This window comes from Natrialba aegyptia DSM 13077 (genome assembly GCF_000337535.1).
Taxonomy (GTDB): domain Archaea; phylum Halobacteriota; class Halobacteria; order Halobacteriales; family Natrialbaceae; genus Natrialba; species Natrialba aegyptia.
This window is the reverse complement of the sequence record NZ_AOIP01000054.1, coordinates 1-55700: the sequence shown is the minus strand read 5'-3', so window position 1 is coordinate 55700 and position 55700 is coordinate 1. Positions and strand designations below refer to the sequence as shown.

Below are 55700 nucleotides of genomic sequence, written 5' to 3'. Positions count from 1 at the left end.
GTGTCGACGATTGGGCACCGTTCCTCGCCGACGTGGGTGTAGTACCACTCCCAGGTGTCCGGACTGATCGGCTCACCGACGCTACCGAGTAGGCGCAACGACGAAAGGTCGTAGGACGAGGGAAACGACTCACCCCACTTCATGAACGTCCGGATTACTCCCGGCGTCGTATAGAAGACCTCCACACCGTTCCGTTCGATCACCTCCCACGGACGGTGGCGGTCCGGATAGCGGAGACTTCCCTCTGCGAGGACGACCGTCGCACCCGAGAGCAGTGGCCCGTAGACGACGTAGGAGTGACCGGTAATCCATCCAGCATCGGCCGTACACCAGATCGTGGTCCCCGGCGCGAGGTCGAATACGGTCTGGGCCGTCCACGCGACACCTGTGAGGTAGCCCCCGGTCGCGTGAGTCATCCGTTGCGGTTCGCCGGTCGTTCCTGACGTGTGGATGTGAAAGAGCGGGTCGGTTGCCTCCCGCGGAACTGGGGACACGTTCGCCCCGGCAAACGCCTCGACGAGATCGTCATAGTCGTATTGGTTCCCACCGAGGTGCATATCGTGACTCGAACCGAGTCGATCGACGACGATTGTCGGGAGCGATTCCTCGATCGATGCCAGTGCCGTATCGGCTTTCCGCTTCTGATCGATCACGGTCTCCTCACGGAAGCTACCGTCGCATGTGACGAGCGCGCGTGAGTCGACACGTTGCATCCGTTCAGCGAGCGCGTTGGGGGCGAACCCCGAGAAAACGACGTTATGGAGCGCGCCGATACGAGCACAGGCGAGCATCGTGATCGGTAACTCGGGGAGTTTCGGCAGGTAGATCGTGACGACATCGTCCTCTTCGACGCCGAGTTCGCGGAGCGCGGCTGCGACAGCTGACACCTCGCGATAGAGATCGTAGTACGTATAGGTTCGACGCTCGCCACGTTTCCCTTCCCACCGCAATGCGACCTGATTCTTCCGCTCCTCGAGATGGCGATCGATGCAGTTTTCTGCGGCGTTCAAGCGCCCACCAACGAACCATCGGTAGAACGGCGCATTTTCCGTGTCGACGATGCGCTCGTAAGGTTCGCTCCACTCGAGCAACGATGCAGCGGCGTCCCAGCACGCCGGCCACTCGTGATCGGAGCAATCGCCATCGGCTGGCTCCGTTGCAGTTCCGTTGCGATCGAACGCTTGTGGAGTCCGGCGTCGAACCGTTCGGTTTTTGAGGGATAGATACGCCGGTCTCTCTTCGGTCATAGATTCGTCCCTTCGACGCCCATCTTCCTGTAGATTCTGTTTGTTTCCGCATAGTACTGTGGTTTAAAAATCGGGAAAGGAATACTAGATCACTCCGTGGTCGCAGATCACCTGCTGGAGTTCTTCGTAAGGCCACACTGCTGGTCCTACTGACACGTTTGGGTATGCTATCAAGTAGGAACAATCTAATTTTAGGTTTTGAATTATAGAAATGAATGGTGTGTTATCTCGAGATTCAAACTTTATACTCCTGCATCTCCACTAATAAATAACAATGGTATGGTCTGTTCGGCTCAGGGACGACGAGCAGGAAACGGGGCAAACCGAGTCCGATGCAACTATCTCTACATGTTCAGAGTGTGGATCGAGTAACGTAGTCCGACACTCTGACCAAGGTGAGCGAATTTGTGAGGAGTGCGGTCTAGTGATTGAGGAAGCAATGGTTGATTCGGGGCCAGAGTGGCGTGCATTTAATCACAAAGAACGACAGGAGAAGTCGCGCGTCGGTGCCCCAACTACTCAGACAATGCACGATAAGGGGCTCACCACCCAAATCGACTGGAAGGATAAGGATGCATACGGCCGCTCGATTTCCTCGAAGAAGCGTTCGCAGATGAACCGGTTACGGAAATGGCAGAGCCGTATCCGGACGAAAGACGCCGGTGAGCGGAATCTTCAGTTCGCGCTCAGCGAGATCGACCGGATGGCCTCGGCACTGGGTGTCCCACGATCGGTTCGTGAGGTAACAAGTATGATTTACCGGCGAGCGCTTCAGGAAGATCTCATTCGTGGACGATCAATTGAGGGCGTTGCCACAGCTGCACTGTATGCTGGCTGTCGGCAAGAAGGTATTCCGCGCTCATTGGAAGAGATCACAGAGGTTTCGCGTATCGAACGAATAGAGGTAAGCCGTACCTACCGATACATCTCGAACGAGCTCGGTCTTGAACTGCTCCCTATCGATCCGAAGCAATACGTACCTCGCTTTAGCTCAAAACTGAACCTCCCACAGGAAGTCGAAGCTAAGGCCAATGAAATCATCGAAGAGACCGCTGATCCATTACTCTCTGGGAGAGGTCCATCGGGATTCGCTGCTGCCGCTATTTACGCTGCCGCCTTGCTTTGCAACGAGAAACGGACCCAGAAAGAAGTAGCAGATGTCGCCCAAGTCACCGAAGTTACAATTCGTAACCGGTATCAGGAGCAAATCGAGATGCTTGGCATACATTAATTGTACTTCCGAAGGTGCTCACCCGCCGGGCTTAAGGCATACAATTACGAACAATTTACCATGTCGTCCATTGAGCTCACTCCGAGCCAGAAAAAGATTCTCCGCGCACTAACGAACCTCCACAAGGAGTCCGAGGGCGCCATCAAGGGCGAAGACATCGCCGAGCAAGTTGACCGGAACCCGGGAACAATACGCAACCAGATGCAGAGTCTCAAAGCGCTCCAACTGGTAGAGGGCGTTCCCGGGCCAAAGGGCGGCTACAAACCGACCGCTACAGCCTACCAAGCACTCGATATCCAGCAGTTGGACGACCCAGTCACTGTCGCCCTCGAGCACGAGGGGGACCTGGTCGAGGACGTCGTTGTCGAGGAAATTAACCTCTCGAGCGTCCACCATCCCGAACTCTGTCGCGCGGAGATTCACCTGCAGGGAACCATCAGTGACGTCGATGAGGACGATCCAATCACCGTCGGCCCAACCCCTCTCTCGAAGCTCGTCATTGATGGACGCGTCGACGGTAAGGACGATACGAACAACATTCTCATCCTCAGAATTGAAGATATGATTGCTCCAGCCGAAAAACCCGAACACTGACCACACACATCGCCGGTGTCTCGTTCATTCCCTACTCATTCAAATCCACATTGTGAACTACCCTACCCTACTCGCTCACGGCTGACGCCGTTCGATCCTTGAGGATAGGGCTTCCTGCTTCCAGGACGCGCTTTGCAGATACAGGCGTATCCACAGGGAGTGCAGTCTCCACAGGCGTTCGAAAATCACGCAGTGATTTTCGCAGCCCATCAGAATCGCCCTGCGATTCTGAGGACGTTGATTCGGAGTATCCCACTCCTACGTCTTCGAGGCCGCGAGAAAGAATGTTCCACGCCGCGTTCGCGTCCCTGTCCGCCTCGAAACCGCAGGCAGGACAGGAATGTTCACGGACCCACAGCGGCTTCTCCGTCGAGACGCCGCACGCCGCGCACTCTTTTGTCGTCCCTCTCGGGTTGACCGCGACGAAGTGCGTCCCTTCGCGGTCGCACTTGTATTCGAGCAGCGTGAGGAACGTTCGCCACGCCGCCGACGCCGTGTTGCGACTGTTCGGCGGCGATTCCATCATCCCCTTCACGTTCAGGTCTTCGACCGCCACGAGGTCGTACTCCCGTACGTAGTAGTTCGAGAGTTTGTGCAAGAAGTCGCGGCGCTTTCGCTTGAGATTCGCGTGACACTCCGCGACTCGACGCCGTTGCTTCTCGTAGTTGGCAGACCCATGTTGCTTCCGCGAGAGCTTCCGTTGCTCGCGTTCCAGTCGCTCCCGTTCGTCGGAGAGGTCGAGCGACCCGACCGCCGTGCCGTCGGTGTCGTGGGCGTACTTGAGAATCCCCACGTCGATGCCGACGCACTTTTCAGGATTTTCGGGCGGTGCAGGCGGTTCACGGTCCATTTCGACGCCGAACGTGGCGAACCACTCGCCCGTCGGTTCCTTTTTGACCGTGACCTGCTTGAGTGTCGCGTCATCGGGGATGGCGCGGTGGAGTCGAATCGGAATGTCCGCGAGTTTCGAGAGGGACAGGACAGTCTGACCACCCTTCTTGTCGAGCTTGAAGCCAGACTGACTGTACGTGAAACTGCGGAACTCCCGTGGAGGCTTCCACTTGAGATGACCGACGCCGTAGCCGTTCTCTTTGAGTTTGGAGAGTCCTTTGAGGTTGTCGAACAGGCGTTCCACGACGGTTTGGAGAACCTTCGAGTACACGTCCGAAAGGCCGTCCCACCATTTCTTGAGGTCGGGAAGCTCCGACCGCAGGGTGGTCATGGACGGCAGTTCGCCGTGGTTCTCTTGGTACTCGTTGAGGCGGTAGAGCGTATGGTTGTACAGTTGCCTACAAATGTCTCGGTGGCGGTCCAACTCCTCGCGGTGGGTGCCGGACGGCTTGAGACGGTACTTGTAGGCGTAGTACATGGCGCTACTCGCGTTGGTTCTCGACGTACTGTTTCAACACATCCAGCGACACCTGCCCCGTCGAGATGAGGCAGTACGAGTCGTTCCAGAACGAGTCTCCCCACAGTTCGGTCTTCAGTTCGTCCGCGTACTCGTTGCGGATACGGCGGGCGGTCGCGCCTTTGACCGTGTTTATGAACTTCACGAGGTCGGTGGTTGGTTTCGCTCGGAACAGGATGTGTACGTGGTCGTCCTTGCCGTCGAGGTTCGTCAGTTCGACACCGTAGTTGTCCGTGAACCCGCTGATGACTTCGTGGATGAATTGGGTTCGCTCCTCGGTTAGCACTCCGCGCCGATACTTCGTGGTGAGTATCAGGTGGTAGTGTAGGGAATACGTCGAGTGTGCTCCCGAGTCGAGGTCATACTCCATTGGGTTCGGTCAATACTATGCTATCCTACTGCAAAAACGGTGCGGTTGCGTGGGCCTGTGGGCCTGCTACCGAATCGTGTATGAGAATCGTGCGGCGCTGTATCCCCTCCCTGCTCGCGCCTCCCGTTCGGTCGGCGCTCACTGAGGAAGGGGGCTTAGCGCCCCAATTGAGCTAAACCCCAGGAGATCGTCGTCGGTTGGTCCACCGTAGACAGTCAAAGCTGGATCGGCTGCCTACGGAGTGAGTGTGAGGCCGTCTTCAGCGACGACCACGTCGCCGTCGAAAACCGACTCGGCATCGCGTTGCATTGCGTCGAGGTCACGGTACGGCATGATGTGCGTGAGAACGAGCGTCTGCACGCCAGCGTCCTGTGCGATCTCACCGGCGTCTGTCGCATCGCAGTGATTGGCAGTCAACGTGGACCTGTCGAGTCCTTCTTCCCCTGCTGCGTGCTGTGGCCACACGAACTGCTCGTCCGCGTTCGGGACGCGGTCTTCATCGACTGGAGCGGTGTTGCAGTCCTGAATGAGAATATCTGCATCCTCGGCAAACTCGGCGAGCGACGGGATCTTCCGCGTGTCACCAGAGAAGACGATTGACGACCCCGTTTCGTGCTCCTCAAACCGGTAGGCGTACGTCTCGATCGAGTGTTCGACTGGTAATGCGTCGATATCCCAGCCGTCCATCTGGCGACTGAATCCATCCGTCACGAGTTCGGTTTCGATACCGGAGATGCCGTCCGTCGGGTAGATATCTTTGCGGTACTCGATGTCTTCCGTGTAGACGTCGTACAGCGCATCAACGAGCCGGTCGGTACCGTCCGGGCCGTACACTGTGAGCGATCCACGACCGGCCTCGGTCCAGCTCGTGAAGGCGAAGTGGAAGAACGACGCGTTGTGATCCATGTGATGATGGGTGAAAAACAGCGTCTCGATCTCACCCATATCGACGTCGGCGTCCATCAGACCGTAGACCGTCTTGGGCCCGCAGTCAATCATCACCATGTCGTCTGCAACGTCGATCACGAGACTCGTGCCGCCACGTGCCGAAATTGGGACAGGGCTTCCAGTCCCGATGAGGGTAATTTCCATGGAAGGACGTAGCACGGCTGCGGCTTTGTATGTTCGTGCAGCGAACGAACGATATGAGGAGACGACGTTCGAATTCCAGTTCGAGAACCATGGGGCTACCAACCTGTCTGTACGGCTGGCGGGGCAGAGTAACGTTGAGTATAACGTCGTCGAAACGCTAGAAGCGATTATCGGTCGATACCGATACAGCACACTCAAATATCGACTTTGAACGCTCCTCGGCACATTACAAAACTCACAGGACGCTGACTAAATACAGAATATGCCTACAGAACCTCAAAACGCCGTCCTCGAACACCTAACATCGATCCAACAGTCCCTCATTCTGGACGAGAATATTCAGCAGTACGCGGAACTCCTCATTTCAGAAGTCATGACGCAAGAACTGCAGATTCGATCCCCTGCTCGTACGGCTGCAGCATGCTTCCTCATTGCCTGTCGCTTGCGAGAGACTCCGGTTCGCGTGACCAGGATTGCCGACGCTTCCGATGCTACCAAATCAGAGATTCTCAACGAAAAGAAACGCATCTCGGACACGCTGGAGCTCGGAATACCGAATGATGATCCAACTGTGATCCTCGAAGAAGCGTGCGAGGACCTTTCGCTCTCTGATGATATCCAAACTCGTGCACAACAAATAGCAGACTTGGGTGCCGAAGCCGGAGTCACCAGTGGTGTCTCTCCATATACATACGCGGCAGCTGTACTCTACATCACAAGTTCAGCTGCCGACACCGACCTCTCCCAGACCGATATCGCCGACAAATTCGACGTATCGACAGCCACACTCCGAGACAGACGTGACGACCTACTCGACACAACCGGAAGCCACCTGTTCAAACTTCAATACCCGACAGCACCGCCCGAAGCCATCTCGCTCGTCGACGACCTGCTTCACCACGCACAAACCGCTAAATGGGCACAGGGCAAACGTCACATGGGCATCCTCGCTGGAGCATGGTTGTATACTGCGAACAAATATCAAATCGAAACCAGCGTATCAGAACTAGCGGCTCTCACTGGCGTGAGTGAATCAACCATCCGTGCTCGCTCTAAAGACTTTGACCACCCGTTCTCATGATGACTACTAAATATTATGTACTAGCTCTGTTGAACCCCCATTAATTCGATACCTTATCAGCTGAATCAGCCGATAGGTGGGTGTGCTTACCTATCGGATAGCATTTTCCATCACGAGAAATTCAAAGTCATAGCTCTCCTGCGAGACTGTCTCGACGTCTTCATACCCACGTTGGCGGTACATCTCCGGGAGATACGGGTGCTCTTCCGGAGTGATCAGCCGGATCGTAGCGTATCCATAGTGCCGAGCCTGTTCCTCTGCGTAGTCGAGTAACTGTCTTCCGACGCCCTCTCTTTTCCAGTTTTCGTGGATGGCGAGTCGGCTGAGTTTCACATGGTCTGAATCTGTGTCTTCGAGACAGACACCGCCAATTACATCGCCATCTTTCTTGGCAACGTAGACCGTGTTCTGCCGAACCAAGTCAGCTATCCTCTTCTCTGATGCAGACTCTGCTTCGTTGGGGAGTCCTAGCCGACGATTTTCCTGATACGCACTCTGGTATACCTCCGCAAGTTGCTCGGCGACGGCCACTGTTGCTTGTCGAATGTGCGGTTCACTCATTCGTGACGACTATCTATCTGATAAAACATGATAACGTTGCATCCTGTCCTGATCGGCAACTACAGATACAGACTGTGCGAACTTCGTTGTACTTTTCGTTTCCGGTCGCCAACAGAGCGTAATGGGAATCCAAAGATACTTTGAATCCGATCTCCGGTTCTACTATGCGGTTGGTGGGTTCGTGATACTGGTTTTCATAAGCGGGATCGCTGTATTGGCAATATTGGAACTCGCCGTCATTGATCAGCGACTCATTCCGCTCATTGTTGGATTCTTCTTGTTCATGTTCGTTTACTTTATCTCGGTAAGCGTTCAGGCTCTCGAACCGGATTCGTGACGCGGTCATTTTTGAATATACTGTTCACTCCTTCACCTGTACTGATCGTTAGGTAGCTCGATCAAGATTGTGGACGATACACACAAGGGCGAGTTCACGAAACTGCTTCCACCAGCGTCGTGAACGGACGAACACACCGTATCTTCACTTGAGTCGAGAGTTCACCGTTTCGCTCTGGCTCCGTTGGCCATAGAGTTCAGTATCCAACCGAGCGTTCCACGCTTTCTGCAGTGATGAGAACTCACGGTGTTTGATCAGCGGACGAATCGAATTTTCGCGGGCCATCCCCCGAATCTGCTGATCGTCGTATCCTTTGTCACCAAGCAGAACATCAACTTCAGCTGCGTTGCGATTGATGAGCGATGGTGCGATCTGCGTATCGTGTTTTCGAGTCGTTGTAATGTGAAGATCGAGGATAGCGTTCGCTCTGGTATCGACTAAGAGCGTGACTTTCAGCTGCTGAATCGTCAACTTCGTCCGTTTCGTGTAGTGCTTCGAGGCGTGATTTCGGTCGAAGCCCGAAGCGTCAATCCCCGCAACACCATTTGTCGGAAGCAGTGAAACTGAGAGGTTGAGAAGCACCCGCCAAACGGCCATATCGAGCCTATCGAATGCCTTGCATAGCGTTGACGGCGCAGGAAGTTCGGTGAGGTTGATCGCACTCCGAATACGGGGCATTTCGATGAGTTCGTCGAGGAGTGTTCGATACGTTGTGTCCTTCCGAACTTTGAGACAGAGGAGAACGATGTGCTGATGGAGCGTATAGCGTTTTTCGAAAATTTCGAGGAGTATCGAGCTACGGCACGTTGCGGTAACTGAAATGCTTCCTCGACAAACCGGAGCAACCGAGACTTTGGGAGGGTCTGCATCTACTCACACTACCGACTGAACCTGTAACTCACTAAGGATTTCAACAGAGCCTTCAGTTCATAACTCTACATAGCGATCAATTCACCGACATCGCTGGTGAAACAACGACTTGTGAAGGATTCTATGACACGCTCTGGTGTTCATGAAGGATGCTCACGGCCCCTCCATCAACTGTCGAGGCGTAAACGTGGCCCCCGTAGTCGGGATTGTTCACCAGAATCAATGGTTTTCTTCGCGGTTATCGAACGGAGCGTCCGCCGCATTCGGACCAATAACACGTGCTTTCGAGTACATCTGCTCTCCAGTCTCCGCTCGATGGCGGAGCTTTTCGGTCCAGCTGTCGCCGAGGGCGTCAAGCGACGCCAATTCGCCAGCGAGTTCTCGATCGTCGGGCATCCGGTATCGGACCTTCGTCGCGCGGGCAACTGACCACTCCGGGTGCGGACGGTCAACGAGATGTATCTTTTGTCCAGACGAGACGGTTCCGGTGTCAAGAACACGCAGGAACCACCCTGTGTATCCCGTCTCCTCAAATTGCATCGCTAACTCGAGAACGCGCCATCGACGAGCCAGCTTCCAACACGGGGATCGTGGGAGCGTGATCTGGACGGTCGCATCACCGACGCCGAAGACATCGCCGATACACGCCTCCTGTTCGGTGAGCCCCTCGATAGTAAAGTTTTCACCGAACGCAGCGGTACCGAGATCCAGATCGAGCCGGTCGGCCCAGTACTCGTAGTGTTCGATGGGGTAGACACAAACGGCTTTGTCGGGCCCACCGTGGTGTTCGAGATCTGCCTGTTGATCTCCCTCGAGATTCGTCTCACCGAGGAAGCAGTCACCCTCAATAGGATCTTTGAAGAAGGCTGTTTCCCACGGTCGATCCATTGGATCTGAGGCATCCTCGCTCCCGTAGGTGGCTGGCGTTCCCACCTGAATCGACCGAACGTATGCGTCAGTAACGACTGTCATCGATCTCTCGTTGAGAGAACGTCCTGATAGGCGTCGAGTGTTCGGTCAATGTCGTCCTCAGTATGAGCATAACTCACGAACTGACTCTCGAGTTGGTTCGGCGTGAGTAACACACCTCGATCGGCCATTGCCGGCCAGAACGTTCGCTTCCAGCGATCGGTCTCGCCGGCTTCGACGTCCGCACCAGTTTTTGGACACAGGTCGAATCTTGGACAGTCCGGATCCTGTACACATCCGGCCTGACAGTGGCCATCGAACGTCTCGGGGGCCTCGCGGGTAAACAGCAGTTTGAACATCGAATCCGTGCCCGCAACGGTGTACTCGGGCGCGTGCTCCTCGACGATATCCTGCAGTCCGGCTCGGAGTTGCTTGCCGAGGTCATTGACGTGCGAATAGACGTCGTGATCCTTCGCGAATCGAAGCGTCTCGAGCCCGGCGGCCATCGTCACCGGATGCCCGTTGAAGGTGCCGGACTCGAAGACGTCACCCATCGGCGTGAATTCTTGCATGAGTTCCGCTCGGCCACCGATCGCTCCCACCGGGAACCCGCCACCGATGATTTTCGCGAACGTCGTGAGATCCGGTTCGATGCCGTACTTACCCTGCGCACACTGCAAACCGCCGACGCGGAAGCCGGTGATCACTTCGTCCAAGATGAACAGCGAGCCGTATTCGTCACAGAGCTCTCGGATCGTTTCGTGGTAGCCTTCGACCGGGAGGACGATCCCGCAGTTACCCAGCAGCGGCTCGGTCACGACTGCCGCAATATCTGGGCCGTGCCGATCGAAGACCTCCTGAAGTGCTTCGTCGTCGTTGAACGGGACTGGAATCGTTTCCTCGGCAAACGTCTCCGGGATACCTGCACTGCTTGGCCCCCGATCGCCGAGATTCCCCTCAACGAGGACCGACTCGTGGCCGCCGTGGTAGCCGCCCTGCATCACGACGATTTTGTCGCGACCGGTATAGCCTCGAGCGAGTCGGATGGCCGCAGCAGTCGCTTCCGTTCCGGAGTTAACGAATCGGAGTCGCTCGACGCTCTCGACGTGCTCGATGACGAACTCCGCGAGTTCGACTTCGATCTCGGTCGGGATCCCATACATCGGTCCGTCGGCGACCGTCTCCGAAATCGCCTCTCGGACGGGGTCGGGGAGGTCGTGACCGAGGAGCAGCGGTCCGTATCCCATGATGTAGTCACGGTACCGATCACCGTCGACGTCGACGATGTCGCCACCGTCACCGTAATCGACGAATGCTGGGGTCGGCTGTGGATCAGCCCGAACGGGTGAGTTGACACCGCCGACTAACGACTCGAGCGCTCGATCGTATAGCTGGTAGGAGGGGCTCTCGTTTCGGTTCTGAGTCATATCTCTTCTTGGCGGTAGCTTCTAAAGGGTCTGTTGAAACTCGTTTACCAATCGTCGTCTTTGACGTACGGGTAGCTCCAGAGCATAACCTGCAGGACAACAGCTTTGAACCAGGCGTGGTACATCGCGTCGACCTCGTCAGCGCTGTGCTCACCGTCGTCGAGGAAGTCCCGGACGGTCGCAGTGATCGGATAAATGAATCCGATCACATATCGAAGATCAATGACTTGAACGGCATCCACGTCGTCAGTCTCGTTTTTCTTTTCGCGGTGGCGGCGGCCGATCTCGAACTGGTAGTTCAACCAGTCCTCGTCGTACGGCGTGTTACAGGTGTCACGGATCCATTGCTCGAATCGCTTCCGAACCCGGTAGAGATAGTCGTCGATCGGTTCCCCGTCGGGCGTGCTATAGTAGTGCAGCAGGAAGTCATGATCGGCGACGAAATCGTACCACACGTCGACGACTTCCTCGACCTGTGGTCCAAGGATTTCGCTTGCCTTCCGGAGCTGTTCCTCGTCTTCCTCCGTGAACATCACCGTTTGCTTCAACCTGTCGAACTCCTCCATGCTGATAGGTGCGGAAGGGATCGACTCATCTCCCAGATTGTAACCAGGAACGGGTTCGTTGCTCATGTGGAATCTCCTCGTGGGATCACCACGCGCAAGACCGTAAAGCTGGTAGTAATTTTGAAGGTAGTTGCTACAGTAGACTGAACGAGGTAGTCTCATGGGAACAGAGTCAGACCTTCCAGCACCTACCGAGTGGAGCGGTATCTGGGAAGTTCTCGGGTGCAAGTGGACGTTCCACATTCTACGGCTGCTGGCCCGAGGGGACGCCCAGTTCAACCAGATCAAACAGAAAATCGAGGGCCTGCCTGCAAGCACCCTCTCGACGCGGCTGAAAAGCCTTCAAGAGGAGACGGTCGTCGTCCGAACGGTCGATGAGTCGGCAACGCCGCCGACCGTCTCCTATTCGCTGACTGAGAAAGGCGACGAACTCGCTGAGATTATCATGCAGATTGAGAAGTTGGAACAACGCTATTCATAGGGAAATACCGATTCAGGAATCTTGAGAAGCAGATTTCCAAGGCCAAGGAGAACCGTAAGTCACTGATATAGACTCCGATGAGCCGTAGTCGTCCGCCTAGAACTCCTATAGCGCTATCTCGAGCGGTCTGCTCTGATGAGCGATTCCCATCACCTCTAGAAATGGCCTAGTTGGTCGGGCTGAACCTTGGCTAGGCTGGGACTCTGCGGTGTATCGGATACACGACACGAACTCACAAGTAATAAAATTCTAAATTTGGGAATATATTTTCTCAATATGGGAAATATATCCGTCTGATTGGAAAGTACTAATACGTGGCAGTGACAACTATTCAATGATGACTGGATCCACTCGAGATTGGTGGCCGAACCAACTGGACCTGAAAATCCTCGATCAAAACGCCCGCCAGGACGACCCCATGGGCGAGGAGTTCGACTACGCCAAAGAGTTTGAAGACCTCGACTATGCTGCCGTAAAGGCGGACCTCAAGGAGTTGATGACGACCTCGCAGGACTGGTGGCCGGCCGACTACGGCCACTACGGACCGCTGTTTATCCGGATGGCGTGGCACAGCGCCGGCACATACCGCACTACAGACGGTCGTGGCGGTGCATCTGGCGGCCGACAACGTCTCCCCCCTCTCAGCAGTTGGCCCGACAACGTAAACCTCGACAAGGCGCGTCGATTGCTCTGGCCGATCAAGCAAGAGTATGGCCGCAAACTCTCGTGGGGCGACCTAATCGTCCTGGCCGGGAACTGTGCCTTAGAGTCGATGGGCTTCGAGACATTCGGCTTCGCTGGCGGACGCGAGGACGACTTCGCGCCCGACGAGGCCGTCGATTGGGGTCCCGAGGACGAGTGGGAGGCGTCTGAGCGCTTCGACGAGGATGGAAAACTCCAAGGCCCGCTTGGCGCTACCGTGATGGGGCTGATCTACGTGAATCCGGAGGGGGCAGACGGAGAGCCGGAGCCGGAGAAGTCGGCGGAGCGGATTCGGGAGTCGTTTGGTCTCATGGCGATGAACGATGAAGAGACGGCTGCGCTCATCGCCGGCGGACATACGTTTGGGAAAGTCCACGGCGTCGACGACCCCGACGAGTATGTCGGCCCCGAACCCGAAGCGGCCCCCATCGAGGAGCAGGGTCTTGGCTGGAAGAACGAATACGGTTCCGGTAGCGGTATCGACACGATCGGTAGCGGTATCGAGGGCGCTTGGAACGCTTGGCCGACTATGTGGGACACTTCGTACCTCGACAACCTGCTTGACTACGAGTGGGAACTGGTGGAAGGTCCTGGCGGTGCATGGCAGTGGGAGCCGACAGACGAGACGCTTCACGACACCGTTCCGGACGCGCACGATCTGTCCAAGAAGCACGCACCCATGATGCTGACGACGGACATCGCCCTCAAGAAGGATCCGGACTATCGGGAGATCCTCGAGCGATTCCAGGAGGATCCGGAGGAGTTCCAGGAAACCTTCGCAAAGGCATGGTACAAGCTGATCCACCGCGATATGGGCCCACCGTCTCGATTCCTTGGGCCCGAGGTGCCGGACGAGGAGTTGCTGTGGCAGGATCCTCTCCCCGACGTCGACCACGATCTGATCGGTGATACGGAGGTCGACGGACTCAAAGAGATTATCCTTGCGTCCGACCTCTCGGTCTCTCAGCTTGTCAAGACTGCCTGGGCGGCGGCGTCGACCTACCGCGACAGCGACAAGCGCGGCGGTGCAAACGGTGCCCGCATCCGACTCGAACCCCAGCGGAGCTGGGAGATCAACGAGCCCGACGAGCTCAAGACGGTGCTATCGGCCTACGAAGAGATTCAGGAAGAATTCAACGGTGCGCGATCTGACGACATTCGCGTCTCACTCGCGGACCTGATCGTGCTAGGCGGATACGCAGCGGTGGAGCAAGCAGCGCGGAACGCCGGCTACAATGTCGAGAGTTCGTTCGAACCCGGCCGTACTGACGCTACGCAGGCCCAGACCGACGTCGAGTCCTTCGAGGCGTTGAAACCGGCGGCGGACGGCTTCCGAAACTACCTCGGTCCCGACACCACTCTTTCGACGGAGGAACTATTGGTGGACAAAGCCGACCTGCTGGACTTGACGCCCGCGGAGATGACGGTCCTGCTCGGCGGCATGCGCACACTGGGTGCGACCTACCAAGATTCGGATCTCGGCGTCTTCACCGACGAGCCGGGGACGCTGACCAATGACTTCTTCGAGACCGTCCTCTCGATGGACTACGAGTGGGAACCAATCTCGGACTCGGAAGACATCTTCGAACTGCACGACCGCGAAACGGGTGAACTCGCGTGGGAAGCCTCCCGCGTGGACCTGATCTTCGGGTCGAACTCCCGACTTCGCGCCATCGCGGAAGTGTACGGGGCCACAGACGGTGAGGAGCAGTTCGTACGTGACTTCGTCGATGCGTGGAGCAAAGTAATGACGCTCGATCGCTTCGAACTTGAGTAAGGCATAGGACTCGAGTCGCTTTCGTTCGAGTTCTGCGCCACGATGTTCGAGGTTTGAGCCTTACGAGTTGATCATGGGCTGCAGATTGTGGCCCGCGGTTCGAGTTCGCTCGAATTCCGAGTGGTCACTTTGAACGCGACAGAAACGCAGACATCACTCACTCCGGACGACAGTCTTTCGCTCGATAACCTGCATGTCGACGATTTCGGGCGTCAACGTATCACTATGGCAAGGCTGGTCCTTGAGTCCGACTGAGGTAGCCCGATCGAAAGCTTCGTCACGCTTAAGCAGGTCGAAGGTGCCGAGTCCAGTCTCCGTGTTGATGCGTCATCTTCGTAGACGAAGACCAGTTCGTAGTTCATGATTGTCTCCACGGACCCATCTCTGAGACTTTCTTCACACTCAGTGCCACTATCATCGCGGTAAACGAACGTGTGTCCTGACCTCTCGCCGCTATGGATCAGGATGTGGACAGTGTCGCGTTCGTTGGACTCCCCTTGAATCTGGATCGGATCCATCGTCATCCACCGAGACGACCTATCAGGTTCGTCTATAGCGTTGGTATCCTGTCTGCCATCAGTGGTACTGCAGCGGGTCCATACATCAGGAGACGGTGGTTACTTCGCATTGCGAAGGTATAGGACAGTGAAACCGCGCTATGAAAGCCGAAAACTCCTTCATTGGTTTCGCGAGGCGACCAGACAAATCGCCCACCAGCTGTGCTTCTTCGACAATAAACGGTGATGAATGCGCTCTCGCATTGGACCCACACTCATTTTATCCTCGGCAAACTTCTCTCGATCATGAAAGAGAACGACCGGACCATTACGCTCTTCACGATGGTCGGTCACGCGACGTTTCACTTATATGAGATGGTGATTCCGCTCTTCGTTGTAATCTGGCTCAACGAATTCGACATCTCCGCAGCTGTGCTAGGGGCTGTTGTCGCCGTCGGATACGGGATGATCGGTGTAGGTGCCCTTCCGAGTGGCTCACTGGCTGACCGATACGGGTCGAAACGACTTGTTGTCCTCTCGATGGGCGGGATGGCTGGTGGCTTCGCTCTCATCAGTGTAGCGCCCACAATCTGGGTCCTCAGCGTGGCTCTCGTTCTCTGGGGCGCTGCCGCTAGTCTATATCATCCAGCAGGTCTCTCCTTGATCACTCGAGGGACGAATCAACAAGGGACGGCATTGGCATACCACGGCGTGGCTGGGAATGTCGGCACTGCAATCGGCCCACTTGCGGCCGTGCTCTTGTTCACCGTTCTCGACTGGCGATTCGTCGCAGGTCTACTTATCGTCCCAGCACTCATCGGTGTACTTATCGCCTCTCGATTGACGTTCGATGAGCGAAGGGAAATTTCGTCTAAGAAAGACAACGCAGTCGCAAATCAACCTTCGGGACTGAGGAAATTTCTCGAACGGTCAAAGATGTTGCTCGTCGGTGGGTTCATCGTTGCATTCGCGATTGCAATGCTCGCAGGCACGTATTATCGAGGGGTATTCACGTTTCTCCCGGAGATTCTCGCAGATTTGCCCGTGTTCGGATCCGTCGAGATTGCAGGTGAGCCTATCGAATCGAGCCAGTACGTCTATGCTGGATTGCTCTTGATCGGCGGACTCGGACAGTACGTAGGCGGGAAGTTGAGCGATTATCGATCCCCCGAATGGGCGATATCCGGCGTGTTCACGACGCTGATACTCATCTCGTTACTGTTTCCGTTCTTCGCCGACGCTGGTCTCGTCGCGACGTTGGTGATCTGCGCCGCGCTCGGCTTTTTCGTATTCATGGAAGCGCCGATCCATCAGGCACTGATTGGCAAGTACACAGCAGCAGATATCCATGGTCTCTCGTTCGGATATACGTATCTCGGTGTCTTTGGGCTCGGTGCTGCCGGTGCCTCAATTGCGGGCATTGTGCTCACGTATGGTGGAACGAGTTTGCTATTCACGACTCTCGCTATATTTCCGGTAATTGGGCTTATTCTAGCAGGGCATTTAATCATCAGAAACCAAGAACGGGGTGAGAAAGTTGTCCCATGAGTTCTATATTTTTCTGGAACGAAGATGATATACTGCGAACAGCCGCCTACGAGTTCAGCAATCGTTCTTCCCCCTTCGAGTCAGACTTGATCGCAGTAACGGGCAGTTTACGGGGCCCTATTGTGAAGAGATGAACTGAACGAATGGAATGGAAACAGACACTCCGGGACTCGCCGGCAGCAGCGGTAATCTTCGCAAGTACTCTTGTCGCTGTCATGGGGGTTTCACTCATCAGTCCTGCACTCCCAGCGGTGCAGGAGGCGTGGGATATTTCGGAGTCAGAGGCCAGTCTCTTGCTGTCCGCATTCACGCTTCCTGGGATATTTCTCACACTCCCCATCGGACTGCTGGCTGACCGAATCGGTCGGAAACCTATTCTGATCCCAGCGCTCATTATATTCGGGATCAGTGGGGGCAGTATTATCATCATCTCCGATTTCACCCTAATTCTCGTACTGGGAGCAATCCAAGGTGCGGCAAGTAGTGCGATCGTAATGCTCACGGTCACACTCCTTGGCGACCTCTTCACTGGTGAACAGCGACGAGTGTTGATTGGTACCAACGCGGCGATTCTTGCGGCCGGTGCCGCCGGCTATCCGCTGCTCGGAGGGGCGCTTGCAACGCTTGCATGGTCGGCTCCATTCGCATGTTTCCTTCTCGCCGTACTCGTCGCCGTCCCCGGGATAACTCTGCTGGAAGAGCCCAATCGGGCCGGAACCAATTCGAATTCAAGTATTCGCGAATTCCTTACTGGACCGACTGCGATGACTCCCTTCGCTATTCTTTACCTCGCGATCTTCGGGATATTTGTCATCCTCTACGGCGCGCAGCTCACTGCTGTTCCGTTCCTGCTCGCCAACGAATATCAGCTCTCGTCGGCAGGGATCGGCCTTCTCTTGGGGTTACCTGCGGTCACGATGGGAATGACCGCAATGCAAGGAGATCACGTGCTCCACGTTTTCACGAGTTTCCAATCGATCGCACTCGGGTTTGTGAGTTACGGGATCGGACTCGCCGTCGTAGCTATTGCGGACTCCATCTACGTGGTCACTGGCGCACTCTTACTGTTCGGCCTCGGCCAAGGTCTCGCAGAACCGATTACGGATACTGCTCTCAACGAACGAGCACCAGACGAATTTCGTGGGAGCATCATGAGTATTCGGACGAGCGTCCTCAGACTCGGGACGACCATTGGCCCGCCGCTCAGCGTCGGGGCTGCAGCGGTATTCGGCTACCGACGAACGCTGTTGATTTCGGGGTCCGGCGCATTCATTATCGGCGCAACTTGGTTCATAATTAGACGCTCGTAATACCTTTCGTGACGGCCTGATTGATTGGAAATGGAGCGAATTCACCGTTGAATCCTCTGAATTTGGTTTACGGTGACCTCAGCAAGCCGGGTGAAATCTACTGTATCAGGCATGACATCGACAGCGGCACCGTTATTGTGGACAGCACGCTCTGTCGGTGCCCCAATCGCACTGACAACTGTCTCCTTTAGCCCGCGTTGTAGTGTAGCGACAGCGTCGCGTTCAATCGCGATCCCGAAGAAGTGCTCGACGGTCTTCGGCGATGTGAACAGTATCCCGTCCAGTTCACCGTCTACGGCAAGTGAAACTGACTGTCCAGCAGTCCCTGGTCGTTGCAAGCGATACAGGTGCGTATCGTGGACGGTTGCACCCGCTGCTTTTAGCCCCTCAACCAGTACGTCGCTGCCGTGTGCACTCCGAGCAAGTTCAACCGTTTGTCCGTCAACACCGGCGGATAACTCGTTGACAAGACCTGCGGACGTGAACGTCGACGGAACAACGTCGACCGAGTATTCGTGGTTACGTAACGCGGTCGCAGTCTGATCCCCAACGGCACAAACGGTGGTGTCCCGTTGTTCCCACCCCGCTGTGGCAGTCAGGTCGACGCCAGTCTCGCTCGTAAAGACACAGTAGTCCGCGTGCTGTGGGCTCTGACCGGTCGGATCGACTGTCAGCATCGGGTCTGAGATCGGAGATACACCGAGTGACTGGAGATACTCGACCGCCTCGACGATCCGGTTGTCGTCGGGTCGGAGCACAGCCACCGTTGGCCGGGACATGCCAGACAGTTAGTCGATGCTGGACTTGTGTGTGTCGAGACTCGCCGACCGATCTCGAACGTTTCAAACTAACATCTTTCTAATTGGTGGTATGGACGACAACTCTCACAAATACATTGTCAGGAAGTGATGAAGGCCTGTCCACATCAGATGTACAAGGCTACGACTTCCGCGGAGAACTCGATTTTCAGGAACTGCTGGATGCCTATGCAACGACGGGCTTTCAGGCGATGCAACTTGCAGAGGCCATCGACATCACAGAAGATGCGAGACGCTGATGCAACGATCTATCTCACGTGTACGTCGAATATGATCTCGTTGGGCCTGCGTGAAGTCGTCGCCTACCTCGTTTGCGAAGGGTACGTTGACGTACTGATCACGACCGCTGGATCGCTGGCAGAGGACGTCATTAAGACGGCGAAGCCGTTCAAAATGGAGGAACGGGAAGCGGACGAAGCCGATCTCCGAGAACAAGAAATCAACCGCCTGGGGAACCTCTTCGTCCCCTCTGACCGGTACATTTGGCTAGAGGAGGCTCTGGTGAATCGCTAGATGGCGGCGACCTTCGGTGAAAACGCACGACGCTTGAGGCGTCACACTGGGACGGATGTGACTGTGACGTCGAGGGTTCCGGGAGTGATGAAGCGGGTAGATGCTCTCACAACGCCATCGGAACACAAGAAACCGACGCTGTATGGCGATTCATCAGAACCTATAGTATTACTTCTGGAGTTTAATTCGACAGACTGATTGACACTACTTCTGTGATTTGATCGGTGATAATACGGTGAGTTTACGGTAATCCGTCACCTCAAACGGTTATGACACCTCTCATTCTTTCTGCCGATGTTTTTTGACAGATCACCAACTGATATTCATTCTGAATCAAGCCAAGGTATTTACTCACACAAAAGGTACCATCAGCTATTGAAGGTACTGAGAGTAGGAACGAAGATCAAAATAATGAAAAGACCAACACAGATATATGCGGCGTTTATCGATAATCCTATAACGGCGTTAGGAACTACGACCGTGGCGGTTTACCTATTGGTCGTGATCGGGGCAACAGCCTCGCTTGGGGACGCAGCAGCAGCCTGTACGACCTGGCCGATCTGTTCCGGCGCAACGAACGATCTCACGATGGCAGTCGCAACCGGACACCGCTTGCTTGCGTTCCTGACAGGGGTTCTCTTACTCGCCACGACCTATGCCATCGTATACGGTGACACCTCCGGCCGCGTGACTGCACCAATCGCTGTAGCACTTGTGCTCTATCCACTACAGATGGCTCATGGCGCATTGCTGTCAATAACTGCTGGTTCACCCCCTATTCCTTGGCTCCATTTAGGCTTTGGACTCACTATCTTCGGAACATTGGTGCTTGCCCTTGCGTGGCAACTGGAATACGAGACCGGCAGTGCGGACGAACCACTTCACTCGGAGGATATGGAATGTGCCAACTCTGAATTATCTTCCGTAGCAACCATCCTTTCAGAACAGCCACTCGGGACTCGGCTGAAGGGTCGTATGTTCGCATACTTCCAGTTGATGAAGCCTCGGCTGATGTGGCTGCTTTGTCTCGTCGCCGTTGCTGCGATGGCGCTTGCTGCTGGTTCTGCCCTAGAAACCCGTGAGATTCTGCTCACGATCGGCGGTGGCGTACTTGCTATCGGTGCAAGTGGCACGTTCAATCACGTCTTTGAACGCGATGTAGACCGGAAGATGTCACGAACAAACGACCGACCGTTGGTCACTCACCAGCTACCCAAACGGAATGCCATCCTCTTTGGAATCGCACTTACCGTACTTTCAACGATCATCTTCCTACAGTTGAACTCACTCACAGCTGCACTTGGGTTGATCGCAATCCTGTTCTACAGCGTCATCTACACACTTGTTCTCAAGCCCAACACAGTCCAGAATACTGTCATTGGTGGTGCCGCGGGGGCACTCCCGGCGTTGATCGGCTGGGCCGCCGTCACCGGCCGAATTGGCATCACTGGTATTGCTCTCGCCGCAGTGATCTTCGTCTGGACACCTGCTCATTTCTATAATCTTGCATTAGCATACAAGGAAGACTATGCCCGAGGTGGCTTCCCGATGATGTCGGTGGTTCGTGGCGAAACAACGACACGCAAACACATCGTACTTTGGCTCGGAACGACGCTCGCCGCTACAACGGTGCTGATCTGGTTCACGCAACTAAGCTGGCTTGTCGCTGTCACGACTGCCTTTGTCGGGATCATCTTTCTGTGGGCGACGATCCGTCTTCACCACGAGCAGACCAAACAAGCCGCATTCCGTGCCTTCCACGCCTCCAATGCCTACCTCGGGGCTGTCCTGCTTGCAATTGTGGTTGACGCAATAGTGATTTAGGCGATGAAAAGCGGAGTCCCAGCTCAAGATTCTTCTAACTCCGTCTCATAGCTCTCGCTGAGCAGGTCTGTGGGCATCAATTCAATTCAACATCACGACCTGCTCAGTTCTCAAACTGACTCAACCAGACAGTATCAGGAGAGAATTCATCCGGTCGAAGTCACAAACTATGCGGAATGACAGAGGTACTGTACAACTGACTCGGTGGTCAGGACGCGATCGGTGCTATCGTCGACGAGTTCTATATCCGAGTGCTCGAAGACGAGCGAGTCGCGTACTACTTCGAGGACATCGACATGCAGAGAGTGCGGATCCACCAGGCGCAGTTCATCAGCTCCGTAACAGGAGGACCAGTCGGGTACTCAGGTGGGGAGATGGAGACGGCCCACGAGGGGATGGGTATCACGTCGACTGAGTTTGATGCGATTGCGGCCCACCTCAACGACGCGCTGGTGTTGTTCGACGTCGACGACGAGGGCCGACAGGCCGTTCTCGAGGAAATCGAGAGCTACCGCCCGAATATCGTCACCGCGTCGGAGCTTTCCGAGCGCTGCGACAGTCCTCTCTCGACGATGTACCGAAAGCACGAGCTGCTCAAGGATGCGGCTTGCCCGAAGAGCGGCTCGGATCCGCTAGTCGGGTAGACACTCCAGCGAGTACGCCCAGTGCGTCAACGGCGTCTGCGTCGCGGTCGACGGCGACAACGGGATCACGCTAGAGCTCTCCTAACGGATCAAGGTTCGAAACGGCAAGACAGATACGGGGCTTGTCCTAACGTCGACCGATGGCAACTGCCGACGCGAAAGAGCGACTCCGAGAGCGGCCGGTAGGCGTAACGATCCTGTTGACGATCGTCGGCTACGGACTCGTCATCGGAACTTTCGTCGCGGACGTTCCGATCTATCCCGATCTGACGAACGCGCAGGTCAACCTGTTCACCCACGCGATCGCGGTAATCAACTCCGTGACGACCGCACTGCTCGTCGCCGGCTGGTACTGGATCCGAGCGGATGAGGTCGACAAACACCGCGCGGCGATGACGGGCGCATTCATCACGATCATCCTGTTTCTGGTTGTCTACCTGATCCGGGTCGGCGGCGGCGGGACGAAGGAGTTTGTCGCCGTCTCCCCGGTATACGAGCTCTACCTCGCGATGCTCGCGATCCACATCGTGCTCTCGATCGTTGCTGTCCCGGTCGTGTTGTACGCGCTGATCCTCGGGCTCACCCATACGCCCGCCGAGCTACGAGAGACTGCCCACGCACGCGTCGGCCGCATCGCCGCGGGGAGCTGGATCCTGAGCCTCGTGCTGGGTGTGGTCACCTACTTCATGCTCAACCACATCTACGACTACGAGTTCGCGATGCTCGTTCCCCCGCTCTGAGCAGCTCCGCGGCAGGTTCGGGCGTAGTTACTCACGGGACCGACCGCAGACGGCCCAATTGAGGCTCATGTGACCGCCCGAGGACCATCACGGGCTGTTCTACGTAGGCGTCGGCTTCCTGTTAGAGCAGTTGTGGATCGTGATCCAGTGGCCGGTGCTCGCCGTGCCACGAGCCGTGCGAGCGCAAACCTGGTATCGAGAGTTCCGTGAAATCGCCCTGATGTGTGTCGTCTACAACATCAAGCGTGCCATCAAACAGTGAAATCCACCGCCTTACAGCGATTCAACAGAGCCGATGAAATTGATTACACCGAGCTATCAGAGTTCTTTGATCGAAAAGGAGCAGTTGAATTGATCTCTCTCCTTGATGCTGAGGGGTATCGGTTTGACGAGATTGACGATTTATTGGATGTGAGTCGTGGCTATCTCAACGATCGGAGAGACGAAGCGGTCCACCTTGGACTGATTGTACCAGACCAGGCGTATCGGGATGATACGCTTCGTCGCGTGTGGACCCTGACTGCATTGGGCCATTACATTAGGCAGCGAATGCGCCATCTTGGACTCACAGAGAGTCACGAACGGTTGGTGAATGCAAGACGGGAATACACTGATCGCAAAGAGGAGTTCCTCCAGTGGGTTGATGATCCAGACGAAATACAAAAGTATACAGAAATGACGTGGGAAGAGCAGCGACCACATCCATCGGAATTACCTGAAGAAATGAAGCAAGTCTTCCGTCAAATTGACGAAGATCGATTCTAATCACTCCAATGATAGTAGTTGGGTTCTGTGTATGCGATGTGGAACTCGTCAGTTCGATACCGCTGCTGGCCGAGCGTCATGAACCTGTCCGTGTGCTGCGTCACTCGGTGTTTGGGATGCTATTGGGAAGTCTGAATGAACCTACCCTATTCGTTCACAGATCGTAGACAGCAATTTCCGTGGACCCACACTCAGAACACGACTCTGAATCCTCGTCGACAGTAGCCCCACATCGACGGCATTCGTGCAGCAAATTCGGCTGATCTGGGAATGGAAGAACACGTTTCAAATGATGTGCGATACTGGGCATCGAGAATCGGAAAGTCACTCGGGAGCGACGACTTCTTGACAGGCAGGACATTCGGCGAATACTCCACTACCAGCATCAGTCTCATACTCAATGAGAAGCCGGGATGATGGAATAGTGGCTCCACAGCGTGGACAGTCTCCGAGCGTGGGGTATTGGCCACTCATCATCGATCACTAAAGGGGACCGGAGCGTGTGACAAACTCCGGTGGGAGGATTTTCACCCCGCTATCTGATAGAGGGGAGAGGATGTGTTTATAGGTAATGTAACCAGAGTGAAAGTGATACTCCGCATATCGGGAAAATATCGGAATATTCACGTATGGACTGATGGGACGATTCAACCAATCGGAACAGTACTGGCTGTGATTGTGTCAAAACCCATCCCTGGAATGCCAACGTACTCATCACCCGAACAAGCCCAGATCCGTGAGTCTTGTTTCAACGGCGTTTGTTGCATGAGTCACTGCATCGGTAGTCTTCGCACCAGTGATAATGGCTTTCCCACTGCCAAAGAGCAACGCAACCGCCGATGGGTCGTCAAGTCGGTACACCAATCCGGGGAATTGCTCCGGTTCGTACTCGACGTCCTCGAGGCCAAGTCCGATGGCGATCGCATTGAGGTTGAATTGGCTACCGAAGTCGACGCTTGCAACGATAATTTGAACTTCGATGGTGGGTGACTCAGAAATGTCAATTCCAAGGTCACGTAAGACCTCGAAGACAGTACTAAGAGATTCTCGTACTGCCGGTTCGCTACTTGCCCCAGTACAGACAATCTTTCCCGATCGAAAAATGAGTGCAGCAGCTTTCGGTTCCTGTGTCCGATACACGAGTCCGGGAAAATGCTCGGGATTGTAGTCGGCCTCAGGAAGATCATCACCGACTTGTTCGAGATTGAGTTCTTGATCGATACCCGTCGACGCAACAACGTTTTCGATTTTAATTGTCTCCGTTGGCTCAGTCATATAGCAGACATATCTATGTTGAACGGATATCAAACCAACACTTTCTGCTCACCAAAGAGACAGCTGGTTCCGATCATTCGAGTCGGTCCTGCTGATCACGAAGAAACCTGCGGACCCGTTTGATGTCGTCTTCTGGGATGGTTTTCTGTTGGAATTCACCTTTGAAGGCATCGATGAACCCTTCATCAGCCATTTGCTCGAGAATGCCTTCGAGTTGGGTGGAGAGCACTCTTGGGTTCCCCCGATGGAGATGGGTTTCGACGCGGTCAAAGTCCGCATCTGTTGCAGCCGCGATCACGTCGCGAATGTCCGTTAATCGACCGCTATGGAGCTTGATTGCCAGCAACAACTCTTGTTCTGGGATCTGAGCATCAACTGTAAGCGTCCGCCCGACAGTCGCTGGCTGTGAATGTTGTGTGAGGTATCGATACGACCATTCTGCGTCTGTCTGTCGGCACCGAAGTGCGTTCACCAACAACTCGATGCTCACTGGGTTACCAACGTCTTTCGAAAACTGAATAAATCGGCCTTCGTAGAGCGCACTCGTATCGTACTCGTTAGTCTGCTCGTACCCGTGTTCAGCAAGGAAGGATTCGTACTCTTCCAATGCCATCTCGGGGATGACGAGATCTACATCGGTTGAGAACCGTTGGTTGAATGCAGTGACAGCCCATCCACCGACGAGAACGTATGGGTGACCAGCATCGATAATTGCTTGAAGCGTCGATAAGAGCTCGTTCTCACGTTCGGGGAGACTCATTGCGATGGAATGTAGCTGGGCCGGTCAACGTCGATGTCGACCTCATATTCGTCTGCGATCATCTGTAATGCTGGCTCGAAATTCCAGCGATACTCCTGCATGTACTCGACTGCCTCGGTTAATGTGATCACTGGGTTGCCATCTACCCACTCTTGATCGAACTGTTCGGTCGTCGGGTACAAGCTGTAGTAGATCTCTCCTGAGGCGTCGTTGATAACACTGTCATCGCGCTCGCCAACAGTGCTCGGAATCCCATATCGCTCGAAGAACGATATCCATTGTTCAACGTCCGTATCATGAACGCGCATAAATACAGGATAGGCGTCGGAACCGCGTGCAATCTGGTACCCACCATGAGTCCACACATAGACAGCGTCGATTTTGGTATATGTGAACGGCATTTGCGAAAAGTGTGGCAACACGTACGCCTCTGCGGTAGTTGGCGGAGACTGCCGACTGATTGCTTCCATGGTATGAGCGTACCCTTCACGGACAGCGGGTGCGGTCACATGAACGCCGTCGTTTCGCTCGACGACACCGATCTCTTCCAAGCGTTCGATCCAGGTGTACACCCACGAGTAGGTCCCGTCGATCTTGTGAGCGATTTGGCGGATGGAGTCACCGTCGCTCGTGGCTAACACGATTTTCGCCGCGATATCGTCAACGTGCTCCATCATTGTGTGGGTATCTGTATAGTGATAATCAAACGTAAAGCTTCGGATCTTCGCTATCACCGGTTGTGATTATAGATGAGATATTCAAGAAGATAACTAGCGAAGTGGTCAGTGTAGGGAAACTACGTAACACTCAAGGATGCTAAAACCTAAACATCGAAACTAACCAAGCAATATGCCTGAATGTTCCAACTGTGGAAGTCACGTTACCTCAACCTTCGTCCGTGTCTTTGCCGTTGATGAGAATAACGTCCACGGATGTCCCACCTGCATGACCTACGCCGAGATCTCAGACGGCGAGTCAGCAGAAGAGACGTGACAATTCTTATTACAGGCTCCTCTGACCAGGAGTAGTCCCCCCAAGAAACTATCCAATGAAACCTAAATTCGTTCTTCCAGCTCACGGCCTTGAACACGGTCACATTCCAGCCCCTGCTGGACATGCACCACGATTGGCGGTGACATTTACTCGAGCGGGGCTCTGTGTCCACGAAGAAGGAAATCCAGACACATATCTACTGGCGAAAGATCCAGTCGAGATCCAGCGCTGATCGCGGAAGATTGTCGCTGAAGCCGATTATAAACGGGCAGCTTTATTCTTGTGAGAGGGAAATTCAACCTCATGTATGATCTAACAGCCTTCCAACGCGACTTGCTGTACGTCATTGCTGGCCATGAAGAGCCTCATGGCTTGGCGATAAAAGATGAACTCCAAAACTACTACGAAGCAGAAATCAACCACGGACGACTCTACCCCAATCTCGATACGCTCGTCGAGAAAGGGCTGGTTGAGAAGGGAACACTCGACAAACGGACGAACTCATACACGATCACCGATCGGGGATCTCGAGAACTCGAGGCCCGCCGTGAGTGGGAGAGCCAGTATGTCGAAAACGGATAGGTAGATCTGATTAGCTCACTCACATATCAGTAGATAGTAGCGCGGTTTCTTTATTCAGTTATAGGGGTGAAACTCAAGTCATTTTTAATCACACATCGTACTATGAAACAATCCAACGAGTACAGTTCTAAATTCAGAGAGTTCAATAGCAGTATATGAGGGTGTCATAGAACGGTTACCACACCAAAGAGCAGGGTGAACGCTGAGGTGGAATGAGTTCAGCGACCCTGCAAGATGATCCTTCGGTGGAGACGTTTTTCAATGTCGCGGAGACCGAGACGTTAGCGTTGTTTGAGCATCTCTCCTTTGGATTTCTTGAAGAGTTCGACGTGTTCGCCCCGGCGGAGACGGGGCGAACACGAGAGCACGAGCCACCAGAGATGATGCGTGGCTTCCTCCACTGCTACTATCACGACATCTACGGCATTCGTCCTGTTGAACGAGAGCTTCGGAACACGGTTGTTTGGCTGAGCTGTGGCTTCGATCGACCGCCGTCGAGAGACGCGGTCGATCGATTCCTTACCGATCTTGAACACGTCGTCGACGACATCTTCGACCACCTCGTCGAGCAGGCCGGCCGCCGCGGCCTGCTCGACTTGACCTACTGCATCGATTCAACCGACGTGAGGGCGATGCCCGCCGACCAAGATGCGTCGAAATGCTACGATCCAACCGACGAAGAGTACTACTACGGCTACGGCTGTACGATCGTTTCGACCGGACAAAAGATCCCAATTGCAGCCGAGTTCACCGAGAGCAAACAAGCGCCAGAAGAGACGGCGATGCGCGTCACACGTGACGCGCTCGCCGTCGCCAAGCCGATCTGGATGGTCGGTGATAGTGCCTACGACACGCTTGACTGGCACGACCACCTGCTGGCTGCAGGGGTCGTGCCAGTCGCACCGTACAATGCACGAAATACCGACGACCCGAAAGACATCGAGTACAGGGTCGAAGACCGCACCACGAAACATAGCGAGGGCGTTCAGCTGAAGCAATCAACGCTAGACGAAACGTACAATCGCCGCACTGGAGTGGAACGAACCAACGAATCAGTGAAGGACTGCGGCCTCTGGGCGAACGCACGCCTGAGGCCGCGTCCACGCACGAGCGCAGGTCTTCCTCGCTCTGTGTCTTCGTCTCGTCGTCGTTATCACCAACTACGAGCGCGGAGACAATCCGGGAAGCACGATCATCACGGTGTGAGAAGAGTTCTATGACACCCTCACAGGAAATCAACCATGGCCGGCTCTATCCAAACCTCGACGATCTCGTCGACAAAGGACTCCTCAAGAAGGGTGAACGCGATAAACGAACGAATATGTATACGGTCACCCAGCGTGGACGACGCGAAATCGAGGCGCGGCGTGAGTGGGAGAGCCAATATATTGAGGACATCAAAGTATCCCCTACGTCGTAGAACCGAGTCAGTAGCTCCCGGTATAAAAGCAGGACTGCTTTACCTACTCCCCACGAGTTCGCATTACGATGGCTCGGCTCGTCTTCTATCATCACCCCCAGGCCGAAAATTTCTCGCTCAAGTTTAGCTCGTCATCAGTTGCAGAGCTCCGATCTCAGCAAGAGCGATCCAACGAGTCGACGAAGCTGATCGGATACCCCTTTGATACACCGGTCTATGTGCTCTACGAAGGCGATTCAGAGATCGAATCAGCCCAAGATGTTGACTTCGATCAGGAATGGCTGAGCGACCGTATTCGTGACCTCCCCCGTGCTGGGCAAGTTGTCGCCTTCCGGTTAGTGGAATTGCTTGAAGCTGCTGTCGATGTTCGAGATGAGGATGAGTTTCGGCTCTACAAGGAGTTCGAACCGCAAAAAATCCAGCAGGCACTCGATCACGTGTCCTGGGGAGCCCCACTTCCGAACGTCGCTGGAGAAGTGATGTCGAATTTGATTCTCCGACATTCTCTGCCGAATGCGAATCACCGAACTGGCATCGCGATGCTGCAGTTCTGTATTGAGAGTGTGGACCCGGACTTTGAGATGCCACGAACACACGTCGACGACGATACCTGGCGGGAGTGGGTCGACCCCTACATCGTCGACTCCAAGCGGCTCATCACGATCCGCCGGAACAACCTTCGTTTCAAGCAACTCGAAGACTTGGACGTCGACCTCGTCGAACGGAAAGACGGGATCCAAATCCGATTAGTCGAATTCGAGCTGGATATGCATTGGCGAGAAGCCCTGTCGAAGTACGCTGAGCAGCATGAATCCCACTGTACGGACTTCGCGCAGGCAGTTCTCGAACGAGCAGATCAGGACGATCTGCTCGACCGTCAAGGACCCACGAAACAAGAGTTCATCACGTATCTGGAGAACGGACTCGTCGAACGGGACTTCAGAGAGATGTTCTAATCAGTCGCGAAGCTCGGCGACCGACTGTCCGACCTCGCGAACGTGTTCACTTCGCTCGAGGTCAAGTTCCTCGGCGAGGTAGTCAACCGTCTCTTCGAGGCTCATATTGGAAGGAAGCCGGCCGAGCGGTATAAACCTAGTGTTGAATGCTTCAGCACAGGCTGATTGTTGTCAATCCAGCTTCTACCGAATCGACATCTTCGAGAACTTCAGTAGCGACATCAACCAACTCGCCAGCTTCAATATGCGAATACTGTTCCCGTCCATCTCCTCTGAATTGTCGAGATATCGGGCAGCCACAGTGTACCCAAATGCCCTGACGAGGACCTCTCCCATCCCCCGCCGACAGCCGTGTGGTGAGAGGTAGTCGGCTCTGTTGAAACCCTTCTACACTGACATCCGGAGAGGCGTTCTTCTGACCGTTCACAAGCAAAGCGGCCGGAACTCGCGTCTATATGCAATCGCAAGACGGTAAGAGGGTTTCAACAAGGTCAGGTAGTCGTGTTTCGGATAGTCGATGTCGATCTCGGCAGCCTCTGAGAGTCGCTGGGGAATCGACCGTGCACTGTCCGTCGTGATCGACGGCGGCCGAATGTCCTCATCGGAGGCTCACTCACGAGACGCACCCCTGCGGTCATCCGCGTCGCTGAGAACGCGATTGAATTATGCGTCGATCTTCGACTGATGTACTGTCTCTAGATGGTTACGCCCCTCAATCTCCGTCTGCTGGGGCCTCAGTGGTGACCTTGTTGAGGTCAACTCGAGAGTCCGTGAGAGTCGTCTCACGCCACGTCCCGCGTCGATACCATGCGAAGGCGATGATTGCCCCCGCGACGTTCGAGATGGCGAACGACAGCCAGATGCCGGGTTCTCCGAGCGGTCCGGCAGCGACCCACGCAATCGGGAAGCGGATGACACCGAGCATCAGCACGGAGATGACTGCGGCAGTGAGCGTCTTTCCAGCACCCCGGAAGCTGCCCGTGTAGGCTCGCATGATTCCGATAAACCCGAAGGTTAGCGCGACGTACCGGATGAACTGAGTGGTGATCTCGACGACCTCTGGGTTCGTCGTGAACAGATCGGCGATCGGTGCTGCAGTCACCCAGACGAGGATGCCCGCGGCAGTGAGCACGCCAAAGAGCACCTTCGCTGCGAGCCCTGCCGCTTGTTCCGCTCGGTCCGGTTTGTTGGCCCCCATGTTCTGGCCGGTCATCGTCTCCACTCCGCGGGCGACGGCGATGGCCGGCAGGAAGATAACCGAGAACACGCGCGTTCCGATTCCGTAGGCAGCGATCACTGTGTCCGGGAAGAGCGCAACGATGACCAACAGCAGGTTCATCGAGAGCGCCCGGCCCGTGCCCTCGATCGATGCCGGCAGGCCAATGCGAACGAGCCGCCGGAGGTACGAGAGATCCGGTACCATATCCCGGAGGTGAATCTGGACCCCCCGGTTCCCGCGGAACATGATCGCCAGCCCGACGACCAGGGCAAGTCCACGCGAGAACACGGTCGCGATGGCAGCGCCCTGGATTCCGAGTTCGGGGAAGGCGAGCGTCCCGACAAGCGGCGCGTTCTCGACGACCGTCCATCCGAAGATGAGGAACGGATCGATGATGATGTTGATCACGACCGATCCGAACATGACGAGCATCGGCGTGATCGTGTCACCGTATCCACGCATGAGCGCAACGAACACGAAGAAGCCGAACATGAACAACAGGCCCAGCGAGATGACCTCCATGTAGCTGGTCGCCATCGGCAGGACGTCCTGCGACGCGCCCAATAGGCTGAGGAACGTCTCGACACCGAAGTAGCCCACGACGCCGAGGACGACCGACACGATGACGGCAAACGTGACCGTCTGCGAGGCGGCGTACTCGGCTTCACGTTCCTCGTCTGCACCGGTAAATTGGGCGACGAGGACGCTGCCGGCGACAGATATACCCATCCCAAGCGAGATGAGTAGGAAGACCATCGGGAACGCGAAGCTGATCGCCGCCAAGGCGTCCGTGCTGTATTGGCCGAGCCAGAACGTGTCTGCGAGGTTGTACGCCGTCTGGAAGAGATTTGTGACGACGATTGGCATCGAGAGGAAGAATAGTGGCTTCCCGATGCTGCCCGACGTCAGGTCAAACTCCTCGGGCCCTTTGAACAGGGAGCGCATCCGACTACGAACTCCCATTAGTGGGTCGTCTCCGATAGCTCGTCTACGAGAAGCTGGCTCTCAGCGTACCGAATAATCGTCTTGTAGAGATGCTCGGATGAACGATCCACGGCTACACGCCGCGTATGGGCACCTGTGATGATTGTCACAAGTGACTCGGCAGCGACGGCCGGCTCAACCGTTGCGTTGAACTCGCCTATCTCTACGCCAACGACGATGATATCCCGCACCCGTTCGAAGAGCACCGAATCGAAGTTAGCGAGTCGCGTCTGGATGGCGTCGTTGTATGGCGCTTGCGCTGTCACTTCGAGCAGTGCGGTTCGGAACTCCTGGCCGGGCGCGGCTTCCTCGTCAATGAGGACCGTCTCGAGGAGTGTAAAGAGTTGCTCACGCGGGGCACCACCGTCGACTGAGGGAAGCTGCGCGGTGTATCGTTCGTACAGGAAGTCGAGAAACTCGATGAAGAGATTCTCTTTGCTGTCGTAGTAGTAGTGAATGGATGCTTTGCTCCGGTCTGCCTCGGTAGCGATGTCTTCGAGAGTGAGGTCAGCGTACCCGTGCTGGCAGAGAGCTTGATACGTTGCCTCTAGAATTTCAGTAGCTGTATCATCGTCCATTTCGGTGACTACCGTAACTTACTAACTAGTTAGTCAAAAAGCCATCGGTAGCACCGGTGAACTGCTGAATAAGGTCTATTGAGGTATTAAACGGCTATAAACAAACTAACTAACTAGTAGCTCTATGAAAACTCGTCGCGCGGGTCACAACCGTTATCCACCCATAGGTAAAATCAATCTCTAATGGCAGACCCACCGGAACGGACTTTTTCGGAAACTGACCAGGCGATCATGGAGGCAACCTACCGGGCCCTTCGAGAACACGGGTACGCTGACCTCACGATCAAACGGATTGCGAACGAATACGGAAAATCCACAGCTGCAGTGCACTACTACTACGATACGAAGGACGAACTTCTTGCAGCCTTCCTCGATTATCTGTTGGAACAGTTCGTCGATTCGATACACGGCGTCGAGACGACTGACCCGGAGGAACGCCTGGAATTGCTGCTCGACGAACTTCTCGTCAAACCCCAAGAGAACCCCGATCTCTCGATCGCGTTGTTGGAAATGCGGAGTCAGGCCCCATACAAAGAGGCGTTCAGTGAACGCTTCCAACAGAACGACGAGTACATTCGGTATATGCTCAAAGCAGTCGTCAACCACGGTATCGACGAAGGTGTCTTCAACGATGTCGACGCCAACCACATTACTCGCTCACTGATGACCATCGTCGATGGGGGCCGAACTCGTGCAGTGGTGCTGGATAATCTCGAAGAACTCGAAACGGCACGGCGGACGGCAAGTGAGTACGTCGATGCGATGTTACGGTGACGTCACAGAAACTAGTAAGAACGGACTCTTGCAGACGAATCTGACGCAATCTCAGTCACGGGATTCTCGAAGCGTCCGTTCGAACTGTCCGCTGATTCGAAACCAATGTACTCCCCCAAAATCACAACAGTTAACGAAAAAATCCGCTAATCAGCAGATGTGACAGCTACTACAGGAGACGACAGTCCTCCCCGTACGGTCGGGTTCCGCGATCTCCTCTTGTTGAGTGTCGACGGCATGATGGGCTCGTCGATATTCTTCTTTCCCGCGTTCACCGGCCAATGGATCGGTCCTGCAGCGATTCTCGCGTGGCTGGTCGCAGGTCTCGGGATGATTAGTATCGCGCTTTGCTACACGGAGCTCGCAACGGCCTTTCCCCAGTCGGGCGGCCCAGCTGTCTTTCCCGCGAAGACCCTCGGGCCAAACGCGGCAGTTCGTCGATTCGCCGCGTACTTGGAGGGGACGTCCTACGCGCTGGGATGGGCGTTTGGAGTCGCCGTCTCGGCGTGGTACGTGGCGAACTATCTCGGAGCGATTCCGGAACTCGCGGGCATCCGGAGCTACACGGTCGCATTCGGACTGCTCGCGATTCTCGCGAGCCTTGCCATCACGCTCGCCGGCATCGATGTCACCAAACGGACGAATCTCTTCCTAACGGCGTTCATCCTCGCCGTCCTCACCGTCGTCGCCGGCGTCGGCCTGGCGAACGGCGACCCGTCGACCGCCACCCCGTTCATCACGGGACGCGAGACACAGTTCTTCGCCGCTGTCGGCATCGCTATCACGGGCTACGGCGCATGGACGGTCGTCCCGGCCGCCGCAGGCGAGGTGAAGAACCCGAACTGGACGATCCCGCGCGCCATCGTCGGCAGCCTCCTCCTGACGACGGCCTTCTACACCGTCATCGTCCTCGCGCTCCACCTCACAGTCGCTCCGAGCGCCTTTCAGCGCGACAATCTCGTGATGGTCGCGCCCCTCTCCGCCGTCGTCGTCGACGCTGGCCTCCCGTTGTTCGCGAACTATCTGCTCCCAGTCGCCGCACTCGTCGCCATCTTCACCACAATGCTCGTCGGGATGACCAGCGCCTCACGCGTCCTCGCAGCCCTCGCCGAGCGCAACCTCTTCCCGAGTGCATTCGCTGCCACCAGCGACCAGACGAACGCTCCGTACGTCGCACTCTGTGCCGTCGCCGTCGCTGCCGCCGCCGTCGTCGTCGGCAAACAGGTCATCGGGGGCATCGTCCTTGCAGCACTCGTCGGAACGGTGCTCCCGTACGCCATCAACATCGCATCATTCGTTGGCCTGCGCGTCTACCGAGGTGATATCTCGGCGCCATTCCGTGCCCCCGGCGGCCTCGTCACTGCCGCCATCGCGGTCGGATTTCTCGCTCTCCTCGCCGTGGGCCTCTCCGTCGATTACCCTATCGCGGCGCTCCTCGCCGTCTCCGCGCTGCTTGCAGGCTACGTACTCCAATACACGCTCGGTGACGGGCCGACCGTTGAGCACACGACGTGAACCGTAGTCGCTTCAGAGGCTCTTGTCGGCGTATGTGACGTGTCCTCCCGCTGCCGACGCACCCCTCGAAAACCAGTGAAGTAGCGCTGCAGATCACCGTCGGAAACACCATAAGCCACCTCCAACCTACGTCGAATGCGCGTAACGCCAGAAGATCTGGAGCATGTATAATCCCCTTGAGCATCAGGTCCAAGAACGTTAACTATAGGAAATGAGGTTAAATTGAGAGTAAATCAGTGATATGGCCCTTGAGAGTGGCGAAATATTTCTCCACAGTATTCTTCGAAAACCGATAGCAAGCGACTATTCGTGATAGTCGATAGTCTCCTGTAGTCATACCAGGATAACCGAGTTATTCTAGTGTTAGGGAATCGGTATATGTGCGCTCCACGTATCTCAACGTGCAATGGCAGGACCACTACTTGACGACCAAACGGTAGTCATCACCGGCGGTGCGAGTGGGAATGGACGCTCAATCGCAACAGCGTTTGCCGAGGAGGGCGCGAACGTCGTCGTCGCCGACATCCAGTCGGACCCTCGCGAGGGTGGAACGCCAACCCACGAACTCGTCCAGGAGGAGTACGGCGTTGATGCCGTGTACGTCGAGACCGACGTGACGAGCCTCGATGACCTCGAAGCGGCCGTCGACGCGGCGGACGACCTGGGCGGGATCGATGTGATGGTGAATAACGCAGGAATCTTCCGCGAGGAGACGTTCACCGACGTCGAAGAAGACGCCTTCGACCAGATGATGGACATCAACGTCAAGGGCGTCTTCTTCGCCTCACAGTACGCCGCGAAGAAGATGGTCGAGAACGGTGGCGGTAGCATCATCAATATGTCGAGTGCGGCTGGTCTCGAAGGTAATGCCGGCTTCGTCACGTACTCCACGACGAAAGGCGCGGTTCGCCTGATGACGTACGCGCTTGCCGACGAACTCGGACCTCAGAACATCCGCGTGAACGCGATCCACCCCGGAACAATCGAGACGGCGATGCTCAAAGACGACGTTCCGATCGTCGGGACAGAAGCTGAAGAGGGATACCGCCAGACGATCCCGCTGCGCCGGCTCGGCCAGCCCGAGGACGTCGCGAACGCTGCACTCTATCTCGCCAGTGACCTCGCCTCCTACGTTAACGGTGAGAGTCTCGTCGTCGATGGTGGGATGATCAATACTGGGTAGTCCGCTCGCTACTATCTCGGATTGATATAGTCTCCCGGAGATCTAACCTCCAGCTCACCCTGCTGTACTGAGTACGGTAAGCGACGTTCGAAATTCCAACACGTCGGTGACGATTATTGCTTTAAGGGGAACGGAAAATGCGATTAATCACCTTTGACAGATTGTGAACGCGGAAAATTTGGTAGTCTCTGGGTGATAGACGAAACCGTTTTGGACGGGAACAACAGGTGCATTTGAGCCGTGGTCAAGGGACCAGAGTCGCTCTCCTCCTGACACTGAGCACCCGACGAGGCCGCTTTCACACTGAACAACTACAACATCACCGGCGATAACCGGCTGGCTATTCGGGTCTGGATTACACCCAAGCGACCATTGACGTTCTCCTGTGGCTATATCACAGCCATAGAGTGTCGCTTCGTCCGAGATAACAACGGTGCCGTGGCCAACAGCAGGTGGGGAGATTCGTCGTTCGTCAAGCGATTGTGACCAACGTCGCTCTCCGGAGTCAACATCAAACGCCGCGAGATCGTATGAAGGGTAGCTCACTAACAGTAGGTCTCCCATGCGAACCATCACTGATTGGATACGTGGACCTTCGATCTTCCACCGTGTACTTCCATTTTCTCGGGAGAGAGCGTAGATCCCCCGCTCCGCAGACGACCAGACAGGGACGTAGACACTGGTTTCATCTACTGTGACTGGGGCGGATACAGATCCTCCCTCCTGTTCATCTCCAAACGATCGCTCCCAGAGGATTTCGCCATCGGCCTCCCTCAACGCAAAGACCGTCCCTTCCGGATCTCCACCGTAGATAGTAGACTGACTGATCGTTGGTGGTGCGGGGAATGACCCGTCCAGTTCGTATGTCCACTGTTCTTCCCCCCGATGATCGTAGACACGATAGCTGCCCTGACGGTCGTCGGTTCGACATGTTGCAACGATCGAATCCTTGCTCAGGACGGGCCGGGCAGTCACCGGAGTGGATATTTCGACGGTCTCCAACAGTTCGCCATCAGCGAGCGACCGCAGGCGCAAGAATCCGCTCTCCGTCTGGTGTCGCCCTCCAATAATGATTCGATCGTCCAGGACGGCGAAACCGGCGGGATCAAACGCGGGATTATATGTTCTCTCCCAGTGGGTGTCTCCTTCTGTAACGCCGGTGATCGAGGTGTCTGCGCCGGTGTGTTGCGGGTCGTTACCGATTTGGGTCCAGTCACCGGTCTCCGGCTGACGAGTCTGACAGGTGGTCGAAAGACATCCAGCACAAACCACCACAAGTCCACTCCCGATTCCAGTAAGAGCGACACGACGAGAGAAAGACGGCATCGTTCAGTCAGAGGCTACGAGCGATCCGAACACCTCTTCGGCATCGGCCGGCACGTCGAAGTCGTGATAGTGTTCACCCATCTCCTTGGAGAGAATGTTGAGCGCGGCGGCGGCGCCATCGCCCGCAGAGATGACTGCCTGCCACTCCTCTGCCCGCACCATCGCACCCGTCGCATAGACGTTGTCGACTGACGTCTCCATCGTCACGTCCACGTCAACGACATCTTCGTCAGTGAACGTACAGCCGAGGTCGTCGGCGAGTTCTCGATTCGCGCCCGTCGCGAGCACGACGTAGTCCGCGGTGTACTCCTCGTCTGCCGTCTCGACGACAAACCCCTCGTCGTCGGTGGTAACTGCAGACACCTCGGTCTCTTGGTGCCGATTGACGCCGAAATCGTCGACCTGTTCGCGAAGCGTAGCTATGTAGTTCGACCCGTCGATCGAACCGATGCCAGGGTAGTTGAACAGGTGGGCCTTGTGCATCCACGTGTCGTCGGTGTCGAAGACGGCTGTTTCGAGCCCGTTCTTCGCAGTGAACAATGCAGTGCTGAGTCCAGCGGGACCGCCCCCGATGATAAGTACATCCGCCATACAAACTAATTCGTTAGTTAGTGCGAAAAGCCTTCTCATCCCATCCGGGCTCATACTGGCTAACGCCAATACCGGCAGAATGCAACCATCCATCTCTATCCTGGTTTCTAGGAATCACTCTCATGGATGAACAGTGGCTAACCAAACCGTTAACTCTCGCAGTCTCCGAGTCCGTACATGGATCTCTCTGTCGTCGATCTGTCCCCCGTTCCCGACGACGGCACCGCTCGTGATGCGTATGCGAACACCGTCGAGGCTGCCCAGCAGGCCGAACGGCTTGGCTATTCTCGATTCTGGGTAGCCGAACACCACGGTATGGCGAACTCTATCGCCGGGACGACGCCCGAAGTGCTGCTCGGGCACCTCGCCGCCGAAACGGAATCGATTCGGCTGGGGTCGGGAGCGGTGCTGCTCAACCACTACAGCCCGTTCAAGGTCGCCGAACAGTTTGGCGTGCTGGACGCGCTCGCTCCGGGCCGTATCGATGCGGGCCTCGGACGCGCGAACGGGTCACCTGCCGCCGACCGCGCCCTCGGAACGGACCGGCGCGTACAGAACCCCGATAAGGACCACTCAGAGAAGATCGAAGCCGTCGTCAACCATCTTTACGACGACTATCCCGACGAACACCCATACAGTGACCTGCAGATCCCACGTTCCGAGGCGGGAACTCCGGATCCATGGGTGCTCGGGTCCAGTCCCTCGAGCGCGGCGATCGCTGCTAAACTCGGGCTCCCGTTCTGCTTCGCAGCGTTCATCCGACCACAGCTCGCCACTCAATCATTCGAGGCGTACCGCCAACAGTTCCAGCCGTCTGCACTGGCGGGTGGCGTCGACGAACCAGCGGGGATGATTGCGGTGAATGCGGTCTGTGCCGAGACTGACGACGAGGCAGCACGGCTCCGGGCCGTCGCCGAGGCGTCGTACAAGCGGATGCAACGCGGCGTCGTCGGAACGAGACCCTCCATCGATGAAGCCATCGACGAACTCGGTCGCGTTCCCGAACCGACCCCCGCAACACTCGATACTGGTGAATGGCCACGAGCGATTTCCGGCAGTCCGGAGACGCTCGCGTCGCTTCTCGAACAACTTGCAGACCGTGTCGGCGTCGATGAAATGATGATTCAGCACATCCATGCAACCCACGACGACGCACTCCGGTCGCACGAACTGATAGCCGAGGGCATCGGACTCACGTAGAACTGAGATATCTCTCAGGACAAAGGTAGAGGTATTATGATTTCCAGATCAATCCACCGTAAAGTTCACACCTTTACCGGACCATCCGAGAGCACGGAAATTTGGGGCGGGTATTCGACGCCGAGACGAAGCGGTCAGTCTTCTTTCTCAAAGTATTGATAAGCCGGTTCAAGGGAATCAGACCGCTGCTTGGTGCCACCGTGCCAACCGAACAACAGTTCGCGCATATTTAGTTCTCGGATGGTAGGGAAGCGGCGCTGCTCGGTCTGTGCGTAGTTCACTAAGGTAAATAGTAACACGCCGCCGATCGTGTTTCCGAGAAGAATCGGAAGCCAGAATTCGGACACGACAGTACCCGATGCTGATCCAGTGACGAACAGAAAGAAGAGCACTTCACACGCTGCAGTAATGACGTGATAGAGTTCGGCAGCAGCGATCAGATAGAAGATGAAATAGATAATAATGAAACGAGAGATCGTATCGCGCGCCGCATGGTTGAGCCAGACGACGCCAGCGACTAGCCACCCCGCGAAAATCGACCGATTAAAGACCGCCCACCAGTCCTTCTCAAGTCCTTCACTGGTAAATGCGAGACCAGCCTGAACTGCGTCAGGCGAGAGCACCTGTCCGTTTGCAAGGACGTATGCCCCGAGCGCGGCACCGACCACGTTGCCGAGTAGCACGATACTCCAGACGCGGAGCAACATCGGGAAACTGGCGATACGAGAAAGGACCAGCGCGACAGGCGGCAGCGTGTTCTCAGTGTACAGTTGATAGCCGCCTATAATTATGTAGATGAAGCCAACCGGGTACAGAATCGCACTCAGAAGGGAGTTCTCAGGGAATGCTGCCACACCGACTGCATGGCCGAGGAACGTCAGGACGATGGCAAATCCGGCCGTCAATCCGCTGAAAAATAGCTGTTGTTTGCGGGTGTCGATCTCTTCTTCAGCACTTGCGAGCACGCGAACGAAGATTTCCTCCGTTGAGAAGCGGTCGCCGATCGCCCACCCAACTGCAGGTGCTCCCGATGGGGCGTGATCCATTGATTCACGGAACTCGGACTCCGAATCTTCCTGTTCAGGGTCACTCACAATTACTCACTCTCGTTGGTTAGAAGGACTACTGAGAGCATAAAAGGGAGTCAAGGACGACGGTATCGAGACTGTTTTGTGGGAAACAGCACGGCACTCGGGCCGACAAGGCCATCACAAACAATGATGGCGTCCGTCACCGATGATTTAGTCTCGCTCGATGACTCCAAGAACCTTGCCGGCTGCAATTGTCTGGCCCATATCGCGGATAGCGAAGCTGCCTAGCTCGGAGATTTCGCTCGATGGTTCGATGCTGAGGGGCTTCTGTGGTCGGATCGTGACGACTGCAGCATCGCCGGATTTGATAAAGTCAGGTTCCTCTTCGGCAACTTCGCCGGAGGAGGGATCGATCTTCTGGTCGATGGATTCGATGGTGCCGGCGACCTGCGCCGTGTGTGCGTGGAGAACCGGCGTGTATCCGGCAGTAATCACGCTTGGGTGCTGCATAACGACGATCTGTGCCTGGAAGGTCTCGGCGACCGTTGGCGGGTCGTCAGCAGGACCGACGACGTCGCCTCGGCGGATGTCGTCCTTGCCGATACCGCGAACGTTGAACCCGACGTTGTCACCGGGATCGGCCTTCGGAACTTCTTCGTGGTGCATCTCGATGGTCTTCACTTCGCCACTGACATCCGATGGCTGGAACGAGACATTGTCGCCGATGTTGAGGACGCCCGTCTCGACGCGGCCGACCGGGACCGTACCGATGCCGTCGATTGTGTAGACATCCTGGATCGGCAGTCGAAAGGGCGCATCCGACGGCGGTTCCGGTTCAGGTAAGTCGTTCAGCGCCTCCAGCAGCGTCTCACCGCCGTACCAGTTCGTGTTTTCGGAGGTATCGGCAACGTTGTCACCCTCGAAGGCGGATACGGGGATGAACGAGGCATCGTCGGTGTCGAACTGAACTTGCTGTAGCAACTGGGTTACCTCCTCGACGACCTCCTTGTACTTCGCTTCCTCGTAGTCGACGAGGTCCATCTTGTTGACAGCGACAATAAGTTCGTCAATTCCCAGGGTACGGGCCAAGAAGACGTGTTCCTGGGTCTGGGGCGCGACGCCATCGTCAGCAGCGACGACGAGAACAGCGTGATCAGCCTGGGACGCGCCCGTGATCATATTCTTGACAAAGTCTCGGTGTCCCGGTGTATCGACGATAGTAAAGTCGTACGCCTCCGTCGAGAACTCCTGGTGGGCGATGTCTATCGTGACACCTCGCTCACGCTCCTCGGCAAGATTATCCATGACGTAGGCGAACTCGAAGCCGCCCTTGCCTTTTTCCTCAGCTTCCTCGCGGTGTTGTTCGATGACGTGCTCGGGAACGCTCCCCGTCTCATAGAGAAGTCTCCCCACGAGTGTGCTCTTGCCGTGGTCAACGTGGCCGATGATAGCCAGGTTCTGGTGGGGTATGTCAGTACTCACTGTACCGCTAACTACGCTTTTAGAAGTTAAAAGCTACCACGTTAGAAGTGAAGTAGTAACTACCGGGTGTGGAAGTGACTGCGAAGGTTTACCACTGGATGTATTTCGTATCATCGACTGTATTTCTCGGAGGAGAGAACCCGACTAGATAAGGAATAGTGTTGTCGGTGCGTGTTTTATACCGCAGTATATCCACCGTCCACAAGCAACGAATGGCCATTCACATAGCTCGCGTCCTCGGAGAGGAGGTATGTAACCGAGCTGGCAATTTCCTCCGGTTGTGCCTTACGACCTAAAGGAGTGCCTGATGCCGAACTCGATCCCCTTCCTGGTCTACCAGCTCGAAGCCCAGCGTGTCGAGAACACTTGCGGTGACGAAGGTGCTCACCGAACGGAGCGTCACACGTGAATTCCTCGAACCGCGTCCTGGGACGGAATCGGTCCGTCCTGCCACGGTTTGACGGGCGAATCGCCGGTGACGAGCTCGAGCTGCGTCCCGTCCGGGTCGGTGAATCGGAGGACGGTCTCGTCGAATCGCTCGAACGGGCCGACGAACTCAACGTCGTGAGCGGTGAGTCGGTCAGTCCAGTACTCGAGAGACCCGGGAGGAACGACGAGCGCAGCGGTAGTGATATGTGGTTGCCCGATGCGTCCGTCTTCTTCTGCGGGATACAGGAAGAACGTCAAACTCGTGCCAGGCGTGCCGGTTTCGTCGCCATAGAAGAGATGGCGCATAAATATCTCATTGAAGTTCACCGTCTGTTTCACGAGGCGTAGTCCGAGGACTCCCGTGTAGAAGTCGAGATTTCGCTGGGCATCCCGAACGATGCCCGTGATATGATGGATCCCGGGCGTGTCTGTTACCATTGATTGTTGTTTTGCGTTTGTGTTGCGTGGTGTCACCGATGGCAGCTATTTACCGGCCGATGGTCCCCTGGTACGTAAGCGGTGCGTCGGGGTTGATGAGGAAAGCAACGAGCAACGTTTCTTCTTGGGCGGTGACTGTCAGTTCCTCCGCGCCGACGAGTAACCCCTGTTCTGTCCGGCCGAAGGTCGTCTCGTTGGCCTCGACTGCGCCTTCGAACACGTAGAAGTACGTATCCCATCCCGTTATCGAGGGCAGTTCGACACTCGTTCCCTCGTCGAGGTGGACGTCGTAGAAGTTGACGTCGTTGCGCACGTAGAACGGTGCGTCGGACTCTTCCGGACCGAAGAGGTGTCGCCACTCATTGGTGACCGAATCCGGAACTGGTCCCTGCTGGATGTTCGGTTCGAGATCAGTCGTGTGCGGTCGGACAAATATCTGGAGAAGCCGCAGTTGCGGGTCATCCGCGAGCGTCTGCTCCTCGTGCCAGAACTCCCGCCCGGCGTTCATCACCATCAGGTGTTCAGAGTCCATGACTAACTCGTTGCCTGCCCGGTCTCGGTGACGCATCACGCCGGTCGGGACGTACGAGACAATTTCGTCGTTTTGGTGCGGGTGCATACCAACGAACGTGTCCGGATCCAAGATTGCCTCGTCAACGCGAGCGAGCGGTCCGTAGCCGTGGTCGTCGTGGTCCGGGAGGAGTCGACCAGGGTAGTTGGTATGCATTCTGAACATCCCCTGATTCTGCCCGAGATCTGTGCGAGGAGCCTTGTAGAGCGCGGTATCATTGCTTACTTGCATGTTTTCATCCTATAATACGGCTTTGGAAGTTGAAAGCTACCAAGTTAGAAGTACGGTAGAAACTACCAAATATGGAAGTATTGGAGCATACTCGCACTGTTTGGGTATGGGAATGTAGACTCGATTTCTCACAACATACATTACTACTGAAATCGTAGTAATGCTATGAGCAAATCTGACCGGGCGGAAACGCAACATAACCATAGGATGAGTACGGTTTTTTCCTTGCTTGGGAAGGCTCATACGCTGGCGATCCTCAAGGAATTCGTCTTGGACGACGATGAACCGATTCGGTTTGGCGAACTCGAAGATGAGCTCGATATCTCCCCGAATACGCTGTCTCGGCGGCTTGATGAACTTGTCGAGGCCGGATTCTTGGAACGCACACAATACGACGAGATCCCTCCCCGCGTGGAATACGAGATGACACAGATGTTAAACGACCTCGAACCGATGTTCCGAGAACTGGATGAGTGGATGGATCGCTACTGCTCAGACTAAAGTGAGTATCTTGAGTCCGAGGTTGTGTCGCTCGCTGAATCCGATTTAATTTCGTTCGGAAACGAGAACTGTATCTGGGGTCACGCTCACCTGGCAGCCGTTATAGTGAAATACAACTGTACTCTCGGGTAAGATGTTCTCATCGAACAGGCCATCAAGGTGTTCTGGATCAATGGCCTCGTATAGCAGTTCAAGGTTCGTTCCGGACGTGTTTGTAACGGAGGCGACAGCCCGGACGACAGCCTGGCTGTGTGATTCATCCGCCCGGATTTCGTAGACGTAAGCATCATTATGTGGCGGTCCGGAGATGTCGTTCCCGTTCTCGTCGGGGGGATGGTCAGTCATTGCGTATTGGAGGTGTTTGTTCTGTCTTTCACCGGGAATCCATTACTACGGGACAGAAAGTGAAAAGCTACCACGTTAGAAGTGCGGTAGGAACTACCAGATATGGAAGTGTTGAGGTGTACTCACACAGCTTGGGTAGTGGTGTGAGGGTTTCACCCTCGGAGTCGAACTTCGATCTCATCTGGCCCAGTAACAGCTATTCCTTCATCCCTCGCAGTGATCGTATACTGACTGTCGGAGATTCGCTCTCGGATCACGTTGAGTACCTCTGTTCCTGGAAGGACGACCTCGAACCAGGACAGTCCTCTGCCGCCGACTGGCTTTGATCGGTGATTCCACGTATTCGCTCCGATGTGGTGGTGATATCCACCCGCCGAGACGAAGGATGCGGCGGGCACGGTCGTCTGCACCTCGAATCCGAGCGTATCCACGTAGAAGTCCCTGAACGCGTCGAGCGAAGAGACCTCGAGGTGGACGTGCCCGACGTCCGTTCCCGACGGGGCCTGACTACCACCTGTGGCAGCAGCTTCGATACTGGCGAGGTCGAGCGGCTCGGTGCTGATCCGAACACGACCGTCGTCGGCGATTGGCCAGTCCTCACGGGGGTAGTCCCGGTAGATCTCAATACCGTTCCCTTCCGGGTCAGTGAGATACAGCGCCTCGCTGACCCAGTGATCGGAGGCACCACCGAGTTGCCACTGGTCCCGTATCCGAGCCAGTGCGTCACCGAGAGCCGCACGCGAAGGTACTCTGAACGCGTTGTGATACAGCCCGGCCGCTGATCGGTGACGCTGGAGGGTATCTTCAGTTCCCTCCAGAACGAGGAGTGGTGTGTCGTCAACCCCGAGAATCGAGGTCGTATCGGTTGTTTGGAGTACACTGAGGCCAACGACGTCCCGGTAGAACCCGGTCATCTCCTCGAGGTCACCGACGCGAAGCGCGGTCCGGCCGATACGTGTCCCCTGCGGAAGCGTGTCTGAATTTGTTGGCGTCGATTGCGTGGTCATTCTTCTGTGTCTAAAGGCCGATGTTGAGAGCGTACGGCCATGCGGTGCCACTGATTGCAGCGACGACGAGCGCAGCACCGAAGAGCGTCGCGTTCTTCAGGAAGTCCGTCATCTCTGACTGACGCTGTTCGGGATCGTCGACCGTCCAGAAGTCGTGCATCACCGGCGTCACCACGAGGAAGAACAGCGTAATCGCTATTGCGCCGAGGAGCGGGTAGACGCCGAGCGCGATGGCAAGTCCGCCCACGATGAGCATGAGGCCGGACACGATGACGGCCAGTCGTGGGGCGGGCACGCCCTTGGCGTGGGCGTAGCCACTCATCCCATCGAGCCCCGTGAAGTGACTCAGGCCCATGAACCCGAGCAGGATACCGAAGACGAGGCGGCCGACCAGAAAGGCGAGACCACCAGCTGCAGTTTCCAGCGCCATTAGTCTGCCATCTCCGGTTGGCCACCGGTCATCTGGACGATCTGCCCCCTCACACCCTGGTTCGAGAGCAGGTGGAGTACTTCGTCGACGATAGCTTCGGGGGCCGTCCACTCCGAGAAGTCGGCGTCGGGCATCGCCTCGCGGTTCCCCGGTACGTCGATGAGGAATGGAGCGACGGCGTTGACACGGGCATCGAGGTCAACATCGAGTGACTCGGTCAGCGTCCGGACCGCGCCCTTACCGACGTCGTACGCGAGCGTGCCACCAATGGGGTCGATTGCGCGGTCGGAGCTGAACAAGACGACACCGCTCTGCTCACTGAGGTAATCCGCGAAGGCCTTGACAGTCAGGAACGCGGTCGTTGCGTGGAGATTCAGTGCAGCCTGGAATGCTTCACCGTCGGTATCGCTGACGCTGCCCATCGAGAACCCGCCGGCGAGGCCGACGATATGATCGACCGACCCGTGTTCGTCGGCGACAGTCTCAGCGAAGGCTTCGGCTGCCGCCTGATCAGTCAGATCGACCTGGTGGTACGACACCGCGTCAGCGTACTCAGCGCTCTCCTCGACAGCTTCTTTCTCGGTTTCGGTGACGTAGGTGCCGACCACGTCGGCGCCGCTGTCAACGAGTGCATCCGTCACGTACGGTCCCATATTGCCGGTGGCTCCGGTCACGAGCACCGTCGAATTTTGTAGTTCCATTACAATACCTAGTTTGTTCTCAAACCTATTTATAGCTCAGGCAATAACTGTGTGACCAAGTAATGGCAACCCAACCACCATCGGCCGAAATTCACGAAGACACTGCGGTTGAACAGAAAAATACCGATGTATGTAACCCCGTGGGATCAGTCGAAGAGATCGGATCGAAGTGGAAGCTCATCGTCCTCAACGACCTGCGAGACGGCGAGAAGCGGTTCAACGAACTCAAGCGGTCGACGGGCGCGAGTTCCTAAGCGCTCTCACGGGTGCTCGACAACTTGGAAAATTCGGCGTTCATCGAGAACCGGAAGGAGTTCGAATCGCCGGTCGCGAGTTATTACACGCTGACTGAGAAGGGAGACGCCCTTTGTCCGGTGTTCGAGTCGCTCGATGTGTGGGGAGAGGACTGGCTCTGAACTGAGAGAATTGTCCTCCTAGGCCTGAAGCCGCAGGGATCCCGAGCGGTGGGAGTTTCAGGTTTGCAGTTTACTCATCGGACTTCCAGCACTTTCGGACACGGGCAGCCCCACAGCATCGATCAGGTGGACTGCTGGCCATGCCAAGTGGCGTTACCCCTATCTCGGCCGTGTCTGGAGTCCTGGGAACCCCCCACTCGGAGTTACTGGATCGAGTATCCACCGTCGACGGGGAGTGGCTGCCCGGTCACGTACGACGCGTCCTCGGAACAGAGCCAGACTACCGCGGAGGCGATCTCCTCTGGCTGACCGAGTCGGCTAGCGGGGATTCCGGCGATCGTTTGCTCCGTCGCTTCCGGGTCCTGTTCGCCCGAACGGGCGACCATGGGGGTCTCGATGACCCCTGGAAGCACCGCGTTCACCCGGAGGCCATCGCTACTGAATTCGACGGCCGCCGTCTTCGTCAACCCGACGACGCCGTGTTTGCTGGCGACGTACGGACTCAGGTTGGGGAATCCGAGAATACCGGCGATCGAGGACGTGTTCACGATGGCTCCACCGCCGCTTTCCAGCATGGCCGGAATTTCCTCGCGCATCGCGAAGAACACGCCGTTGAGGTTGATATCGAGGACCCGGTTCCAGTTCGCGTTGTCCTGGTCAGAAAAACTGACCTTGTCACCTTCGATGCCGGCGTTGTTGAACGCAAAATCGAGGCTGCCGTACGTATCGACGGCCGCTTCGACCCCTGCGGCGAGGTCGCTTTCATTGGTTACGTCTGTCTCGACAAACGTCGCCTCGCCGCCCTCGGACTCGATCTGAGAGACGGTTTCCTCGCCACCCTCCACGTCGATATCGGCGGCGACGACGCTCGCGCCCTCTTCCGCGAACCGCTGTGCAGTCGCGCGTCCAATGCCCGAGGCTGCGCCCGAAACCAACGCGACACCGCCATCTATACCGTTCATTCGGAATCAGCCGCGAGGCCGACGACATCAGCCTTCTGCTTAACGGGCAGGTCGGTCACGTACGGGCCAATGTTGGCGGTAGCTCCAGTTACGAGTACCGTCGGGTTTTGTAGTTCCATTACAATACCTAGTTTGACTCCAAACCTATTTATAGCTCAGGCAATAAATGTGTAACTAGGTAATGGCGACCCAACCCCAATCGGCCGACTCCGACCACGAATCCGACGTCGAACAGCGGAATGCAGATGTCTGCAACGTCGTCGGGGCTGTCGAGGAGATGGGGGCGAAGTGGAAGCTCATCGTCCTCAACGACCTGCGAGACGGTGAAAAGCGGTTCAACGAACTCAAGCGCTCAACCGGGGCCAGTTCGTACACACTCTCGCGTGTGCTCGACGACTTGGAAGCGGAGGGATTCGTCGACAATCACAAAGAGTTCGAATCCCCGGTCGCGAGTTATTACACGCTGACTGAGAAGGGTGATGCCCTCTGTCCAGTGTTCGACGCACTCGACGACTGGGGAGAGGACTGGCTGTAAATTCGGTGAGCCACTCGTGCCAGACGACGATCCGCTCGACGATCTCGATGTGCCCGAGGATCCGCTCGCTGACCTCGACCGTGCGACAGAACAGCTGACCGTCCGAAGTGAAGAGCGTCGGTATGGCAAGACAATGGTCATCATCGAAGGATTCGAAGGTGACACCGATCGCGAGTCGCTCGCTTCGGAGCTGAAATCTGCACTCGGAACTGGAGGCACCGTCAAAGAAGGACACATCGAACTCCAGGGCGACCACGAGGAGCGCGTCCGAGAACTCCTCGAAGAAAACGGGTACTCCATCAGGGGATGACTCGCGTGCTGAATACGGTAGATATCGAACACCTGCAAGGAGAGGAGACAACTGGATATTTTTCACTGTCGAACTGAAGAACCAGCGGACTCTCACGAAAACGCCAATCATGCCGGGAAAACATGAGGTCTATCCAGAATCGATCTCTTAGTTATCCTAAATTCTGTACCGTCGGGAGATGCCAGTCGTACGTAACCGCAGCTAACCGAGTCACAACGGTCACGATCGCACACACCGCAGCAGCCGTACCCCCAGCTGCCCCTAGAGCTCCCACTATCCAGTATGCACTCCCACCCAGGACTGCACAGCTAGCATAGAAGTCTTCGAAGAGAATGAACGGGGATCGGTCGAGAAGAATATCTGCGACCGCACCACCACCGACGGCGTTGATTGTCGCAACAGCAATAATACCGAATTCTGATACACCGGTCTCAGTTGCGACGATAGCACCAGTTGTCGCAAAGGCAGCGAGTCCGATCGCATCAGCGACAAGAGCGATTGGGTGCGTCTCTGGAGCTGTGAGGACGACACTCAGTACGATTGCTAACCCAACGCCAAGCAGTCCGAGACTGATTTCGATTGGGGACTGAAGTGCTAATGGAACCCGTGTCACGAGAAGATCGCGTGTCACTCCACCAGCAAATGCCATTGCCAACCCAACGATGGTAATCCCGAGCACGTCGAATTCTTCACGGATCGCCTTCGATGAACCGACGAACGCGAACGCGATCAAACCGATCGTGTTCATCACCGCAAATGGATCACCAAACAAGACTGCGAGAAGGTCCTGATCCATTTACTCGTCCTACGAGAACGAGTCTCTTGAGTGCTCCGAGACGATGTTCCCCAGATCCACAAGCCCCTCACATATAGTCACTACACGACCTGTATCGAGCAATTCGAAACTCGACGCGCTAACATATGTGGCGTGTTCTGTGACATCTCGATACTACCACTTGACCTCCTCCCCGCGAACGCGGGGGAATTCCCTCACGTTGCGATAAAAAGGTGCTAACTGGTTAATCAGTTATATCTGAATCCTAAGAGCAAAATATGGATTTCTGGCTCTGAAAACCAGTATTAGGGGCTAATCAATCAGTCAATTTTTGGTGTAGGGGCGCGTAGTATCGTGTATGACCAGATCAGTGAGTCGGACTCGGACAGACAGCTCGAACACTGAAATGAGTATGATTGGGTATCTAGTCGCTGCTCCGTTGGTTATCTTGCTCCTCCCTCTTCTCCCCTTCCTGGTACTCCTCTGGATCGGGGACAAAATTACGACGGGATGAGGGACGGCTCAGTCATCAGATCAGGAATCTTAGCAGCCTCGACAAACTATCGGTAGAGGACACATCTAGCTACGATCTCGGTTCTGGTGCGACCCATGCGACTGCAATCCCGAAGATAGCGAGGATTCCAGCGAGTAAGAAGGCAGTATCGAATCCGGCTTGGTCAACAACAATACCGCCTGCAATCGGGGCAAGGAACGCGCCTGCCAACCCAATACTCGTCTGGAACGCGACCGCTGTCGCGGCGACCCGCGAATCAACCACCTCGCGGATCATGGGTTCTAGTTTAAGTCTGTCAGGAGCGGAGACTGTTGCCCAACAGATAGAGACGAATCGTTCTGTTATCTATGATGGACTGTGGTCTAAGAAATTCTCACAAGAGCGCAGATCTCTCTAGTGATTATACTGCTCCGCCCACTCCGAGAGGTGCTGAAACATCGGTCGGAGGTCTGTGAGCTTTTCCGTCGCTCGATATTCGACTCGCGGCGGGATTTCGTCGTATGACTGACGTGTGAGCAGATTCGCTTCGAGAAGTTCACTCAGCCGTGCTGATAGCGTGTTCTGCGAAACGTCTAAGACTTCACGTAGTTCGTTGAACCGCCACGGACCGGGATCGTGGACGAACACATGGATGATCTCCATCGTGTGAGCCCTCCCGAGGAGATTGAACAACTCTCGCTTCTCCCCCACACCGAGGTACTTGTCTTCTGCTGAGTCGACGAGAGTGCTTGCTTCTGTTTTTTCAGCATTGTGGATACTGTCCGTCATACCCATTAGTGCGATTCTCGCACCTAAAAGCGTAGCGGTGGGAGGAGGAAGATTATGGCCTGTTGGGTTGTAGCCGGTTTTCGAGTACTGGCTGTGCTCAAGTGTGAATGAATGCGAACACCAGCACCCGGTGCGAGCGCTCGCACTCGGTACTATGTCACGAACTTGACTGCTTATACCCACGAGCATCGTAGCCGGATTTGCCGATGTCAGACTCCATCGAACCTCGACGCAAACGCATGGACAACCGACGCTGGCCGCTGATACGGCCAGTATTGAACGATTTCCTGAATCACCATCGGATGACGGGAGAACACCGATGAGCGTACGGAACCGACTCGGCGCGGCGGCGACGGTTGCGATTCTCGCTTTGACCGGACTCGTGGTGGTCTCGGAGCTGTACGTCTCGATTCCGCTGGTCCCTACGATGCAACGCCTCTTCGGCGTTTCACAGACTCAAGCATCGTGGCTCGGAACCGCCTTCGGTCTCGCCTACGCCGGTGGCTTCCTCGTCTTTGGACCGCTCTCCGACCGATATGGCCGGAAGACGATCATGGTACCCGGCCTGTTCGCGCTCGCGCTCTCGACGCTCGCGGTCGGATTCAGTCCCTCATATGAGGTTCTCGTTGGGCTTCGCATTGTACAGGGAATCGCCGCTGCGACCTTCGCCCCTGCTGCCCTCGCATATCTCGGCGAAGTTCTTCCGGCATCGAGTCGCGCCACCGGGATCGCCGTGGTGACGACGGGCTTTCTCGTCGCCGGGATCGTCGGACAGGTCTACGCCGACGCTGTGACGCTGGCAGTCGGATGGGAATGGGTATTCTGGGGACTCGCCGCGGTCTATGGAGCGTTCGTCGTGCTCCTCTACGTACTCCCGCAAAGCGCGGGCGCGGCTGGCGAGTCGGCCACCAGTCTCCGGACGGTGTATGCACGGATGGGCCGGTTGTTGCAGAATCGCGTCCTCCTCGCGGCCTACTTCGCCGCGTTCACCCTGCTATTCACATTCGTCGGGATGTACAGTGGCCTCGCACCCTACCTTCAGACGACCTTTGGCATCGGACCGGAGCAACTCCTGCTCGTGCGTGTGGCCGGTATTCCCGGAATGGTACTCTCACCACTCGCAGGGCGACTGGTCGCCCGTTATGGAAGCGCTCGCGTCGTCATCAGCGGACTCATTCTCGCCGCTGGTGGTCTCGGGCTTGAAGCCGTCGCGGGATCGCTGACAATGCTCGTCATCGGAAGCGTCGTCTTCGTCACGGGGATCGCAGCGGCGGTGCCTTCGCTCATCAGCTTCGTCGGTGAAACGGCAGCGTCGGCCCGTGGCGCAGCAGTTGCACTGTACATGTGCATTCTGTTCATCGGAGCGAGTCTCGGGCCGCTCGTCGCAACGTATCTGCAACCGATAGGGTTCGTTGGTCTCTGTGGCGTGCTTGCGGTCGTTCTGTTATTCGCCGCGGGCGTACTCGCGCTCGGTCGCAACGGAACCGCACCACAGCTGGCGGACGACCCCACACCACGGAACGCATAGTGGACACGAATACAGACACAGAACAATATCGAACATAATGACACAGCAACCATCGTACGATACCGAAGCACTCGAAGTAGCAACCACCTTCGTCTCGGTGCCGACGGACTACTCCCTCGTAGACGCCAGCCGGGTGACGCAGGATGAGCGTCCCGTCTGGGTCTTTCGACACGAGCGGGCAGACGGTCACAACATCGGTTTCGGTGGCGAACACGTCAGTTTCGTCGCCGATGCGGAGACATCGCGCCTCTTGGGCGTGACGCGAATGCAGGCGCGGCTTGCCGGCGGCGATCTTCCGGATAGAGGGACCGCACGAGATGTCGCCGATGAGTTCATCGCAGAGGCTGCGCCTGACCTCGACGGGACGCTCGATGTCCTATGGATCGAACCACACGACGAGACGATCACGACTGACGGCCACGAGGTAGTCATCAGTGGGATGAAGGTGAAATGCCGCGATCCCACGGGAACGTATGCGTGGGTGATCATCGGTCCAGAGAACGAAGTCATCACGTTCGAGCGCGACATCATATGGAATGACGATATGAGCAGACGGCAGACCGAGCAGTGGCTCCACGACGACTGGCGAGCGTAATTCTACTCAGCTACGGTCCGACGACAATGGTCTACCGTCCACCGGATTCGGTGATCGAACACCGGCTCACGAGAGCCTTTCCCGCCGAGCGGTTGCGCGCGCTGGCTCGTGCGACTGGCCTCGTCGAGCGACGGCGGAAGCTCGATGCAGCCGCGCTATTCTGGGCGCTCACGCTCGGCTTCGCCGTCGGCGGGGACCGCTCGATAGAGGCATTCCGTCAGAGCTACCTCCAGTGTGTGGGCGGTGAACTCAGCCTGACGTATGCCCCGTTTCACGGGTGGTTCGCGGAATCGCTCACTGCGTTTCTCCGTGAGGTCCTCGACCACGCTCTCGGAGATCTCTCGCAGTCCACTGACTGCCTCGACGGCCGGTTCGCCCGCTTCCGCGACGTTCTCATCCCGGATACGACCGTCGTTGCATTGTATCAGTCGCTAATCGAATCGTTTCCCGGTTACGGTGACGACCACGCAGGGGCGAAACTCCACGTCGTTGAGTCCGTCTCGACCGGGTTGCCGACGCAGTTCTCGATTACTGACGCGCGCACCCACGAGAGCACCCGGCTTTCGACCGGCCAGTGGCTCACCGGGTCGCTCCTGCTGTACGATCAGGGCTTTTTCGACTATCGGACGATGGACCTGATCGATGCCAACAAGGGCTGGTTCGTCACACGGCTCAAGCCGAACGCGAATCCGCGGATCGTTGAGGAACTCAGAGACTGGCGCGGGAACACGGTCTCCCTGACGGGCGAGAAGCTGCATGCAGTTCTCGATGATCTTCATCGAGACGTGATCGATGTCCGTGCTGAGGTGTCGTTCCGCCGTCGTTCGTACAACGGCTCACGTAGCGGCGCGATCCGTACCTTCCGCGTCGTCGGGGTCTGGAACGAGGAAGCCGAAAAGTACCACTTCTACGTGACAAACCTGCCGGTAGCGGACTACAGTGCGTCCGATATCGCCCAACTATATCGAGCGCGCTGGGAAGTCGAACTGCTGTTCAAGGAGCTGAAATCGACATACAACCTCGACCAGATTCCGACGAGCAATTCGATTGCGGTGGAAGCGCTGATCTTAGTGGCGCTGATTTCGCTGGTGGTGAGCCGCGTGCTGCTCGATCTCCTCCGAGAGATCGTCGACGGAGACGCAGCGGGTGACGACGGCGATGATCCGTCCCGTATCCCTCGGCTGCGGTGGTCTCGCGTGTTCAGTCGGTACGGCGGCTTGATTCTCCAGCGGGTCGCGCAGTACCATGGGTACGACCCGCCGGAGAAGAACTTACTGGAGCTGTTGCTTGCGGCGGCCATCGACCCGAACCCACACCGCCCCTCGCTGATCGAGGACGTACAACACGGCGCGTTCGTGCGCGAGCTCGCTTGATTCATCGACGGCGATGGTTGTCCACAGCAGCGAGCGATAGCTGAGTCGAAGATCGTTCGCTGAGGGGACAGCAGAGGAGTTTGTCGGAGAACCGTTCCGGAGGACAGCACGTTCTGCTGAGAAAGCTATATCTTACTCGTCACAGTAGCCCATCGAACGCAGATTGGGACTCTCTGAGTGGCCACCGTGTCGATCCGACCTCTTAAACTAGAACGTATGCCTCGCGGATGTATGTAAAGGACAGGCCGAACGTCAGCTGGACCGCAAATCCAGTGAGGAAGAGCGCGACGAGCAGTGGCAGCGACCAAAACCGAGTAAAGACGAGCACGAGCGGAGCCGCGACTGCGAAGGACCCGAGGACCAGTACCCGTGTCCGAAATGCCGACCCTCACCGTCACATCGACGTCGCCGTGCTCGACGGAATTACGGAACTCCGGGTTTTCGAACAGTTCTACACCCTCAACTGAAAGGCAGATATGCTCAGTCTGCAGCCTGAGCGATATCGGATGATGAGACTCCAGAGAGATCCGGAATCGAAAGGTCGACACGCCGAAGCAATTGTGCGTTGATCGCGACAATCACCGTACTCAGCGACATCAGGAGTGCACCAACGGCAGGCGACAAGAGGATCCCGACCGGCGCAAGGATACCCGCTGCAAGCGGGAGTGCGAAGACGTTGTATCCGGCGGCCCACACGATGTTCTCCTGCATCTTCCGGTAGCTCGCCTTACTGAGTTTCACGAGCCGGACCACGTCCATCGGGTTGTTCTGGACGAGGATGACGTCCGCCGACTGGACGGCAACGTCCGTGCCGCTACCAATAGCGATGCCGATATCGGCCCGCGTCAGCGCCGGTGCGTCGTTGACGCCGTCACCGACCATTCCCACGAGCTTCCCCTGGTCTTGGAGTTCCTGGACTTTCTTGTCTTTGTCTTCGGGGAGGACCTCCGCGAACACGGTATCGATGCCTAGTTCGTCAGCAACAGCTTCGGCGACGTCCTGGGAGTCACCGGTCAGCATCGCCACCTCGATGCCTAGATCTTTGAGGGCGTCGACGACGCGGAAACTCTCCTCGCGGATCACGTCGGCCATCGCGAACGCGGCGATCAACTCTCCGTCGCGAATGAGATACACCACGGTCTGGGCGTCCTCGCCGGCCTCGTCAGCGAATTGTTGAAAGTTGTCTGGAATCTCGCTATCGAGTTGGGTTAACAGGTTCGGCCCGCCGACGTACACCTCGTTTCCGCCGACGCTCGCGCGGACACCCTTGCCTTTAATCGCCTCGAAGTCACTCGCGTCAGATGCGCTAAGACCACGCTCGTCGGCTGCCTCGCGGATGGCTCGCGCGATCATATGCTCGGAGTCACTCTCGACGGCTGCCGCCAAGGCGAGTGCGTCGTCCTCGTCGACGCCATCGCCGGTCGCCATATCGACGACGCCGTGCTCGCCCTCGGTGAGCGTCCCGGTCTTGTCAAAGATGATGGCGTCCAGATTCCGAGCGTCCTCCATCGCGATCCGATCACGGACGAGCATCCCGTTGCGAGCCGCGAGTGACGTATTGATCGCGACGACCAACGGGATGGCGAGTCCGAGGGCGTGTGGGCAGGCGATGACGAGTACCGTGACGACACGTTCGATCACGGTCGCATCGAACGAGACTGCGACTGTCCACGCGAGTGCCGTCACGACAGCCGTCCCGAGCGCGACGTAAAACAGCCACCCCGCCGCTCTGTCAGCCAACACCTGAGTCTTGGATTTGCTCTGCTGGGCTTCCTCGACCAGTCGCATGATGCCCGCGAGCGTGGTCTCCTCGCCGGTCGCACCGACGCGCACGCGGAGACTGCCGTCGCCGTTGATGGTACCGCCGATGACCTCGTCGCCAGGTTCTTTCGAAACCGGTTTCGACTCACCCGTTATCATCGATTCCTCGACGTCCGAATCGCCCTTCTCGACGACGCCGTCGGCGGGGACGCTCGCGCCCGGCCGGACGAGCACCAGGTCGCCCTCGGAGAGTTCGTCCACGGGGACGTCTTCGGTATTACCGTCGTCGGTGATTCGTTCGGCGGTATCGGGCATTAGTCTCGCCAACT

The 55700-nt window shown here is 56.4% G+C and carries 56 protein-coding genes and 11 pseudogenes (1 of these 67 running past the window's edge); 31 read left to right on the top strand and 36 right to left on the bottom strand.

Going from position 1 to position 55700, the window contains the following annotated elements:
* Window positions 1-1247 carry the 5' portion of an acetate--CoA ligase gene (locus C480_RS19245; protein ID WP_006667321.1) on the bottom strand. The gene continues 721 nt to the left of window position 1, outside the view, so only the first 1247 of its 1968 coding nucleotides appear in the window; its start codon is at window positions 1245-1247; the stop codon falls past the left edge of the window.
* Between the two features lie 274 nt (window positions 1248-1521).
* Here C480_RS19245 and C480_RS19240 point away from each other — a divergent pair, with 274 nt between their 5' ends.
* Together C480_RS19240 and C480_RS19235 are read left to right on the top strand one after the other, a co-directional pair.
* Window positions 1522-2478 (top strand): transcription initiation factor IIB, encoded by a 957-nt coding sequence (locus tag C480_RS19240; protein WP_006667320.1) that lies wholly within the window; start codon window positions 1522-1524, stop codon window positions 2476-2478.
* A 60-nt stretch (window positions 2479-2538) separates the two neighbouring features.
* A complete protein-coding gene (locus tag C480_RS19235; RefSeq protein WP_006667319.1) occupies window positions 2539-3072 on the top strand; it encodes an Rrf2 family transcriptional regulator in 534 nt (177 codons plus the stop codon).
* Between the two features lie 67 nt (window positions 3073-3139).
* Here C480_RS19235 and C480_RS19230 read toward each other — a convergent pair whose 3' ends face one another.
* From C480_RS19230 to C480_RS19220, 3 genes are all read right to left on the bottom strand, one after another.
* Complete coding sequence (locus C480_RS19230; RefSeq protein WP_006667318.1) at window positions 3140-4441, bottom strand: RNA-guided endonuclease InsQ/TnpB family protein; 1302 nt, start codon at window positions 4439-4441, stop codon at window positions 3140-3142.
* A gap of 4 nt (window positions 4442-4445) precedes the next feature.
* Window positions 4446-4850 carry an IS200/IS605 family transposase gene (gene tnpA / locus C480_RS19225; RefSeq protein ID WP_006667317.1) on the bottom strand — a complete coding sequence of 135 codons (405 nt, stop codon included), beginning with the start codon at window positions 4848-4850 and terminating at the stop codon, window positions 4446-4448.
* Between the two features lie 234 nt (window positions 4851-5084).
* Window positions 5085-5942 (bottom strand): MBL fold metallo-hydrolase, encoded by an 858-nt coding sequence (locus C480_RS19220; protein ID WP_152424108.1) that lies wholly within the window; start codon window positions 5940-5942, stop codon window positions 5085-5087.
* Between the two features lie 262 nt (window positions 5943-6204).
* Between C480_RS19220 and C480_RS19210 the strand changes: the two genes are divergently transcribed.
* The gene (locus tag C480_RS19210) at window positions 6205-7023 is read left to right on the top strand and encodes a transcription initiation factor IIB family protein (protein WP_006667315.1); all 819 of its coding nucleotides are present in this window, start codon (window positions 6205-6207) and stop codon (window positions 7021-7023) included.
* Window positions 7024-7113: 90 nt separating this feature from the next.
* On the opposite strand, the gene C480_RS19205 is transcribed toward C480_RS19210, so the two are convergent.
* Window positions 7114-7584 (bottom strand): GNAT family N-acetyltransferase, encoded by a 471-nt coding sequence (locus C480_RS19205; RefSeq protein ID WP_049904026.1) that lies wholly within the window; start codon window positions 7582-7584, stop codon window positions 7114-7116.
* A gap of 121 nt (window positions 7585-7705) precedes the next feature.
* Between C480_RS19205 and C480_RS19200 the strand changes: the two genes are divergently transcribed.
* Window positions 7706-7921 carry a hypothetical protein gene (locus C480_RS19200; RefSeq protein ID WP_006667313.1) on the top strand — a complete coding sequence of 72 codons (216 nt, stop codon included), beginning with the start codon at window positions 7706-7708 and terminating at the stop codon, window positions 7919-7921.
* 48 nt (window positions 7922-7969) lie between these two features.
* Here the strand turns inward: C480_RS19200 and C480_RS19195 are convergent.
* The 4 genes and pseudogenes from C480_RS19195 to C480_RS19180 all read right to left on the bottom strand — a co-directional run bounded on the left by C480_RS19195 (window position 7970) and on the right by C480_RS19180 (window position 11759).
* Window positions 7970-8790, bottom strand: a pseudogene (locus C480_RS19195) (IS5 family transposase).
* Window positions 8791-9010: 220 nt separating this feature from the next.
* A complete protein-coding gene (locus C480_RS19190; protein WP_006667311.1) occupies window positions 9011-9763 on the bottom strand; it encodes an MOSC domain-containing protein in 753 nt (250 codons plus the stop codon).
* A complete protein-coding gene (gene hemL, locus C480_RS19185; protein ID WP_006667310.1) occupies window positions 9760-11127 on the bottom strand; it encodes a glutamate-1-semialdehyde 2,1-aminomutase in 1368 nt (455 codons plus the stop codon). Before hemL ends, C480_RS19190 begins: the two co-directional genes overlap by 4 nt.
* Window positions 11128-11171: 44 nt before the next feature.
* Window positions 11172-11759, bottom strand: coding sequence for a protoglobin domain-containing protein (locus C480_RS19180; RefSeq protein WP_006667309.1), 588 nt, complete (start codon window positions 11757-11759; stop codon window positions 11172-11174).
* A gap of 94 nt (window positions 11760-11853) precedes the next feature.
* Here C480_RS19180 and C480_RS19175 point away from each other — a divergent pair, with 94 nt between their 5' ends.
* On the top strand, window positions 11854-12174 hold the full coding sequence (locus tag C480_RS19175) for a winged helix-turn-helix transcriptional regulator (RefSeq protein ID WP_006667308.1): 321 nt from the start codon (window positions 11854-11856) through the stop codon (window positions 12172-12174).
* Between the two features lie 337 nt (window positions 12175-12511).
* Window positions 12512-14653, top strand: coding sequence for a catalase/peroxidase HPI (gene katG / locus C480_RS19170; protein ID WP_006667307.1), 2142 nt, complete (start codon window positions 12512-12514; stop codon window positions 14651-14653).
* A 212-nt stretch (window positions 14654-14865) separates the two neighbouring features.
* Here the strand turns inward: katG and C480_RS19165 are convergent, their stop codons facing one another.
* On the bottom strand, window positions 14866-15171 hold the full coding sequence (locus tag C480_RS19165) for a hypothetical protein (protein ID WP_152424107.1): 306 nt from the start codon (window positions 15169-15171) through the stop codon (window positions 14866-14868).
* A gap of 285 nt (window positions 15172-15456) precedes the next feature.
* Here C480_RS19165 and C480_RS19160 point away from each other — a divergent pair, with 285 nt between their 5' ends.
* Complete coding sequence (locus C480_RS19160; protein WP_049904044.1) at window positions 15457-16698, top strand: MFS transporter; 1242 nt, start codon at window positions 15457-15459, stop codon at window positions 16696-16698.
* Window positions 16699-16841: 143 nt separating this feature from the next.
* Window positions 16842-18008: an MFS transporter gene (locus C480_RS19155; protein WP_006667304.1), complete on the top strand. Its 1167-nt coding sequence runs from the start codon at window positions 16842-16844 to the stop codon at window positions 18006-18008.
* Between the two features lie 41 nt (window positions 18009-18049).
* On the opposite strand, the gene C480_RS19150 is transcribed toward C480_RS19155, so the two are convergent.
* Entirely contained in the window at window positions 18050-18787 is a 738-nt protein-coding gene (locus tag C480_RS19150) for a uroporphyrinogen-III synthase (RefSeq protein ID WP_006667303.1), read from the bottom strand.
* Window positions 18788-18878: 91 nt separating this feature from the next.
* Between C480_RS19150 and C480_RS24610 the strand changes: the two are divergent.
* From C480_RS24610 to C480_RS19125, 6 genes and pseudogenes are all read left to right on the top strand, one after another.
* Window positions 18879-19327, top strand: a pseudogene (locus C480_RS24610) (deoxyhypusine synthase family protein); the annotation flags it as partial.
* Window positions 19328-19750: 423 nt separating this feature from the next.
* Window positions 19751-21163, top strand: coding sequence for a heme o synthase (locus C480_RS19140; protein ID WP_006667301.1), 1413 nt, complete (start codon window positions 19751-19753; stop codon window positions 21161-21163).
* Between the two features lie 218 nt (window positions 21164-21381).
* A pseudogene (locus C480_RS19135) lies at window positions 21382-21702 on the top strand (group I truncated hemoglobin); the annotation flags it as partial.
* 245 nt (window positions 21703-21947) lie between these two features.
* The gene (locus C480_RS19130; protein ID WP_006667299.1) at window positions 21948-22547 is read left to right on the top strand and encodes a DUF420 domain-containing protein; all 600 of its coding nucleotides are present in this window, start codon (window positions 21948-21950) and stop codon (window positions 22545-22547) included.
* A gap of 172 nt (window positions 22548-22719) precedes the next feature.
* Window positions 22720-22809 (top strand): annotated as a pseudogene (locus C480_RS24015) (IS5/IS1182 family transposase); the annotation flags it as partial.
* Window positions 22806-23312 (top strand): hypothetical protein, encoded by a 507-nt coding sequence (locus tag C480_RS19125; RefSeq protein ID WP_049904024.1) that lies wholly within the window; start codon window positions 22806-22808, stop codon window positions 23310-23312. The pseudogene C480_RS24015 and the gene C480_RS19125, both read left to right, overlap by 4 nt.
* Before the next feature lie 324 nt (window positions 23313-23636).
* On the opposite strand, the gene C480_RS24965 is transcribed toward C480_RS19125, so the two are convergent.
* The 4 genes from C480_RS24965 to C480_RS19110 form a co-directional block, all read right to left on the bottom strand.
* Window positions 23637-23786, bottom strand: coding sequence for a DUF7837 family putative zinc-binding protein (locus C480_RS24965; protein ID WP_449289169.1), 150 nt, complete (start codon window positions 23784-23786; stop codon window positions 23637-23639).
* Between the two features lie 240 nt (window positions 23787-24026).
* Window positions 24027-24587: a TATA-box-binding protein gene (locus C480_RS19120; RefSeq protein ID WP_006667296.1), complete on the bottom strand. Its 561-nt coding sequence runs from the start codon at window positions 24585-24587 to the stop codon at window positions 24027-24029.
* Window positions 24588-24660: 73 nt separating this feature from the next.
* Window positions 24661-25347: a hypothetical protein gene (locus C480_RS19115; RefSeq protein ID WP_006667295.1), complete on the bottom strand. Its 687-nt coding sequence runs from the start codon at window positions 25345-25347 to the stop codon at window positions 24661-24663.
* Window positions 25344-26024 (bottom strand): helix-turn-helix domain-containing protein, encoded by a 681-nt coding sequence (locus C480_RS19110; RefSeq protein ID WP_006667294.1) that lies wholly within the window; start codon window positions 26022-26024, stop codon window positions 25344-25346. The genes C480_RS19115 and C480_RS19110 overlap by 4 nt, the downstream gene beginning before the upstream one ends.
* A gap of 172 nt (window positions 26025-26196) precedes the next feature.
* Between C480_RS19110 and C480_RS24960 the strand changes: the two genes are divergently transcribed.
* From C480_RS24960 to C480_RS19090, 5 genes and pseudogenes are all read left to right on the top strand, one after another.
* Entirely contained in the window at window positions 26197-26340 is a 144-nt protein-coding gene (locus tag C480_RS24960) for a DUF7563 family protein (RefSeq protein WP_420883934.1), read from the top strand.
* A gap of 303 nt (window positions 26341-26643) precedes the next feature.
* Window positions 26644-26922: a PadR family transcriptional regulator gene (locus C480_RS19105; protein WP_049904021.1), complete on the top strand. Its 279-nt coding sequence runs from the start codon at window positions 26644-26646 to the stop codon at window positions 26920-26922.
* A gap of 212 nt (window positions 26923-27134) precedes the next feature.
* Window positions 27135-28128 (top strand): annotated as a pseudogene (locus tag C480_RS19100) (transposase).
* Between the two features lie 22 nt (window positions 28129-28150).
* Window positions 28151-28342, top strand: a pseudogene (locus C480_RS19095) (helix-turn-helix transcriptional regulator); the annotation flags it as partial.
* A gap of 68 nt (window positions 28343-28410) precedes the next feature.
* The gene (locus C480_RS19090) at window positions 28411-29298 is read left to right on the top strand and encodes a hypothetical protein (RefSeq protein ID WP_006667290.1); all 888 of its coding nucleotides are present in this window, start codon (window positions 28411-28413) and stop codon (window positions 29296-29298) included.
* 151 nt (window positions 29299-29449) lie between these two features.
* On the opposite strand, the pseudogene C480_RS24335 reads toward C480_RS19090, so the two are convergent.
* The 3 genes and pseudogenes from C480_RS24335 to C480_RS19080 form a co-directional block, all read right to left on the bottom strand.
* A pseudogene (locus C480_RS24335) lies at window positions 29450-29667 on the bottom strand (site-specific integrase); the annotation flags it as partial.
* Between the two features lie 343 nt (window positions 29668-30010).
* Complete coding sequence (locus tag C480_RS19085) at window positions 30011-31480, bottom strand: MATE family efflux transporter (RefSeq protein ID WP_049904018.1); 1470 nt, start codon at window positions 31478-31480, stop codon at window positions 30011-30013.
* On the bottom strand, window positions 31480-32079 hold the full coding sequence (locus tag C480_RS19080) for a TetR/AcrR family transcriptional regulator (protein WP_006667287.1): 600 nt from the start codon (window positions 32077-32079) through the stop codon (window positions 31480-31482). The genes C480_RS19085 and C480_RS19080 overlap by 1 nt, the downstream gene beginning before the upstream one ends.
* A 183-nt stretch (window positions 32080-32262) precedes the next feature.
* On the opposite strand from C480_RS19080, the gene C480_RS19075 reads away from it, so the two are divergent.
* The 3 genes from C480_RS19075 (at window position 32263) to C480_RS19065 (ending at window position 35551) form a co-directional block, all read left to right on the top strand.
* The gene (locus tag C480_RS19075; protein WP_006667286.1) at window positions 32263-32853 is read left to right on the top strand and encodes a TetR/AcrR family transcriptional regulator; all 591 of its coding nucleotides are present in this window, start codon (window positions 32263-32265) and stop codon (window positions 32851-32853) included.
* A 159-nt stretch (window positions 32854-33012) separates the two neighbouring features.
* Window positions 33013-34368, top strand: coding sequence for an APC family permease (locus C480_RS19070; protein WP_049904016.1), 1356 nt, complete (start codon window positions 33013-33015; stop codon window positions 34366-34368).
* 406 nt (window positions 34369-34774) lie between these two features.
* Window positions 34775-35551 carry an SDR family oxidoreductase gene (locus C480_RS19065; RefSeq protein ID WP_006667284.1) on the top strand — a complete coding sequence of 259 codons (777 nt, stop codon included), beginning with the start codon at window positions 34775-34777 and terminating at the stop codon, window positions 35549-35551.
* 147 nt (window positions 35552-35698) lie between these two features.
* Here the strand turns inward: C480_RS19065 and C480_RS22505 are convergent, their stop codons facing one another.
* Both C480_RS22505 and C480_RS19060 read right to left on the bottom strand, forming a co-directional pair.
* A complete protein-coding gene (locus tag C480_RS22505; protein ID WP_083873419.1) occupies window positions 35699-36877 on the bottom strand; it encodes an outer membrane protein assembly factor BamB family protein in 1179 nt (392 codons plus the stop codon).
* A gap of 3 nt (window positions 36878-36880) precedes the next feature.
* Window positions 36881-37468, bottom strand: coding sequence for an NAD(P)/FAD-dependent oxidoreductase (locus C480_RS19060; RefSeq protein WP_006667282.1), 588 nt, complete (start codon window positions 37466-37468; stop codon window positions 36881-36883).
* 177 nt (window positions 37469-37645) lie between these two features.
* Here C480_RS19060 and C480_RS19055 point away from each other — a divergent pair, with 177 nt between their 5' ends.
* On the top strand, window positions 37646-38668 hold the full coding sequence (locus tag C480_RS19055; protein WP_006667281.1) for an LLM class flavin-dependent oxidoreductase: 1023 nt from the start codon (window positions 37646-37648) through the stop codon (window positions 38666-38668).
* A gap of 134 nt (window positions 38669-38802) precedes the next feature.
* Here the strand turns inward: C480_RS19055 and C480_RS19050 are convergent, their stop codons facing one another.
* The 5 genes and pseudogenes from C480_RS19050 to C480_RS19035 all read right to left on the bottom strand — a co-directional run bounded on the left by C480_RS19050 (window position 38803) and on the right by C480_RS19035 (window position 42850).
* Entirely contained in the window at window positions 38803-39714 is a 912-nt protein-coding gene (locus C480_RS19050) for a formate/nitrite transporter family protein (RefSeq protein ID WP_006667280.1), read from the bottom strand.
* 195 nt (window positions 39715-39909) lie between these two features.
* Window positions 39910-41181, bottom strand: a complete 1272-nt coding sequence (gene tuf, locus C480_RS19045) for a translation elongation factor EF-1 subunit alpha (protein WP_006667279.1) — start codon at window positions 41179-41181, stop codon at window positions 39910-39912.
* A gap of 176 nt (window positions 41182-41357) precedes the next feature.
* Entirely contained in the window at window positions 41358-41450 is a 93-nt protein-coding gene (locus tag C480_RS24330; protein ID WP_083873421.1) for an SDR family oxidoreductase, read from the bottom strand.
* Window positions 41451-41482: 32 nt separating this feature from the next.
* Window positions 41483-42048: pseudogene (locus C480_RS24325) on the bottom strand (VOC family protein); the annotation flags it as partial.
* A gap of 49 nt (window positions 42049-42097) precedes the next feature.
* Entirely contained in the window at window positions 42098-42850 is a 753-nt protein-coding gene (locus C480_RS19035) for a pirin family protein (protein WP_049904010.1), read from the bottom strand.
* Window positions 42851-43015: 165 nt separating this feature from the next.
* Here C480_RS19035 and C480_RS19030 point away from each other — a divergent pair, with 165 nt between their 5' ends.
* A complete protein-coding gene (locus C480_RS19030) occupies window positions 43016-43351 on the top strand; it encodes a winged helix-turn-helix transcriptional regulator (protein WP_152424105.1) in 336 nt (111 codons plus the stop codon).
* A 45-nt stretch (window positions 43352-43396) separates the two neighbouring features.
* Here the strand turns inward: C480_RS19030 and C480_RS19025 are convergent, their stop codons facing one another.
* From C480_RS19025 to C480_RS19010, 4 genes are all read right to left on the bottom strand, one after another.
* Window positions 43397-43696 carry a HalOD1 output domain-containing protein gene (locus C480_RS19025; protein WP_006667274.1) on the bottom strand — a complete coding sequence of 100 codons (300 nt, stop codon included), beginning with the start codon at window positions 43694-43696 and terminating at the stop codon, window positions 43397-43399.
* A gap of 152 nt (window positions 43697-43848) precedes the next feature.
* Window positions 43849-44703 (bottom strand): VOC family protein, encoded by an 855-nt coding sequence (locus C480_RS19020; protein ID WP_006667273.1) that lies wholly within the window; start codon window positions 44701-44703, stop codon window positions 43849-43851.
* A gap of 10 nt (window positions 44704-44713) precedes the next feature.
* The gene (locus C480_RS19015; RefSeq protein WP_006667272.1) at window positions 44714-45133 is read right to left on the bottom strand and encodes a DoxX family protein; all 420 of its coding nucleotides are present in this window, start codon (window positions 45131-45133) and stop codon (window positions 44714-44716) included.
* The gene (locus tag C480_RS19010) at window positions 45133-45834 is read right to left on the bottom strand and encodes an SDR family NAD(P)-dependent oxidoreductase (RefSeq protein ID WP_006667271.1); all 702 of its coding nucleotides are present in this window, start codon (window positions 45832-45834) and stop codon (window positions 45133-45135) included. Before C480_RS19010 ends, C480_RS19015 begins: the two co-directional genes overlap by 1 nt.
* 62 nt (window positions 45835-45896) lie before the next feature.
* Here C480_RS19010 and C480_RS19005 point away from each other — a divergent pair.
* Window positions 45897-46250, top strand: a pseudogene (locus tag C480_RS19005) (winged helix-turn-helix transcriptional regulator).
* A 203-nt stretch (window positions 46251-46453) separates the two neighbouring features.
* Here the strand turns inward: C480_RS19005 and C480_RS19000 are convergent.
* Window positions 46454-47212 carry a glucose 1-dehydrogenase gene (locus C480_RS19000; RefSeq protein WP_006667268.1) on the bottom strand — a complete coding sequence of 253 codons (759 nt, stop codon included), beginning with the start codon at window positions 47210-47212 and terminating at the stop codon, window positions 46454-46456.
* Window positions 47209-47331: a hypothetical protein gene (locus tag C480_RS24605; RefSeq protein ID WP_006667267.1), complete on the bottom strand. Its 123-nt coding sequence runs from the start codon at window positions 47329-47331 to the stop codon at window positions 47209-47211. The genes C480_RS19000 and C480_RS24605 overlap by 4 nt, the downstream gene beginning before the upstream one ends.
* 62 nt (window positions 47332-47393) lie before the next feature.
* Between C480_RS24605 and C480_RS18995 the strand changes: the two genes are divergently transcribed.
* Both C480_RS18995 and C480_RS18990 read left to right on the top strand, forming a co-directional pair.
* Complete coding sequence (locus C480_RS18995; RefSeq protein WP_006667266.1) at window positions 47394-47747, top strand: winged helix-turn-helix transcriptional regulator; 354 nt, start codon at window positions 47394-47396, stop codon at window positions 47745-47747.
* Between the two features lie 16 nt (window positions 47748-47763).
* A complete protein-coding gene (locus tag C480_RS18990) occupies window positions 47764-48057 on the top strand; it encodes an SUI1 family translation initiation factor (RefSeq protein ID WP_006667265.1) in 294 nt (97 codons plus the stop codon).
* A 151-nt stretch (window positions 48058-48208) separates the two neighbouring features.
* On the opposite strand, the gene C480_RS18985 is transcribed toward C480_RS18990, so the two are convergent.
* The gene (locus C480_RS18985; protein ID WP_006667264.1) at window positions 48209-48853 is read right to left on the bottom strand and encodes a trimeric intracellular cation channel family protein; all 645 of its coding nucleotides are present in this window, start codon (window positions 48851-48853) and stop codon (window positions 48209-48211) included.
* A 337-nt stretch (window positions 48854-49190) separates the two neighbouring features.
* Between C480_RS18985 and C480_RS24955 the strand changes: the two genes are divergently transcribed.
* Entirely contained in the window at window positions 49191-49346 is a 156-nt protein-coding gene (locus tag C480_RS24955; protein ID WP_444993609.1) for a DUF7535 family protein, read from the top strand.
* A gap of 69 nt (window positions 49347-49415) precedes the next feature.
* Here the strand turns inward: C480_RS24955 and C480_RS24815 are convergent.
* Window positions 49416-49619 (bottom strand): annotated as a pseudogene (locus C480_RS24815) (MFS transporter); the annotation flags it as partial.
* Window positions 49620-49739: 120 nt separating this feature from the next.
* Window positions 49740-50114: a winged helix-turn-helix transcriptional regulator gene (locus tag C480_RS18975; protein ID WP_152424104.1), complete on the bottom strand. Its 375-nt coding sequence runs from the start codon at window positions 50112-50114 to the stop codon at window positions 49740-49742.
* A gap of 319 nt (window positions 50115-50433) precedes the next feature.
* Between C480_RS18975 and C480_RS18970 the strand changes: the two genes are divergently transcribed.
* The 3 genes from C480_RS18970 to C480_RS18960 are packed head-to-tail and all read left to right on the top strand — an operon-like array spanning window position 50434 to window position 53610.
* Window positions 50434-51642: an MFS transporter gene (locus tag C480_RS18970; protein WP_006667261.1), complete on the top strand. Its 1209-nt coding sequence runs from the start codon at window positions 50434-50436 to the stop codon at window positions 51640-51642.
* Between the two features lie 37 nt (window positions 51643-51679).
* Window positions 51680-52237, top strand: a complete 558-nt coding sequence (locus C480_RS18965; protein WP_006667260.1) for a hypothetical protein — start codon at window positions 51680-51682, stop codon at window positions 52235-52237.
* A 26-nt stretch (window positions 52238-52263) separates the two neighbouring features.
* A complete protein-coding gene (locus tag C480_RS18960) occupies window positions 52264-53610 on the top strand; it encodes an IS4 family transposase (RefSeq protein WP_006667259.1) in 1347 nt (448 codons plus the stop codon).
* A 220-nt stretch (window positions 53611-53830) separates the two neighbouring features.
* Here C480_RS18960 and C480_RS24810 read toward each other — a convergent pair.
* Together C480_RS24810 and C480_RS18950 are read right to left on the bottom strand one after the other, a co-directional pair.
* A pseudogene (locus C480_RS24810) lies at window positions 53831-53986 on the bottom strand (MFS transporter); the annotation flags it as partial.
* A gap of 104 nt (window positions 53987-54090) precedes the next feature.
* The coding region (locus C480_RS18950; protein WP_049904006.1) for a heavy metal translocating P-type ATPase at window positions 54091-55700 on the bottom strand (1610 nt) is incomplete at its 5' end.

Bases quoted from the DNA above. Each gene is read 5' to 3' on its own strand.
- tnpA (WP_006667317.1), bottom strand. From the start codon at position 4,850: ATGGAGTATGACCTCGACTCGGGAGCACACTCGACGTATTCCCTACAC.
- C480_RS19020 (WP_006667273.1), bottom strand. From the start codon at position 44,703: ATGACCACGCAATCGACGCCAACAAATTCAGACACGCTTCCGCAGGGG.
- hemL (WP_006667310.1), bottom strand. From the start codon at position 11,127: ATGACTCAGAACCGAAACGAGAGCCCCTCCTACCAGCTATACGATCGA.
- C480_RS18965 (WP_006667260.1), top strand. From the start codon at position 51,680: ATGACACAGCAACCATCGTACGATACCGAAGCACTCGAAGTAGCAACC.
- C480_RS19055 (WP_006667281.1), top strand. From the start codon at position 37,646: ATGGATCTCTCTGTCGTCGATCTGTCCCCCGTTCCCGACGACGGCACC.
- C480_RS19115 (WP_006667295.1), bottom strand. From the start codon at position 25,347: ATGAGTCTCCCCGAACGTGAGAACGAGCTCTTATCGACGCTTCAAGCA.
- C480_RS19050 (WP_006667280.1), bottom strand. From the start codon at position 39,714: ATGGATCACGCCCCATCGGGAGCACCTGCAGTTGGGTGGGCGATCGGC.
- C480_RS24965 (WP_449289169.1), bottom strand. From the start codon at position 23,786: ATGAGTGGCCAATACCCCACGCTCGGAGACTGTCCACGCTGTGGAGCC.
- C480_RS18960 (WP_006667259.1), top strand. From the start codon at position 52,264: ATGGTCTACCGTCCACCGGATTCGGTGATCGAACACCGGCTCACGAGA.
- C480_RS19090 (WP_006667290.1), top strand. From the start codon at position 28,411: ATGGCTCGGCTCGTCTTCTATCATCACCCCCAGGCCGAAAATTTCTCG.
- C480_RS19180 (WP_006667309.1), bottom strand. From the start codon at position 11,759: ATGAGCAACGAACCCGTTCCTGGTTACAATCTGGGAGATGAGTCGATC.
- C480_RS19165 (WP_152424107.1), bottom strand. From the start codon at position 15,171: ATGGATCCGATCCAGATTCAAGGGGAGTCCAACGAACGCGACACTGTC.
- C480_RS19160 (WP_049904044.1), top strand. From the start codon at position 15,457: ATGAAAGAGAACGACCGGACCATTACGCTCTTCACGATGGTCGGTCAC.
- C480_RS24955 (WP_444993609.1), top strand. From the start codon at position 49,191: ATGACCAGATCAGTGAGTCGGACTCGGACAGACAGCTCGAACACTGAA.
- C480_RS19030 (WP_152424105.1), top strand. From the start codon at position 43,016: ATGAGCAAATCTGACCGGGCGGAAACGCAACATAACCATAGGATGAGT.
- C480_RS22505 (WP_083873419.1), bottom strand. From the start codon at position 36,877: ATGCCGTCTTTCTCTCGTCGTGTCGCTCTTACTGGAATCGGGAGTGGA.
- C480_RS19210 (WP_006667315.1), top strand. From the start codon at position 6,205: ATGCCTACAGAACCTCAAAACGCCGTCCTCGAACACCTAACATCGATC.
- C480_RS24605 (WP_006667267.1), bottom strand. From the start codon at position 47,331: ATGGAACTACAAAACCCGACGGTACTCGTAACTGGAGCTACCGCCAAC.
- C480_RS19200 (WP_006667313.1), top strand. From the start codon at position 7,706: ATGGGAATCCAAAGATACTTTGAATCCGATCTCCGGTTCTACTATGCG.
- C480_RS19230 (WP_006667318.1), bottom strand. From the start codon at position 4,441: ATGTACTACGCCTACAAGTACCGTCTCAAGCCGTCCGGCACCCACCGC.
- C480_RS19205 (WP_049904026.1), bottom strand. From the start codon at position 7,584: ATGAGTGAACCGCACATTCGACAAGCAACAGTGGCCGTCGCCGAGCAA.
- C480_RS19105 (WP_049904021.1), top strand. From the start codon at position 26,644: ATGTATGATCTAACAGCCTTCCAACGCGACTTGCTGTACGTCATTGCT.
- C480_RS18970 (WP_006667261.1), top strand. From the start codon at position 50,434: ATGAGCGTACGGAACCGACTCGGCGCGGCGGCGACGGTTGCGATTCTC.
- C480_RS19130 (WP_006667299.1), top strand. From the start codon at position 21,948: ATGGCAACTGCCGACGCGAAAGAGCGACTCCGAGAGCGGCCGGTAGGC.
- C480_RS19060 (WP_006667282.1), bottom strand. From the start codon at position 37,468: ATGGCGGATGTACTTATCATCGGGGGCGGTCCCGCTGGACTCAGCACT.
- C480_RS19240 (WP_006667320.1), top strand. From the start codon at position 1,522: ATGGTATGGTCTGTTCGGCTCAGGGACGACGAGCAGGAAACGGGGCAA.
- C480_RS19110 (WP_006667294.1), bottom strand. From the start codon at position 26,024: ATGATGGAGCACGTTGACGATATCGCGGCGAAAATCGTGTTAGCCACG.
- C480_RS19065 (WP_006667284.1), top strand. From the start codon at position 34,775: ATGGCAGGACCACTACTTGACGACCAAACGGTAGTCATCACCGGCGGT.
- C480_RS18995 (WP_006667266.1), top strand. From the start codon at position 47,394: ATGGCGACCCAACCCCAATCGGCCGACTCCGACCACGAATCCGACGTC.
- C480_RS24960 (WP_420883934.1), top strand. From the start codon at position 26,197: ATGCCTGAATGTTCCAACTGTGGAAGTCACGTTACCTCAACCTTCGTC.
- C480_RS19235 (WP_006667319.1), top strand. From the start codon at position 2,539: ATGTCGTCCATTGAGCTCACTCCGAGCCAGAAAAAGATTCTCCGCGCA.
- C480_RS19175 (WP_006667308.1), top strand. From the start codon at position 11,854: ATGGGAACAGAGTCAGACCTTCCAGCACCTACCGAGTGGAGCGGTATC.
- C480_RS19025 (WP_006667274.1), bottom strand. From the start codon at position 43,696: ATGACTGACCATCCCCCCGACGAGAACGGGAACGACATCTCCGGACCG.
- C480_RS19080 (WP_006667287.1), bottom strand. From the start codon at position 32,079: ATGGACGATGATACAGCTACTGAAATTCTAGAGGCAACGTATCAAGCT.
- C480_RS18975 (WP_152424104.1), bottom strand. From the start codon at position 50,114: ATGACGGACAGTATCCACAATGCTGAAAAAACAGAAGCAAGCACTCTC.
- C480_RS19035 (WP_049904010.1), bottom strand. From the start codon at position 42,850: ATGCAAGTAAGCAATGATACCGCGCTCTACAAGGCTCCTCGCACAGAT.
- C480_RS19150 (WP_006667303.1), bottom strand. From the start codon at position 18,787: ATGTCCCGGCCAACGGTGGCTGTGCTCCGACCCGACGACAACCGGATC.
- C480_RS19085 (WP_049904018.1), bottom strand. From the start codon at position 31,480: ATGGGAGTTCGTAGTCGGATGCGCTCCCTGTTCAAAGGGCCCGAGGAG.
- C480_RS19000 (WP_006667268.1), bottom strand. From the start codon at position 47,212: ATGAACGGTATAGATGGCGGTGTCGCGTTGGTTTCGGGCGCAGCCTCG.
- C480_RS19015 (WP_006667272.1), bottom strand. From the start codon at position 45,133: ATGGCGCTGGAAACTGCAGCTGGTGGTCTCGCCTTTCTGGTCGGCCGC.
- katG (WP_006667307.1), top strand. From the start codon at position 12,512: ATGACTGGATCCACTCGAGATTGGTGGCCGAACCAACTGGACCTGAAA.
- C480_RS19220 (WP_152424108.1), bottom strand. From the start codon at position 5,942: ATGGAAATTACCCTCATCGGGACTGGAAGCCCTGTCCCAATTTCGGCA.
- C480_RS19140 (WP_006667301.1), top strand. From the start codon at position 19,751: ATGAAAAGACCAACACAGATATATGCGGCGTTTATCGATAATCCTATA.
- C480_RS19190 (WP_006667311.1), bottom strand. From the start codon at position 9,763: ATGACAGTCGTTACTGACGCATACGTTCGGTCGATTCAGGTGGGAACG.
- C480_RS18985 (WP_006667264.1), bottom strand. From the start codon at position 48,853: ATGGATCAGGACCTTCTCGCAGTCTTGTTTGGTGATCCATTTGCGGTG.
- C480_RS19155 (WP_006667304.1), top strand. From the start codon at position 16,842: ATGGAATGGAAACAGACACTCCGGGACTCGCCGGCAGCAGCGGTAATC.
- C480_RS19010 (WP_006667271.1), bottom strand. From the start codon at position 45,834: ATGGAACTACAAAATTCGACGGTGCTCGTGACCGGAGCCACCGGCAAT.
- C480_RS19075 (WP_006667286.1), top strand. From the start codon at position 32,263: ATGGCAGACCCACCGGAACGGACTTTTTCGGAAACTGACCAGGCGATC.
- C480_RS19120 (WP_006667296.1), bottom strand. From the start codon at position 24,587: ATGACTGAGCCAACGGAGACAATTAAAATCGAAAACGTTGTTGCGTCG.